Raw genomic sequence first — 57,671 nt, 5'->3', positions numbered from 1 at the left:
GGCACCTGCAGCACATCGGCGGCCTGGCCCGCGGGGGCGCCGGCCTGGTGATGGTCGAGGCGACGGCGGTCGTGCCCGAGGGCCGCATCTCGCCGCGCGACGTCGGCCTGTGGAACGAGGACCAGACCGCGGCCTTCGCGCGGCTCGCCGAGATCGCGCACGGGCACGGGGCCCGCATCGGCGTGCAGCTCGCCCACGCGGGCCGCAAGGCGTCCACCCACCCGTGGCTCCCGGGCTTCCCCGAGGGCTCGGTGCCCGAGGGCGAGGGCGGGTGGGAGACCGCGGCTCCCTCGGCCGTCCCGTTCGGCGACCTAGCGGTGCCGCGGGAGCTGGACGCCGAGGGGATCGCGCGCGTGGTGCGGGGCTTCGCCGACGCCGCCGACCGGGCGGTCGCGGCCGGTCTCGACGCCGTCGAGGTGCACGCCGCGCACGGGTACCTCATCCACGAGTTCCTCTCGCCGCTCTCGAACCGGCGCGACGACGCCTACGGCGGAGATCTCGCGGGGCGGGCGCGGCTGCTGCGCGAGACGGTGCGGGCGATCCGGGATCGGCACCCGGCACTGCCGATCGTGGTGCGCGTCTCGGCCACCGAGTGGACGGAGGGCGGCTTCGACGTCGAGCAGGCGGCCGCAGTGGCCGAGTGGCTCGCCGACGACGGCGCGGACCTCATCGACGTCTCGTCGGGCGGCAACACGACCGGCGCGGGCATCCCCGTCGGCCCCTCGTATCAGGTCGCGCTCGCCGAGCGCGTGCGCCGCGGGCCGCTGCCCGTGAGCGCCGTCGGGCTCATCACCTCGGCGGCGCAGGCCGAAGGCATCCTCGCGTCCGGCCAGGCCGACGTGATCTCGCTGGCGCGTCCGCTGCTCGCCGACCCGCACCTGCCGATCCGCTGGGCGCACGAGCTCCGCGCCCCCTCCGCGACGGGACTGGTGCCGCCGCAGTATCGCCGCGCGCGGTTCTCGGCGTAGGCGCACCGAGCACGGCGGCCGCGGTCGCTCCCTGCCGGACGACCGTGCGCGGGTCCGGTGCGAGGCGTCGAATCGCCCCGCACCGGGGCCGCTCACAGCAGATTCGGCTCTCCCGGTTCGGCGATCTCCGCGGGGAAGCCGTACTTCTCGGCGAGCTTCGCGATGAAGCCCTCCTTGCGAAGCGTCGCGATATCCGCGTCGATGGCCTTCCCGAGGCTCTCGTTCTTGAGATTCACCGGGAAGTTCGTCTGGCCGACGTTCACGGTCGCGGAGAGGCGGGGATCCGCCTCGATGGGCTTGACCGTCGCCCCCTCGATGGGGTACAGCTTCAGGAGCGCGACGGCGGCCCCGAGCCCGAGCACCGCCCCCTTGATCCGGCCCGCCTGAAAATCCGCGAACTCCGCGTCATTCGTCGTGTAGAGCTTGAGCCGGTCGCCGAGGAGGGCCTGCAGCTCCTCGATCCCGACGAGCGCCTGCCCCGCCCCCACGGTGTCGAGCGCTGCGATCTCGTCGACCGTGCTGATCCCGGTCGTCGACACGACCGAGAGCGGCGAGGTGACGACCGGCTCGCTGAGCCGCACGACCTTGGCGCGCTCGGCCGTGCGGTACCAGCTGCCGAGCGTCGTGTCGGCGCGGCCGGTCTGCACCGAGGTGATCATCGCCGAGGAATCGCCGGGGACGAGCTTCACCTCGAGACACTCCATCTCCGCGATGCGGTTCATGATCTCGCCCTCGATCCCGACGAATTTGCCCTCCTCCATGTAGGCGAAGGGAGGGTAGTCGTAGGTGGCGACGGTGAGCACGCCGGGCGTGATCGTCTCGACGCCGTCGTGAGCCGGCTTACAGCTCTGGTTCGCTGAGCCCGAGGACTCCTGCGGTGCGCTGCACCCGGTGAGCAGCAGCGCGGTGACCGCGCCGAGCGCGGCGATGCGGATCATTCGGTTCTTCATCGATGCCTCCTGGATTCGGTGGAGTTGGGGGTCGTGCTGGATCGGGGCCGAGGCGGACTCACGAGAGAACAGGCTCGGGCGCACGCGCGCGCCGACGTCTCGCGCGCGGTCGATCTCCCGAGAGTCGGCGCTCGAGCCGGCCAGCGAGGACGGCGCCCGGGATTGCGATGACGGCGTACACGAACGCGGCGGCGATGTACACGGACATGTACTGCCAGTTGATCGCGCCGCTGAGATACGCCGCCTGCATGATCTCTGCGACCGTGATGACGCTCGCGAGCGACGTGATGTGGAACATCGTGATCGTCAGGTTGACGAGCGGCGGGATCGAGATCCTCGCCGCCTGCGGCAGGATCACGAAGCGGAAGCGGTCTGCGCGAACAAGCCCGAGCGCATCCGCGGCATCGGTCTGGCCCGGTGGAAGTGCCGCGATGCTCGCCCGGATCATCTCGGCCGAGTACGCCGCCGCGGTCACGGTGAGCGCGACGACCGACGCGGGCAGCGCTTCGAGCAGCACGCCGAACTGCGGGAGCCCGCGGTAGACGAGATACAGGAGTACGAGCGCGGGCACGCCGCGCCCCGTCTCCACGACCACGATCGCGGTCCAGCGGATCCACGCGCTGCGCGACTCCGACAGGAGCGCCAGGAAGAAGCCGAGGGGATAGCCGATCGTGCACGACAGCACGGTGATGAGGATGGCCACGGCCAGTCCCGGGAGCAGACTCGGGACATGAACCGGCCAGCTCCATAGCCAGGAGAAGTCGCTCATAGCACCGCGTACCTCCGAGTCAGGCGGGCGTGGATCACCCTCGACAGCGCGCCGAGCGGCACGCTGAGCACCAGGTAGACCAGGCCCGCGAATGCGAAGAAGGTGAGGCCGTCTCCGAAGTACTGCACCTGCAGTCCCGCGACGAACGTGATCTCGGCGACGCCGATGGTCGAGGCGAGCGCCGACTCCTTGATGAGCCCCACGAGATAGGTGGCGACGGTCGGCGAGACCGCGCGGAAGAGCTGCGGGAAGAGGATGTCGCGCGCCGCGCTCCACGGCCCGAGCCCGAGCGCCGCGCTCGCCTCCCACTGACCGGAGTTGATCGCGTTCAGCCCGCCGCGGTAGATCTCGGCCATGCTGGCCACGGCGATGACGCTCAGCGTGATCATCGCGGATGCGATCGCCGTCAGCGTGATTCCCAGCTGAGTGATGCCGAAGAACGCGATGAACAGCCACACGAGCGTGGGGACGCCGCGCACGAGATGCACGAACGCCCAGTAACAAGCACGGACGGGCGCGAGCCGGCTGCGGGAGAGCAGCATCACGGGCGCGCCCAGCACGATTCCCACCGCGCCCGAGACCGCGGTGAGGAGGATGGTCATGCCTGCCGCAAGGACGATCGCGACCAGTGCCTCGCCCATGTCATCGCCCCAGGACCGCCGAGAGGAAGCGCCGCACGCGCTCGCTCTTCGGCTCGGTCATGATCTGCTCGGGCCGGCCCTGCTCCACGATCGCGCCGTCCACCATCACGACGACGCGGTTCGAGACGTGCCGTGCGAACTCCATCTCGTGCGTTGCGATGAGCATCGTCATACCCGAGTCCGCGAGCTCCCGCATGACGCTCAGGATCTCGGCGCCGACCTCGGGATCCAGCCCGGACGTCGGCTCGTCGAAGAGCATGAGTTCCGGGTCCATCGCGAGCGCCCGGGCGATCGCGATGCGCTGCTGCTGGCCTCCCGAGCACTGGCTGGGATACGCGTCGGCCTTCGCCGCTAGACCGACGCGCTCGAGCAGCGCCCGCGCGCGGCCCTCCGCCTCGGCAGGGGTGCGACCGAGCACCCGTTTCTGCGCGAGCTCGATGTTCTGCGCGGCGGTGAGATGGGGGAAGAGATTGAAGGACTGAAACACCATACCGGCCTGGCGGCGGAGCCTCGCGACCTCTGCGCGCTTCGGAGGAGCGCCGTCGTCGAAGGCGAGCTCGTCCCCACCGATCGCGAGGACGCCGGAGTCGGGAATCTCGAGCAGATTCAGACAGCGCAGGAACGTGCTCTTCCCGGCTCCCGAGGGTCCGATGACGGATATGACCTCGCCTCGCCCGACGGCCAGCGACACGTCGTCGATGGCTCGGTGCGCGCCGAAGCGCTTGACGATCCGCTCCGCGTTGAGGAACGGTCTCAGATTGGATCCGGTGTACGTCGTCGTCGACGTATCGATCACTGCCACGGGTGCTTCTCCTTCTCGTCCTAGATCTCTCGGAACACTTCGTCGTAGAAGCGCAGCCAGTTCTCGCCCATGATCGCGGCGACCTCGCCCTCGGCGAACCCGCGCTCGCGGAGACACCGCTCGGCGTTCGGGAACTGCGCGGGTGACCGGAACCAGTCGAGCGGCGGCGTGGGGCCGGGCTTCGATGCGCTCGAGGCGCCGTACTGGATCTCGCGCGCCCACCGGCCCTGCCGCATCCACTCGACGTACTCGAACCCGCCGTTCTGGTCGAGGTCGGTGCCGATCCCGACGTGCTCGATCCCGACGCGATCGACGGTCCAGGCCACGAGCTCGGACCACCGCTGCGGCGTCGTGTACTCCCCCACCAGGTTGCGGTAGACGGAGACCCCGATGACCCCGCCGCGCTCGTGCAGCGCGTCGAGCACGCGGTCCGACTTGTTGCGCGGGTGCGGGGCCAGCGTCGCCGGGTTCGCGTGCGTGATGGCGACCGGCTGGTCCGACGCCCCGATGGCGTCGAGCGTCGTCCGCTCGCCGACGTGGGAGAGGTCGATCACCATGCCGCAGCGGTTCATCTCCTGCACCACGTATCTGCCGTAGCGGGAGAGACCGCTGTCGTGCGGTTCGTAGCAGCTGCCGCCGATGTCGTTCTGGATGTTGTAGGTGAGCTGGCCGACGCGGGTGCCCATGCGCGCGAAGAGCTCGACGTAGCCGAGGCGCCCCTGCAGGAAGGCCAGGTTCTGGAAGCCCAGGACGATAGCCGTGCGCCCCGACTCGGCGATGCGCCTGATGTCGCTCGACCGGTAGGCGATCTCGACGAGGTCGGCGTTGTCCTCGGCCATGTTGCGCCACTTCACGATCTGGTCCATGGACTCGGTGGCGTCCTCCCAGAAACCGACCGTGACCGTGATCGCCCCGAGTCCGCCCTCGGCGACCTCTTCCAGGTACCGGCGGTCGTCGAGTCGTTCGGTTTCGAGCGGCGAGCAGAGCAGGCTGTCGACGTAGATCATGATGCTCCTCAGACGGATGCGGGCTGGTCGGTGTTCAGCGAGATGAATTGATCGGTGTCGCGGTTCGGATCGGTCGAGCGCTCGACCTCCTCGGGATCGAAGAGGCGCGTCAGACGCTGGCCGGGCACATACACGTCTTTGACGGTGCCGGTGTGCTGCCTCGACAGCGGCGTGTCGGGGTAGAGGCCGGCATTGGCCGGGTAGTAGACGTCCCACCACTGCTGCGCCGGGACCTCGAGACCGTCGAGGATCAACGCACGGAAGGCGGTGCGGTACCGCGCCCGGGCCGCCTCGGGCTCTTCGGGGATGCGCGCCCGGTAGGCGCCGGGGCCGAGCTCGTCGACCCGTGCGAGCTCGACGCCGACCCGTGCGAGCGCGAGCACGAGCCCCGCCTCCGCGCGATCCGGCTCGAACGCATCGAGACGCACGTCGATTCCCCCTGCGGTCGAGGCCGAGGCGATCGCGTGCACGAGTACGTGGCCCACGGCGTGCAGGCTCTGCCCGTGGCAGTCGAGCTCGATGAGGCGCTCCGAGCGTTCGGCCGCCGGAGCACGCCACTCGGGCGCGGAGCCGTCCGGCGCGATCGAACGGGCGAGCGCCTCCCCGAAGCCCTGGACCGCCGTGCGGTCGGCCACGAGGGAGGTCACGAAGAAGTCGCGCGCACCGTGCCAGGATCCCTCGGGGACTCCCAGCGCCTGCATCGCCCGTCCCGCGGCGAGGCGGAGTTCGCGAAACCTCATCGTGATCCGGTCGCCCGCAGGGTGCTCCGGCGCGATGATGGCGCTCTCCTTGGGAGCGAGCGCCGGAAGCACCGCCGCCGCGCGCACGGCCCGGGGCCGCTCGTCCGGCTCCGCGGTCCCTCGCCCTCCGGCGGGCCGATAGGTCCACCACCACGCGTCCGACGGTGCCGTCGCGAGCTCGTCGCGGAAGGGGGCGCCGTCGAAGATGAGACCGAGCACCGAGCGGTTCAGGAAGTCCTCGGTGCGGTCGAGTCCGTGAACGAACGCATTCACGAGACGGACGAGCCACACCGGCACGAAATCGATGTCGTGGGGGTCGGCGTGCGGGACCGCATACGGCAGGCCGCGCAGCGCGAGCGCGGAGCGGGCCATGTGCTCGAGATGGGGGTGCTCCGCGAGAATCGCCCCCACGGGCGTTCCCGCGTCGCTCGCGTCGAGGGCGCCGAGCAGTTCACGGGCCCGCGACGGGTAGTTCGGGATCACCTCGTGCGCGCCCGGCACCTCCTCGGCGGGACCGGAGCGGGGTTCCTCGGCTGCGCGGGACTGGTACCACGTCCGGTCCCGGTGCGCGGGATCGTTCAGCGGAAGCTCGAACGCCCATCCGAACGTCTCGGTGAGCGCCTCGCGGATCTCGCTCGCCGGAGTACGCGGGTCGAACTCGAGGGACTCCTCGAACGCGAGCCGCTTCTGCATCAGCGCGTCAGCGTGATCCGGCGCGAGCTCGATCAGCAGCGTGTTCAGCGTCTGGAGCGCCTCGGGGGCGACTCGAGCGCCGGCGTACCGGTGCACGGCGGCGAGCAGGGTCTCCGCGGAACCGCGGACGAGCTCGCCGCGGCGGGCGGCCCTTACGACCGCGCGGATCCGGCGGAGGTCGGCGGCGAGCTGCTTCCCGCCCGTGAACACCCGGTACCGCGTGTCCTCGAGTACGCGGTACCGGATCGTGCGGTCCAGGAGCGACTCCAGACGGTCGAAACGTGGGTCTCCCGGCTCCAGCGGCAGCTCCAGCACGTGCCGCAGGACCTCGATCGTGAGTGCGATGTAGGAGTGGATGAGGACGGGGCGGTTGTAGACGAACATCACGAGGCCGAGCGCCGACCCGTTGCCGACGCCGATGTGGCGGCGCACCTCCGGCGCCAGGCGAACGGCCGTGGCGGGCGCATCGAGCCGGGCGAGCTCCTCGACGACGTCGACCGAGAGCTCGCGCATGAGATACGCCGAGAGCATCTGAGCGTGATACGACACCGCGAGCGGATGATCGCCGGCGATCGCGGGGAACGACGCGGAACCGAATGTGCCGTTGCCGTCGAGGCCGGTGTTCCGCATGAGATAGCCGACGCGCTTCACCTCTGCGGCATCCGGCTGCCCACCCGTCGCGAGCGAATCGCGGACATGGCGGAAGAGGCGAAGACTCTGGTTGGAGCGCATCCAGATCAGCGTGCCCTCCGGCGCGCGACCCTCGTAGAGCTTCGGGAGCTCGGTCTCCGATGTCTCGATCTGCGCGTCGGTGGCGATGCCGTCGATCAGCGTTCCCAGCATGTCCCAGGAGGTCCCGATGATGCGTCCGGTGCGATTCGCGCCGCGGGGCTCGCGCAGCCAAGCGGCGAAGGTGATGCTCCCGGTCGGCGTGGTGATCGTGTATCTCGCCGAGCCGTTGCCGCGCGCGTCGATCCGGAGTTCGTCGCGGTCGACCCGCCACCCCTCGTGCAGCATCTTCGCCAGAAAGCTTCGCGACGCACTCAGCCGGTTGGGCTGCATCGCCGCGAGGCTCCGCGGGTCCATGACCCGATCCGGGGAGAAGACCTCGTCGAGATAGGGGTTCCGCATCGCATCCGCTCCAATCGTCATCGATTCCGAATAGCCGAGCTCATCGAACAGATTAATTATTATTTAATTTGAATTCAGCTATGTTAAATATACTAGGGAGAGCCGCCGGGGCCGTCAAGCATCCGGCAGGAGGAGTCGGCTACTGTGGATTCACTTCGGGCGAAACGCTCCCACCCGCCGGGTACGCACCGACGGATCCCGCCGCGACGGCCGGCACCGAGATCGCCCTGCGCCCCTGAACGGAGAAACGCTTGTCGGGACCCACCACCCTGCAGTCGGTCGCGAAGACGATTCGTGCGCTCGAGGTCTTCCCGCAGCTCGGGCGAACGACGCTCGCGCTGTCGGAGATCGCCGATGCGCTCGGATGGAGCCGGCCCGCTACGCACCAGTACCTCACCACCCTCCTGCACTGCGGCTGGGTGCAGCAGGACTCCCGCCGCCACTACCGGCTCTCGGTCCGAGCGGCCGCCTTCGGCCGCTTCGCGACGGCGCACGCCGGCGTGCCCGAGCCGGTCACGCGCCGCATGCGCGAGTTGGTATCGCGTCTCGGCGAGGCCATCTCCTTCGCCGTGCGCAACGGCGATGCGGCTCTCATCGTCGAACGCTACGAGCCGGAGCGCCCGCTCTCGGTGCGGCGCGAGGCGGAGCTCCTGCTCCCCCTCCACTCGACGTCGGGGCAGGTGCTTCTGGCGTTCGATCCGCACGCGACCGACGAAGAGCGCCGCCCTCACGCCGAGGCGATCGGGGAGATCCGAGCGCTGGGCTACTCGCTGCACCGGGCGATCTGGATGGGCGACGCGATCGAAGTGGTCGCCGTACCGATCATGCAGGGCGGCGAGTGCCTGGGCGCGCTGAGCGTGATCGCGCCCGAGGGCCGGATGGAGCTCGAGGTCGCGATCGAGGAGCTCCTGACCGCCCGCAGCGAACTCGAAGCGGAATTGAACGACGACCCGGGCGACGGCGGGACGACCGAGGCCGCCCCGCCTCTCCGCGGCTGATCGGGCCCTCTCGGCGGCTGATCCGGCGGAGCGCAGCCGGGCCGAGAGCACGTCCACCATGGGCTCGGCCGACCGGCCCGCACGCCGTGTCGGAGGCCCCGTCTACACTGACCCCATGACCGAGACCATCACCTCCGACGACCTGCCGGTGCTGCGCATGCGCGCGCTGGGACTGACGGCGGACGCGGCGGGGTCAGGGGCGGGGGCGGGCTCGGGATCCGACCGCGTCGCCGCGGTCGCGCACCGCATGCTCGCCGTGCAGGGACAGGATTGGCGCTCCTCCCGCTGGGCGCTCGGCGCGCGCGCGGCGAACCTGACCGGGAGCGAGGTCGGCGTCGCGGATGTCGCCGCGGCCTTCACCGAGGGCAGGATCGTGCGCTCGTGGCCGGTCCGCGGCACGATCCACGTCGTCCCGGCGGAGGACGTCGGGTGGATCCAGGCGGCGACGAACCGGAAGCCGGTGGCGGGCGCGGCGAGGCGACGCGAGCTCCTGGGCATGAGCGACGAGGTGCTCGACCGGCTCATCGACGTCTCGCGGGAGGCGCTCGCGGGACTCGCGGCGCGGGGCGAGGGACTCGACCGCGACGGGCTCGCCGCGGCCTGGACGGAGGCCGGCATCGACTGGAAGAGCGCCTGGCGCTATCACGTCATCTGGTGGCTGTGCCAGAACGGGCTCGCGACCTTCGGACCGACCGACGGCTCCGTCGAACCCCGCCTCGTGCTCGCGGAGGAGTGGATCCGGCATCCGCGCACCCCTGACGACCCGCTGGCCGAGCTGGCCGCGCGCTACGCCGCCGCCCGCGGCCCCGTCCGCGCGAAGGACCTCGCGTGGTGGGCGGGCCTCACCGCGGCCGAGGCCGGGCGCGGGCTCGAGGCCGCCGCGGAGTCGGGGGCGCTCGAGCGGGTGCGGCTCGCCGGGGTGTCGGGGGCCGCTGGGGCGCTGTGGGCCTCCCCCGAGGTGCTCGGCTCCGCGGCCGCAGTTCCCGACTGGCTGCTCCTGCCGTCCTTCGACGAGCACCTGCTGGGCTACGCCGTGCGCGACGCGCAACTCGCGCCCGAGCACTTCGAGCGCATCGTCCCGGGCCGCAACGGCGTGTTCCTCGCGACCGTCGTGCATCGCGGGAGGGTCGCGGGCACGTGGAGGAGGAACGCTCGCAAGGGCGGCGGCATCGGGGTCGCCCCGTTCCCGGGGGCGCGGATCGATCCGGCCGCGCTCGCCTCGGAGCACGCCCGGTGGTCCGAGTTCCACGGGCTCGAACCAGGTCCCGTCGAGCTGGCCGAGGCGGCCGGCGGCTAGCATACGGTCATGAAGTTCGAGCTCGTCGCCGTCGCCACGGTGGTCATCCTCGTCGGCGCGTCGATCCTGGGCAGCAGGATCCGCGTCGCCGCCCCGCTGCTGCTCGTGGTGCTCGGCATCGGCATCGGCTACCTCCCGTTCGTCCCCTTCGTAGAGATCGACCCGGAGATCATCCTGGTGGTCGTGCTGCCGCCGCTCCTCTACGCAGCGGCCGTCAACGTGCCCATCATCGACTTCCGCCGCAACTTCCGGCCGGTCATCGGGCTCTCCGTGATCCTCGTCGTCATCTCCGCCGTGGTGGTGGGCTTCATCGTGCACTGGATCGTCCCCTCGATCCCCCTGCCCGCCGCGATCGCGCTGGGCGCCGTCATCAGCCCGACCGACGCCGTCGCGGCCACCTCGATCGGCAAGCGGCTCGGCATGCCGGAGCGCGTGGTCTCGATCCTCGAGGGCGAGAGCCTGGTCAACGACGCCACCTCCCTCGTACTCCTGAAGACCGCCGTCGCGGCGGTCGCCGGCAGCTTCGCGCTCTCGACGGCCACCGGCGCGTTCTTCTTCTCCGTCTCGGTCGCGGTCGCGGTCGGCTTCGCGATCGGCCTCATCACCGTGTGGATCCGCTCGAAGCTCACCAACCCGGTGCACGACACGATCGTCTCGTTCATCGTGCCGTTCGTGGCGTTCATCCCGGCCGAGGAGCTGCAGGCCTCGGGCGTGCTCGCCGTGGTGGTGACCGGCCTCTACACGGGCCACCACGCCTCCCGGAGGTTCAGCGCCTCCGCTCGCATGAACGAGCGCCTCAACTGGCGCACCGTGCAGTTCATCCTCGAGAACGGCGTCTTCCTCCTGATGGGCCTGCAGCTGCACTCCCTCGTCGATCAGGTGGGCGAGAGCGAGCTGCGGATCGAGCACATCGGCCTGCTCTCGCTCGCGCTCGTCGCGATCCTCATCGTCTGCCGAGCCGGCTTCATGGTCCCGCTCATCGCGAGCATGCGCGGCATCACACGGCAGTACGAGCGCCGCAAGGCGGGGTACGCGCAGCTGAACGAGCGGGTGCAGAGCTCGGGGATCGCCGAGCGCACCGACGGGCGCATGCGCGAACGGCTCCGGCGGCTCGACATCCGCACCCGCCGCTCCGCGGCCGACCTCGACCACGAGCGCGAGCAGCAGCTGGGCTGGCGCGACGGCGCGGTGCTCTCGTGGAGCGGCATGCGCGGCGTGGTCACCCTGGCCGCGGCGCAGTCGATCCCGACCACCGTGCCCTACCGCCCGCAGATCGTGCTCGCGGCGTTCGCGGTCGCCGTCGTCACGCTGCTGCTGCACGGCCTCACGCTGCCTGCGTTCATCCGCAGGCTGTGGCCCGACGGCGCCGGGGCGGGAGGCGAGAAGGCCGAGCTCGCCGCGCTCGGCCGGGACCTCTTCGAGGCCGCCGACGACGCCATCGCCGACGCGGTCGCCGAGCAGGCCGGCCCCGCGGCCGAGGGCGAGGCGCAGCGCCGGGAGGCTCTCGAGGCCTCCGTGAGGCGCGCACGGGAGAGCGCGAAGAGCGCGCTCATCCCGATCCTCGTCGCGGCCGCCCCCACCGCACCGGTCGACGTGCAGGGGCCCGAGACCCCGGGGCAGATGTATCAGCGGCTCGCCCGCCTCGCTCTGGAGGCCCAGCGGGAGGCGCTGCTCGAGGAGCGGGCCATCGGGCGCTACAGCTCGCGGGCGCTGCGCGCCGCCGAACTCGCGCTCGACGCCTACGAGACCCGGCTCTCACCCCGGACCGAGCACTAGCGGGCCGCGCGGTTCTCAGGCGAACTCCGCGCCCGAGGCGGCGAGCTCCTTGAGCGCGGCGACGGAGCTCTCCGGCGCGACGCCCGCCACGAGGTCGGTGAGCACGCGCACGCGGATCCCGAGCCCCAGCGCGTCGAGCGCGGAGGCGCGCACGCAGTAGTCGGTCGCGATGCCCGCGAGGTCGAGGCGATCGACGCCGCGCTCCGCGAGCACCTCGGCGAGGACGCGCCCGTCGGTCGTCCGGCCCTCGAACGCGGAGTAGGCCGGCTCGCCCATGCCCTTGCGCACGTGCACGTCGACCCGGTCGATGTCGAGCGCCGGGTGGTAGTCGGCGCCCTCGGTGCCCCGCACGCAATGCGGGGGCCAGGTGGTCTCGAAGTCGGGTTCCGCGCCGTCCACCGCGAAGTGACCGCCGTTGTCGCCCTCCGGCTCGTGCCAGTCGCGGGACGCGATCACCAGGTCGTAGCCGTCCGAGGTTCCGAGCAGCTCGCTGATCCGCTCAGCGACCGCGTTGCCGCCCGGCACGCCCAGCGCACCGCCCTCGGTGAAGTCGTTCTGCACGTCGACGATCAGCAGCGCCCTCGTCATGATCCGGCGTCCCTCCCATGCTCCGGTGTTCCCCGCCTTCCCGGGACCGACCGCCCCGAGCTCCCCGTTCCAGACTACGACGCGCGCGGGCCCGCGACCACCCCGGGGCCCATCGACACGGGCGCATCCGTGTGCGTGTTTCGGGGGCTCGCCGACGATGGAGCGCCCGAAAGGCGCACGCCGATTCGGGATCGCGTCGGCGGCCCGGGCACCCTGACTCGGCGGCCGCAGCGCGCAAGGGGTGGGGACGCGCTGCGTTCTCGCCTCAATCCTCCACGCGCACCGGGTTCTGGTGGTGGCTGAAGACGATGCTCGTGCGCGTGGACGAGACGGCCGGGTGGGCCGACAGGTTCTCCATCACGAAATCGCGAACGTGATCGGAGTCGCGCACCGCGAGGTGGATGATGAAGTCCTCGACCCCGCCCAGGAAGAAGAGCTGCATCACCTCGGGCAGGGAGCGCAGCTCCTCGCTCAGCTCGGCGATCCGCTGGCGCGCCCCCGAGCGCACCGTCACCCCCACGAGCACCTCGAGCCCGAGTCCCATGGCCCGCGGGTCGACCGTGGCGGTGAAGCCCGTGATGATGCGCCTCGACACGAGGCTGCGCACGCGCGCGATGCAGGTCGACGCCGCGACCCCCACCCGCTCGGCGAGCTCGGCGTTGGTGATGCGGCCGTTGGCCTGCAGCTCCTCCACGATCTTGCGATCGACGTCGTCGAGGTCCGCGTCCGGGCGCAGATTCTTCGATCCATCAGACATCGCACACCACCTTTCACTTCATTTTCTTCCATAATAGCGACCGCATCCGAAGAGAATTCGCGCTTTACTTGCGGAATGCGAATATGCTGCACAATCGGAGTCATCCTGACAGCGCCCGTCGCACCGACGGAGGGTCGCCGACGGGCAGATGGTTCACACACCGCATTCAACATCTCTGGAGCAGATCATGCGCGTCGGCATTCCCACCGAAATCAAGAACAACGAGAACCGCGTCGCCATCACGCAGGCCGGCGTCTTCGAGCTGGCCCGCCGCGGCCACGAGGTGCTCGTGCAGGCCGGCGCCGGAGTCGGTTCGGCGATCACCGACGAGGAGTACGCCGCCGCCGGCGCGAAGCTCGTCGCGACCGCGGACGAGGTGTGGGCGCAGGCCGACATGATCCTCAAGGTCAAGGAGCCCATCGCCGCCGAGTACGCCAGGATGCGGCGGGGCCAGGTGCTCTTCACCTACCTGCACCTCGCAGCCGACCGGACCCTGACCGAGAAGGTGCTCGAGTCGGGCACCACCGCCATCGCGTACGAGACCGTGCAGCTGCCCAACCGCGCGCTGCCGCTGCTCGCCCCCATGTCCGAGGTCGCGGGCCGCCTGTCCGCGCAGGTGGGCGCCTACTCGCTCATGAAGGCCAACGGCGGGCGCGGCGTGCTGCTCGGCGGGGTCACCGCGACCCGTCGCGGCAAAGTCGTCGTGATCGGCGGCGGCGCCGCCGGCGAGCAGGCCGCCCGCATCTCCTACGGCATGGGCGCCGAGGTCACGGTCATCGACATCGCGATCCCCCGCCTCAAGCAGCTCGAGGACGAGTTCGGGGGCCGCATCCAGACCCGCACGTCGAACGCGCACAACATCACCGAGGCGCTGCGCGACGCGGACCTCGTGATCGGCTCCGTGCTGATCCCGGGCGAGAAGGCGCCGAAGCTCGTCACCGACGAGATGGTCGCGCAGATGAAGCCCGGCTCGGTGCTCGTCGACATCGCCATCGACCAGGGCGGCTGCTTCGAGAACTCGCGCCCCACCACGCACGACGACCCCACCTTCCGGGTGCACAACTCGATCTACTACTGCGTGGCGAACATGCCGGGCGCGGTGCCGGAGACCTCGACGGCGGCCCTCACCAACGCGACGCTCCCCTACGTCGTCTCCCTCGCCGACAAGGGCTGGGTCAGGGCGCTGAACGACGACGCCGCGCTCGCCAGGGGCCTCAACGCGCACGACGGCGTCATCACGAACGCCGGCGTCGCCGACGCCTTCCCGGAGCTCGCCTCCACGACCGTCGAGGGCGTGCTCGCGGTCAACGCCTAAGCGAGAGGGCGTACCCTGGATCCCATGGATCTGAAGTTCACGTTCGGAGGGGCGTCACCGGATCATCGCGATCACGGCGGCGCCCCTTCCGGCATTCCGCTGCCCTTCTCAGCAGCCCCCGCGTCGACCAGCGGCGTGCTCGAGGTCCACGTGCGCGGCACGGGCCGCACGATCGTCGCCGAGGCGCTTTCGGGCGACGGCGTGGTCTACTGCGACGCCGAGGTGGCGGCGGGCGACGAGGATCCGGCGGCGCTCGCCCGCGCCGCCCGCTCGGCGCTGTCGCGCGCGGTCGCGGCGCTCGAGGGGCCCCTCGCCGACTCGGTGAGCGCGGTGGTGGTGGATCTCGGCGGGGCGGAGGTCGCGGTGCTGCGGGAACTCGGACTCGCGGTCGACGCGGCGCAGGATCCCCCGGCCCACGTCGACGAGGCGCTGCAGCGGCGCGTCGGCGTTGCCTCAGGGACCCCGATCCGGCTCGGGGCGTAACGCTCCCGTCGCCCATGACGGTGCCCCGCGGGCGCCCCGGCTCCTCACGACTATCCCTGGAATCTGATGATCCTCTCGAGCGCCTCGGCGATCGCGGCCTCGCCCGCCGCGTAGGAGAGCCGCACCGCGCGGTCGCCGGCGGCCGGGTCGAAGTCGACGCCGGGCACGACCGCGACGTCGGCGCCCTCGAGCAGGGCGCGCGCGTAGCGCACCGAGTCGCCGAAGCGCTCGAGCTGCGGCCCGAGATCGGAGTAGTAGTAGAACGCCCCGTCCGAGGGAGCGGCCGCACCCCAGTTCAGCGCCGGTTCCGCCTCGAGGATCAGCGAGCGCGCCCGGGCGAAGCCCGCCACCGCCTCCTCGCGCTCCGCGTAGCTCTCCTCGCTGAACGCGGAGAGCGCGAATTCCTGCGCCGGTGCCGGCGGTGAGAGCGCGAAGTTCGACGCGAGCGCCTCCATGGGGGCCAGGAGCGACGGCGGCAGCAGCGCCCAGCCGAGACGCCACCCCGTCATCCCCCAGTACTTCGAGAAGGAGTTGACGACCACCGCCTCGGGATCGAGTTCCCGCGCGGTCACCCCGCGGGGATCCGGATCCCCCGGCGCGGGGAAGGTGATGCCGTGGTAGATCTCGTCGCTGATGAGGCGCGCTCCGCCGCGGCGGCACCACTCGACGAGCGCGGTGAGCTCGCCGCGGCCGAGCATCGTACCGGTCGGGTTCGCCGGCGACGCCACGACGAGGCCCGCGAGCGGTCCGTGCTCGGCGACGGCCGCGTCGAGCAGCTCCGGCGTCGGCTGGTAGCGGGTCTTCGGGCCGGTCGAGATCTCGATCACCTGCACGCCGAGCGCGGCGAGGATGTTGCGGTAGGCCGGGTAGCCGGGGCTCGCGAGCGCCACCCGGTCGCCCGGGTCGAAGGCCGCGAGGAACACCAGCTGGAACGCGCCCGACGATCCGGTCGTCACGGCGACGGTCGCGGGATCCACCTCGACGCCGTACCAGGCGCGGTAGTGGCCCGCGATCGCCGCTCTGAGCGGGGTCGTGCCGAGCGGCCCGGTGTAGCCCGCCGGCTTCAGCGTGCCGGGAGCGGGGCGGGCACTCGGCTCTCCGGCGCACAGCGAGACGACGTCGTGGCCGTCGAGCCGGCGCCGCGCGATCTCATCGGTGATGCGCATGACCTCGAAGGCGGGGATGCCCGAGCGCGCGGAGGGTCGGAGCGCTCGCGGAGCGCTCGCGTCGCCGACCCCCGAGAGGGTGCCCTCGATCGCGGCGGGAATCGTCCCGCCCGCACCCCCGTCGCCCCGCGCGGGGAGTCCGCGCGACGGCGGGGTCTTGAAGGGGCCGCCTGCTCTCACCATGCCTCCACGTTAGCGCGGCTTCGGCGTTCGAGCAGGCGAAGGTAACCGGAGAGCGCCGCGAGCCCCTCGGCCGTGCCGGGGAGGCCGTCGCCCAGCCGGTCGGAGGAGACGAGGTGCGTCGCCCACTGGGCGCGGCTGACGGCGACGTTGAGCCGGCCCCGCATGAGCAGGAACTCGAGGCCGCGCGGCACGTCGTCGGGGCTGGAGGCCGCGAGGGAGACGACCGCGATCGCCGCCTCCTGGCCCTGGAACCTGTCGACCGTCCCCACGCGCACCCGCCGGTGTCCCGCCGCGGCGAGCGCCTCGGCGACGCACTCGACCTGCGCGTTGTAGGCGGCGACCACGATGAGGTCTTCCTCCGTGAGCTCGCGCGAGCGGTCGCCGTCGCGCAGCCGCCCGCGCAGTGCCTCCCCGACGATGCGCACGACCTCTTCCGCCTCCTCCTCCGAGCTCGTCGAGTTGCCCGCGTGGCTCACCGGGTGCCACACGAGCCCCGCGGGCCCGGCACCGGTCGCCTCGCGCCGCGAGGCGGTCGGGTGCGCGCGGAGCCGCCCCTCGTAGGCGAGCTCGGAGACGACGTCGGCGAGTTCGGGGCGCATGCGCCGGCTCTCGGCGAGGAAGTACCCGAGGTCGTCGGGTACGGTGTCGTGCTCGCCGAGCAGCCAACCGAGTGCCGAGGTGTCGACCGGCTCGGGGTGGCTGCCCTGGGACACCTGCGGCAGCTGCTGGGGATCCCCGAGCAGGAGCAGGCGCTCGGCGGCGACCGAGGCGGCGATGGTGGGGGCGAGGGAGAACTGGCCGGCCTCGTCGATGACGAGGAGGTCGAGGCCGCGTCGCTCGAAGCGGGTCTCGTTGCTGAAATCCCACGCGGTGCCCCCGATCACGCAGCCGCGGCCCGCCTCGCGATGCGCGAGCGCGAACCGCAGGTGGCCGTTCTTCGGCAGCACCGTGTAGGCGGGACCGTCTCCGTCGGCGTGAGACCCGCCGGTGTGAGACCCGCCGCCCTGGGGCACCTTGCCCACGAGCGCCGGGTCGAGCCCGGCGGCGACCGCTCCTTCGAGCACGTTCTCGACGACCCGGTGCGACTGCGCGACGACGCCGACGCGCCAGCCGTGCCGCTCGACGAGACGGCGGATCACGCGAGCCGCGAGGTAGGTCTTGCCCGTGCCGGGAGGCCCCTGCACCGCGACGTAGCCGCGCTCCAGCCGGCGCAGGCCGGCGACGACGGCGCCGATCGAACGGGAGCGCTCGTCCCCATCGACCGCGGCGAGCGCCTCGGCCGAGTCGGGCGGGACGAGCGGGGACCCCCCGGCCGCGCGCGGCGGCGTGCGCCGGAGCAGGTCCACGACCGGGTCGCTCGGGAAGCCGCCGCGGTCGAGGGATCGCGCGAGTTCGGCGCCCCACTCCTCGATGGCGCTCTTCTGCGCCCCCGCCGGGGGCGGGGGGCCGGGCACGAGCGCGGTCGGCAGTGCGTCGTAGCGCTCGGCGCCCCCGATGAACTCCTCGACGATCACCCCGTCGTCGAGGCGGTCCGCGATCCTCACGCGACGCACGCCGCGGGCGCCGGGAGCCGCCCCCGGCTGGGGGAAGGGCGCGGGGTGCTCGTACAGCAGATACGCGTCGCCGCCCGCGCGCAGGCTGCTGCCCGGAGCGAGCTCGCCGCGCAGTCGCAGCCGCCTGCGCTCGGCCCGGGCGCGCGGCGGCACGAACCAGTCGGCGAGCACCCCGCTCCGCGCCCGATCCACGATCAGCACGTCCCGGGTGTCGGCCCAGTCCTCGATCGGGTCGACGAGCCGCGCGAAGTGCGTCCACCAGAACGCCTTCTGCTCGCGCTGGTGGTAGTCGATCGCGCTCGCGGCGAGCGCCGCCGCGGTGCGGTCGCGAGCGGCGAGCTCCGTGCCCGATGCTCCGTCCGCGTGCCTTCCGAGCGCGGCTGCGACCGGGCTGAGCTCGAGTGGCGGCGCGGCCTCGTCCCCGACCTCCGATGCCGGGAACGGCGCGACGGCGTGATCGGCGGCGATCCCCAGCAGCCAGTCGCGCAGTCGCAGCGTGGAGACGCAGTCGTAGCGGTTGTAGTCGGCGATGGCGTCGAGCCGGCGCCGCCCCTCCGCCCGCTCGGCGGCATCGCCGGAGGCCAGCTGCGCGCTCGCCTCCGCGTACTCGGTGACCGACTGCGCACCGCTCGTCACCCCGCCCTCGTCGCGCAGCTCGGCCCCCATGTACAGGGGCTCGAGCTTCTTGATGGAGTAGGAGCGCGAGCCGACGCGCAGCGCCCGGCGCACGATCGGGTACAGGTCGACGAGCACGTGCTCGCGCAGCAGCCGGTCGACCTCGGCCTCGCCCGCGCCGTGCCTCGCGGCGATGCCGAGCAGGTGCGCCCGCTCGTACGCGGCGTAGTGGTAGACGTGCATGCCCGGGTGCCTTCGACGCCGCTCGGCGACGAGCGCGAGGAAGTCGAGCAGCGCCCGCTTCTCGGCCTCGAGGTCGTGCGCCCACAGCGGGGTGAAGGCCTGCCGGGCGTCGACCATGCCGAAGAGGTAGTCGAGGCCCCACCTCGCGGTCTCGTCCGCACCGGGCTCCCGGTACATGGGGTCGCCCTCGAAGTCGAAGAAGAGATCGCCCGCATCCGGCTGCGGAATGGCGGCGAGCGCGCCGGCATCGACCACCCGCACGGGCGGCCTGCCGCCGGGCACGGCCTCGACCTGCACGGCGGCCTGCTCGGCGATGCGGGCGAGCGCCGCGTCGCCGATCCCGGCGACGGGGCGCTCCGCCGGGCCCGCACCGGCCGACAGCGCGGCCACCGCGTCGATCGTGTCCGCCCCGGCGGCGACGAGGGCGTCGCGCTGCGCGCGCCGGATCCCGGCGATGAGCAGCGGATCCCGCGTCCGCTCCACCTCGGGCTCGCACACCTCGCAGCGCCCGCAGGCCGCGACCCCGTCCGCTCCCCACGCCACGGCCGCGGCGCTCTCGCGACGGCCGTCGGCGCCCACCGCCCGGCAGCGCTCCAGCAGCAGCCCGTGCAACCGCGCGCGGCGAGCGCGGAACACCGGGGCGATGTCGGCGACGCGGTGACGGGACCTGGATCCGTCGCCGAGGATCAGCACGGCCTCCGGCGACACCGGTACGCCGATCCGCTCCAGCTGCTCCGCGTACGCCGCGAGCTGCATGAGCGCCGTGGTCTTCGCCCGCCGCGCGAGCTTCGCGTCCTGCACCTCGTAGGCGCCGTCCGCCCCCAGCAGGAGGAAGTCGGCGAATCCGACGAACCCGATCTCGGGGTGCCCCCGCTGCGGCGGACGCTGCGAGGGATCGAAGAACGTCGCCTGGAACACGACGCCGGCGCGCCCCTCCAGGGATGTCCGCGTCTGCGCGGAGACCGCCCGCAGCTCGGACTCGTCCATCGAGGCCGGGCGGGGGATCTCCACGACTCCCCCGGGCTGGCCGACCGCTCCGGGCCCCAGGCTCGCGCGGTACGCGTCGAGCGTGCGCTCCTCGTGCGCGTCGCCCAGCCGAGCCGCGCGCGCCAGCATCGGGTCGTCGTCGGGCGGGACCCGCACGTCGCGACCGAGCTTCGCGTCCACCCGGCGCAGGAACGCGAACTCGCAGGCGCTCGCCGCGGTGAGATCGCTCGCGCTCGTGACGATCCGATCCCCGCCCTCCTCGCGTGCCTGGACGAACATGCGCACTCCCTTCGCCGCTCGGGCCGATCCCGTTCTCGTCTCCGACGCTACCGCGGGCCCCGGACATGCACCGCGGAAAGCCCCGTCGCGCCACGCCGATCGACGCGCGGCGCGGCGGCCCGGGCCCCTACAGCCGCGCGATCTCGTCGATGTCCTCGAGGAACGCCGCCTGCTGCTCGTCCGAGACCGTTGCGCGCGTCACCGCGAGCGCGGCGAGATAGTCGTCCGTCGCCAGCTGGGCGGGCTCGTCCGAGCTCCGCCCGACACCGGTCGCGAGGGCGCGGGCGAGCCCCTCCTGCGAGGCCCGCCGCGCCGCGTACTCGATATCCGCCGGGGTCAGGCCCCCGCTCTCGCCGACCAGACGGGGGAAGTCGATCCCGGCCGCGATCTCCGCGGGCACGTAGCGGCGCCAGATGGCCTCCCGCGCCTCGGCATCCGGCAGGCCGATCGGCAGCACGTAGTCGAAGCGGCCGTGCCGCAGGAACGCGGCGTCGAGGCCCCGCACGAAGTTGGTGGCGCAGATGAGCAGCATGCCCTCCCGGGCGCGAAAGTCGGCGACGATCTTCAGCAGCTCGTTCGTCACGCCCTGCGTCGGCGTCGGCGGATCGCTGCGCCGCGAGGCGATCTCCTCCACCTCGTCGATGAACACCACGCCGTGCTCGAGCTCGTCGACGCGCTCGAAGACGCTGCGCAGCGATGACGCCATGCTGTTCGCCCCATCCCCCAGACGCGACGGGAACACCTCGACGAACGGCCAGTCGAGGCGCGAGGCGACCGCCTTCGCGAAGGTCGTCTTGCCCGTACCGGGCGGGCCGAAGAGCATCACCGCGCGCGGCGGCACGACCCCGTAGCGATCGGCGAGGTCGGGCTGCGCGAGCGGGGCGACCAGCCGCTCCTCGAGCAGCCGCTTCTCGCGGCGCATGCCGGCGACGTTCTCCCAGAGGTGCCGGGGCAGGATCCTGCCGCCCAGGTCCTTCAGCAGGTCGAGCTCGCGGCGCTGCACCGGCATCTGCCGCTCGAGGTAGCGCAGGCTGTGGCGCAGCTGGAACCCGTTCGAGGTGAGGAGGTCGAGGCGGCTCCCCTCGGGCATCAGCACGGAGAGCATCGAGAGGCCGAGCGGCGCCATCTTGCGCTCGAGCGCGTCGAGCAGCGCACCCGAGACGTTCTCCGAGCGGGCATCCTCGGAGACGCCGAAGAACACGATCCACCCCTGCGCGTGCGCCGCGCGGCCCACCGCCGCGGCGACGATCTCCTCGTCGCGCACGGCGACGACCGCGTGGTCCTCTCGGCAGGAGGCGGTCACCTCGGCGAGCGAGTACACCGGCTGCTCGGCCGAGGATCGCGCCTCCCACCACAGCCGCACCACGGCGTCGAGGTCGTCGTCGTGAAACTCCCTGATGTGAATGCGTCCCATGCAGCGATCATGCCAGACGCGACCGGCGCTCGGGGCCGGGACAGCCGAAACATCTGTGACAGCCGTGACAGCGACGGCGCCCGATGGCGGCCACGACCGCGCGGCGCCCTCCCGGGGCGCCCGCCTATGCTCCCCGCACCGCCGGCGGCTCTCCGAGCATCTGCCGGCGCAGCAGCGCCGTCAGCGCCAGCGAGACCCCGCACAGCCCGACGAGCAGCAGCAGGCCGATGGCGAACGAGCCGAACAGATCCTTGAACCACCCCATGGCGAAGATCGCGAACAGGGCTCCGATGTTCGCGAACATGTTCGAGAAGCCGTTGATGCTCCCCGTGAAGCGCGTGCCGAGCGCGCGCACCGGGATCGCGAAGAGCGGCCCGAAGTAGATCTGCAGGAAGAACTGGTTGATCGCGATCAGCGCGACGAGCGGGATCAGCTCGTCCACCGCGATGATGCCGATGAACGTCCCCGAGACGACGAGCAGCGAGACGACGATGACGGTGAGGGGCCGGTCGAAGCGGTCCGAGACATAGCCGCCGCAGATGTTCGCAGGCGCTGTGAGCGCGGCGCCCACGGCGAGCACGAGCCCCGCCGTGGTGAGGTCGAAGCCCTTCTCGACCACGAGGTAGGTCGGCCACCACGCCATCGTCGCCATCGTCACCGCGAGGCGCACGAACTGGATGCCGCCGCAGATCCAGAGCACCCGCCCGCGCATGATCTCGAGGAGATCGCGCACCCGGACGCCCTGCAGGTCCCTCCCGGGCGTGTCGCGGTCGGGCAGGGCGAGGTAGAACGCCACGAACAGGAAGCCCAGGATCGAGAAGATCATGAACAGCGTCCGCCACCCCAGATCGTCGACGAGGAGGGGGCCGAAGATGTTCAGGAAGATGTTCGACGAGAAGCCGAGTGCGACGAAGAGCCCCATGGCGGTCGCCCTGCGATCGCTCGGGAACCGCCTCGTGACGAGCAGCATGCCGGAGGCGAACATGAAGGATCGGAACACCCCCGACACCGCCTGGTTCGCGATGAGCCACCCGAGGGTCGGGAGCAGCGCGAAGCTGAAGGAGAGCAGGTTCACCCCGACCGCTCCGACGAGATACACGCGCTTCGCGCCGAAGCGGTCTGAGAGGTATCCGGCCGGGATCTGCATGAGGGCGTAGGTCGCGGTCGAAGCGGCGGCGAGCAGGCCGGCCTGCCCGTAGCCGATCCCGAGATCGGACCGGATCAGCGGCAGGAACAGCGAGACCCCGACCATCGCGAGCGACTGCGAGGTCTGCACGAGGACGACGGCTGTGACGATCCACGCGCGCACTCCCCGCGCCGCCGCCGCCCCCTGCCCGCTCGCGCTCACGCGGCCGCCTACTCCGCCGACTGGCTCTCGACGACCGGCAGCAGGTCGAGCGCGAGCAGCACCCGCGCCATGTCCCGGTACGAGCGCAGGTTCAGACCCGACAGCTCCTCGATGCGCGCGAGACGCTTGTGCAGAGTGTTGACGTGCACGGAAAGCTCGGCCGCGGCCTCGGGGGCCTGCCCGCTGTGCTCGACCCAGGCCTTGAGCGTCTTCACCAGACCGGCGTCTCGCTTCTCGTCGTACCGCTGAACGTCCCCGAGGGTGCGCAGCACGAACTCCCGCACCTGCGCGATCGACATGCTGCCGGTCACATCCACGAAGGCGCCGAAGTCGTCGTAGAAGGCGACGCACTGGTCGCTCGAGGCGATCCCGCGCGCCATCCGCGCCTCCCCGAGCCGGCTCTCCAGGGTCTCGACCCCGTCGGCGAGCGAGCTCACCCCGATGCAGATGACCTCCTGCAGGCGATCGATCACGGCCAGCGCACTCGCGCGCGCGGGCAGCGAGCCGCGCAGCAGGACCAGCACGTCGGCCCCGTCCGCGACCGCGGTCATCACCGGCCACCCCGCCGAGCTGAACGCACCGGGTCGCCGGCTCAACCGGACCGCGGCCTCGGGGGTCGGGGTGCTCACGATCGCCAGCCCGAGCCGCGTGTCGGTGCCCACCTCGAGCAGCGCGCGCATCTCCTTCAGCTGCGAGGCGTTCAGCAGTCCCCGGCTCATCGCGAGCAGCGCCATCGGCAGTGCGTGGTTCGCCATCGCGCTGTTGGCGGAGCGCGCCTGGACGTGCGCCCCGATCACCAGCGCCGCCTGCTTGGCGACGACCTGGTCGAACTCCTCGTCCGGGCCGATCCGCGGTGTCAGCGCGATGAGGCCCGCGGGCCGGGCTCCGGGGCCGCCGTCGATGCGCAGCAGCGTCACGTCGCCGTCCTCCGGGATCGACGGCACGCCGAACTTCAGGGGCGAGTGCTCCCGCGCGACGGCTCGCAGCTTGTCGATGTCGTCGCGCTCCGCCTCGAGCGCGAGCTCCTCGCCATCGGCTCCCACTACGAGCACCGAGCGCTTCAGCGAGGAGGCGAGCAGACGGGCCGTCTGCTCGACGGTCAGGGCCGACTGATCCGCCAGCAGGCTGATCATGCGCGACTGGGCGAGATGGATGTGCCTCAACTGCGAATTGTCCTCCTGCAGCCTCGAGTGCACGTCCTCGAGCCCGCGGCGCAGCCGCTCCCCGTTGTCGGCGATGGTCGCGGTGACGAGGCTCACAGCGGTCAGACGGGCCAGCAGGCGCACGGTGCCCGCCTCCTCGGGGGTCACCGTGTGCTCATCGGCCCAGTAGCAGTTGAGCACGCCGATGACCGCCCCCTCGCGGGCGATCGGAGCGAAGTACATCGACACGGCCCCCATCCGCTCGAGCCGCTTGCGGCCCGCCGAGCCCTCCGCGTACTCCGCGGTGAGCACGTAGCGGGGCTGCCCCGTGCTGAAGACCTCCACGCTGGGGTTGCGCTGGCCCGGCAGATTCTGGGAGAAGGTCGCGTCGCCCAGCCCCTGATACTCGCTGATGTCGTCGATACCGGTGCTGTGACCGCCGACGACGAGCTGATCGTCGTCCGAGCGGATCCGCACGAGCACGGCGCGGCACCCGAGCGCGCTCCTCACGTACTCGCAGATGTGGTCGAGCGTGTCCCCGAGCGGGCGGAAGGAGTCCGCGTCGAGCGAGGTCTCCGCGATGAGCAGCAGGCTGTCGACAGCGCTCTCCTCGGAGGTGCCGGGGGAAACCGTATCTGTCATGAGTCTTCTCGCTTTCTCGTGTGCGTCAGTGCGTGCGGCCGACCAGGGGGTACATGTCCCGCTGGTAGTACGCGAGCGGGGTCTCGTCGAGCTCGTCCTGCCCGGCGGCGACCACCTCGCCGAAGAAGAGCCCGTGCGTGCCCCGGTGCTGCAGATCGACCACTCGGCAGTCCATCCAGGCCGCCGCACCCGTGACGACCGGTGCGCCCGTGACCCTCGGCTCCCACTCGACGCGGCTGAACCGCTCCTCCTGCGACATGCCGGGGGTCGCGAAGAGCTGGGCGATCTTGCCGTGCGAGCCGCCCAGGATGTTGACGCAGTACGCGCCGGCCTCCTTGACGGCCTCGTAGCCGCGGTTGCGCGTGTTCAGGCAGATCAGCACGGTCGCCGGGTCGAGGGTGATCGAGGTGAATGAGTTGATCGTCATCCCGACCGGTCCCTCCTCGGTGCGCGCCGTGGCGAGCACGACGCCCGTCACGAGGCGAGACATCGCGCCGCGCAGATCGTGCGGATTCACCGCCGAATACGGTTGCTGGTTCATGGTCCGTTTCCCCTCTCCGTTCCCGTGCCGGCATGCCGCGAGGCGGTGGCGAAACTCATGGGCCTGCCGAGTCTCGGGTCTTCCGCGGCGTAGTGGCAGTCGCTGAGGTGCCCGTTGCCGAGCTCGCGGGACTCGGTCGGAACGGTTCGGCAGCGCTCGGGCTCGCCCAGCGCCTGGTAGAGCCAGCAGCGCGTGTGGAACCGGCAGCCCTCGGGCGGGTTCGCGGCGTTGGGCATGTCGCCCTTGAGCACGATCCGCTCGCGCTTGGCCGCGCGCTCCTTCACCGGATCCGGGAGCGGCGCCGACGAGATCAGCGCGCGGGTGTACGGGTGCTTCGGGTTCGAGAACACCTCGTCCCGCGGGCCGCTCTCGACGATCCGCCCGAGGTACATGATCGCGACGTGGTCGCTGATGTGCCTGATGACACCGAGGTTGTGCGCGATGAAGAGATAGGTGAGGCCCATCTCCTCGCGCAGGTCCATGAGCAGGTTCAGGATCTGAGCCTGCACCGAGGCGTCGAGCGCCGAGACCGGTTCGTCGCACACCACGAACGAGGGACCGACCGCGAGTGCTCGCGCGATGCCGACGCGCTGCCGCTGGCCGCCGGAGAGCTCGTGCGGCTTGCGGTCGAAGAAGCGCCCGTCGAGGCCGCACAGATCCATGTAGCGGCGTACCCGCCGCTCGCGATCGGCGCCGCGGGTGCCGATGCGGTGGATCGCGAGGGGCTCGCCGACCGTCTCCGCGACCGTGCGGCGCGGGTCCAGGCTGCTGTACGGGTCCTGGAACACGATCTGCGCCCGCCGCCGGTAGGCGGCGAGCTCGCGGCCCCGGGCGTGCGTCACGTCGGCGTCGTCGAACTCGATCGTCCCGGAGGCCGAGGGCTGGAGGCGCATCACCGCGCGCCCGAGCGAGGTCTTCCCCGACCCCGATTCGCCGACGAGCGAGGTCACGCTGCCTGCGGGGACGTCGAGGTGCACCCCGTCGACCGCGCGGAAGACGCTCCGGCCGGCCCCCACCGCGCGGCTCGCGGCGTACTCGACCGAGAGATCACGAATGCGTACGAGAGAGCGACCGGCCATCGAGCCAACCTCCATCCTCGGTTGCGAAACAGCGCGCGGCGGTCACGCCGCCGTGCCTCGGGGTCAGCGCGGGCGCTCGTTCCTCGCAGACACGGCGGGTGAAGGCGCAGCGCTCCGCGAAGGCGCACTGGATGCGACTCACGGAGCTCGGCAACGGCGGCGATCCCGGCATCGCCGGCAGGCGACCGGAGCGCTCCGTGTCGATGCGCGGCAGGGCCTCCATGAGACCCCGGGTGTAGGGCATCCGGGGGTTCGCGAAGATCGGCTCCACCGGCCCGGATTCGACCACCTGCCCCGCATACATGACCGAGATGTCGTCGCACAGGCTCGCGGCCACGCCGAGGTCGTGGGTGATCCACAGGCAGGCGACGTCGGTTTCGGCGACGAGGCGCTGGATCAGATCGAGGATCTGCGACTGGATCGTCACGTCGAGCGCGGTCGTCGGCTCGTCGGCGAGGATCAGCGCGGGCTCGCAGGCGAGCGCGAGCGCGATGACGATGCGCTGCCGCATGCCTCCGGAGAACTCATGCGGGTACTGCCTCAGCCGGGCCCTCGCGTTCGGGATGCCCATCATGTCGAGCAGCTCGATCGCACGCGCATCGGCGGCCCTCCCGGTCGAGATGCGGTGGGCGCGCAGGGACTCCTTGATCTGGAAGCCGATCGGCAGCACGGGGTTGAGGGTGGTCATCGGGTCCTGGAACACGAAGCCGACCTTCGCACCGCGCAGCGCGCGCAGCCTGGCCTTCGAGGCGCCGACGACCTCGGTCCCGGCGACCCTGATCGATCCGGAGACGACGTCGGCGCCGGGCGGGAGCAGGCCGACGATGCTGAGCGCCGTCATGCTCTTGCCCGATCCCGACTCGCCGATCAGACCGCGCACGCGGCCGCGCGCGATCGAGAAGGACACGTCGTCGAGCACGCGCACCGGGCCGTTCGGAGTCGGGAGGTCCATCGTCAGGCCGACGACCTCGAGCGCGGGGGCCTCGGCGGCTCCGGCAGCCGCCGGAGCGTCATTCGTTACCTGCACGCTCATGGTCACTTCCTTGAGTTGGGGTTCAGGTAGTCGCGCAGCCAGTCGGCCACGAGGTTGATGCCGACGACGATGACGAAGATCGCGGCGCCGGGGATGATGCACAGCCAGGGGTTGGCGACGAGATAGGCCTGCCCCTCGGCGATCATGCTGCCCAGGCTCGGCGTCGGCGGCGGCACGCCGAGGCCGAGGAAGCTCAGCGCGGCTTCGATGAGCACGATGTTCGCGGTCGAGAAGCTCGCGATCACCGTGATCTGCGCGGTCAGGTTCGGGAAGATGTGCCGCAGCAGCGTGCGCGAGTCGCTCGCGCCGAGCGCGTGGGAGGCGTCGATGAACTCCTTCTCCTTCAGCGACAGCGCCTGGGAGCGGACCACCCTCGCGTACAGCACCCACCCGGTCAGGGCGAGGACGAGGATCAGGGTTCCCGTTCCCGGGCCGAGCGTCGCGACCACGAGCAGGATCAGCAGGATCTCGGGGAACGCGAGCTGGATGTCGGCGAGTCGCATCACGACCGAGTCGAACCAGCCGCCGAAGTAGCCCGCGATGAGGCCGACGACCGTGCCGATCACGATCGACGCGAACATCGCGACGAGCACGATCCAGAGGGAGTTCTGGATGCCGCCCGCCAGGCGCGCGAGCACGTCCCTGCCGAGGGTGTCCGTCCCGAAGACGTGCTCGCCCGTTCCTCCCGCCCACATCGGGGGAGCGAGCCGGTCGCCGAGGTCCTGGGCGATCGGGTCGGGGGCGAGGAGCGGCCCGATGGAGGCGAAGCCGAGGATCGCGACGATGCAGATCGCGCCGGTGACGGCGGTTCCGCTGCGGCGGAACGATCGCCACCAGCCGACGCCCGCGGCGCGTCTGCGGCGCTCGACGGTCACCAGCATCTGCGTGCTGGGCTGCTCGACCGAGCCAGTTCGCGAGTCGGCGCTCATTTCTTCTCTCCGAACTTGATGCGCGGGTCGAGCCAGGAGTAGCTCAGATCGACCAGCAGGTTCACGAGCGTGACGAGAACCGCCGCGTAGATCGCGATCGCCTGCGTCACGGCGTAGTCGCCCTGCATGATCGACTGGTAGAGCAGCCGGCTCACGCCCGGGATGGAGAACACCGTCTCGATGATCACCGTGCCGGCGATCATGAGACTGAACTGCACTCCCAGCACGGTGACGAGCGGCAGGAGGCTGTTGCGGAACGCGTGCCGGAAGAAGATCCGCCCCTCCCCGATGCCCTGGGCGTGCGCGGTTCTGATGTAGTCCCGTCCGAGGACCTCGATCATCTCGGCCCGGACGACTCTCGCGAATTGGTTCGCGCTGTTGGCGCCCAGCGCGATCACGGGGAGCACCAGATGCCCCCAGGTGCCGTACCCGCCGGACGGCAGCATCCCGAGCGTCACGGAGAACAGCAGGATCAGCAGCACGCCGAGCCAGAACGCCGGCAGCGCCTGCCCGAGCATCGAGGCGGTCATCACGACCTTGTCGATCCAGCCGCCGCGACGGATCGCGGCGATGATCCCGACGACGACGCCGACGACGAACGCGACGAGCAGGGTGATCATCACCAGGGTGAAGGTCACGGGGACCGCGTTCAGGATCACCGCGGTGACCGGCATGCCGTAGACGCGGGAGTTCCCGAAGTCGAAGGTGACCACGCCGCCCAGGAATGCGAAGAACTGCATGATCAGCGGACGGTTGAAGCCGAGCTGCTCGCGGAGTGCGTCCACCTCCTCCGACGACATTTCCGGGCTGATGTAGGGGGTCATCGGGTCGGAGACGATGCGCTGGATCAGGAACACGACGACGACGACGCCGAGCACGACGAACAGCGCCGAGAACAGTCGTTTCGCGATGCCCACGGCCACGGGCGGCGGGGCGAAGCGTCTGGGCCCGGTCCGGGTGCGAGTGACAGCGGTCACGGATACCTCCAACATGGTTGTCGAGGGCTTCGGAGGCGGGGGCGCGCGATCCGCGCGCCCCCGCCCCATCAGCCGCCGATCGAGATGCTGCTCAAGTCGAAGGACATGTCGGGCCGCCCCTCGAAGCCCTGGATCTCCTGAGCCGCGCCGTAGAGCATGGGGACCTGGTAGAGCATCGCGACCGGCTGCTTCTCGAGCATCACCGCGGAGAGATCCTGTACCTTCTTCGCCCGTGCTCCCTCGTCGACGGTCGCGTTCATGTCCGCGACGAGCCGGTCGAACTCCGGATCCGCCATCACGCGGGTGAACGACGTGGAGGTCCACTGCGAGAAGTGCGCCTCCGACATCATCGAGGGCTCGACGCTCGTGTTCAGCATGAACAGCGGAGCACCGGTGCCGTTGACGAACTTCTGCAACCACTCCGTCGCGGGCAGCGGCGTCCAGTTCACCTCGATGCCGACCTCGCCGAGCATGTCGACGATCGCCGAGGCGACCTCCCGGTCGGCCGGGGTGCGTCCGACGGTCGACTCCATGTCGATCGAGAAGCCGTCCGGATATCCGGCTTCGGCGAGCAGCTGCTTCGCCTTGCCCGGATCGTACGGCCAGGGCTCGAGATCGGGGTTGTAGAGCGGGGAGTCCCGGGGCACCATCTGCGAGGGCACCTCGGTGGTGCCGAGCAGGATGCTGTCGACGATGAGCTGCTTGTCGATCGCGTAGTTGACGGCCTGGCGGACGCGCTGGTCCTTGAGCGGCGAGTCCTGATCGTACTTCCCGAGGAAGAGGTTCTGGTACTGCCCCATGAGCGAGGAGACGGGCTTCGCTCTCTGCGACCGCTTGAGGCCCGACCAGATGTCCGGCGACATCGGGAAGACGATGTCGGCGCGTCCGCTGTCGAGCGCCGAGCTGCGCGCCGCCTCGTCCTCGATGCTGAGGAAGGTCACCCTCTCGAGGTTCTTGACGGGCTTGTCGCCCCAGTAGTCCGGGTTCGGCACGAGTGTGAGCCGATCGTTCGGGGCGAAGGACTCGATCATCATGGGGCCGCTGCCGATGCCCTTGCCGCCCATGCCCATGCCGGTCTTCTCGGAGTACTTCGGCGGGACGAGGTAGAGCTGGGCGAGCGCCGACATGGCAGTGGCGTCGTTGTTCTTCACCAGGAGCTTCACCCGCGTCTCGTCGATGACCTCGGCACCGGAGAACTTCGCACTGAGCGTGCCGAGCGCGTAGGCCTTGTTCTCGGGGTTGAGGATGCGATCCACCGAGTACTTGACCGCCGCGGCGTCGAGCTTCTCGCCGTTCGTGAAGGTCACGTCGTCGCGCAGCGTGAACGTCAGCTCAGTGACCTCGTCGTTGAACTCCCACTTCGTGGCGACGCTCGGAAGCCAGCCGCCCTTGAAATCCGGCTCCACAAGGCGGTCGTAGACGTGCGTGAGCGCCGCGCGGCTCGTCGACGCGGTGTCGACCTGGATGTCGGCGCTCGAGGCGAGCTGGCCGATGCCGATGTTCAGCTCGGTGCGGGCCTCGCCTCCCCCGGTGCCACCGCCGTTCATGCCGCAGCCGACGAGCAGCGCCGCCGCCGCGACCCCCGAGAGCACCGCCGCCGCGATGCGGCCTGCTCTCCTGCCTGATGTGTTCATCTCGTGTTCTCCGTACCTTCGTTCGTGGGATTCTGGGGAGAGAGGTCGCCTCGTCGAGGCGGCCCTCTGGACGGGTCAGCTCACCCAGCTGATGGGCGGCGCCTCCTTGCTGACCGTCCAGGCTCCGACCCACTGGGCGCGCACGTCCATGACATCCTGCAGGGAGAGCGTGCGGGCGTTGCGCCAGAAGCGGTCGAAGCGGAGCGTGTTCGACGTGGACTGGCCGCCGAGGAACTTCTGCATGTCGGTGGCGAGGTCGAGCACGGCCTCGACGATCGTGACCTTCGCCTGGCTGCCCGCCACCGAGACGGCGGCCCGCTCTTCAGCCGGCGCCCCGGACCGCATGTACTCGACGGCGAGGTCAGCCGCCTGCATGAGGGAGGCCTCTCCCGCGGCGAGGCGAGCCTGATGGCGGCCGATCTGGTACCGGGTCGAGGTGTCCTCGTACACCCCGGGAAAGGTGGGGCGCTCGTTCAGGCGGGCGACGAGCGCGTCCATGCAGCCGACGCCGATGCCCAGGATGACCGAGGTGAGTCCGAACTGGGCGAAGATGCCCGTGGTGTTGTCCGGGCTCTTGAAGGAGCCGTCGACGGTGGGCCAGTGCCAGCCGTCGGGAACGAAGACGTTCTCGAAGTGGATCGCACCGCTGCCCGTCGCGCGCTGGCCCATGTTGTCCCAGTCGTCGAGCAGGGTCACCCCGGGTGCGCGCAACTCGAAGAGGACGTCGTGGCCGCCGCCCACGAAGACCGATTCGCAGCCCTCCATGAGCCCCGTGGAATGCCCGTATTTCGCCCCCGGCGAGCCGGTGGCGAAGTACTTGTCCCCGTTCACCAGCACGCCGCCGTCGGTCTTCGAGACGGCGAGGCGGAAGTCGAAGCGGCGCCGGGCGTGGTAGCGCTCCGCCTGGGGGCTGCAGAAGCGAACCCCCGATTCGCGCACCTCGGTGAGCAGCCGGTCGCGTATCGCGGCCGGCAGCGGGGACTGGGGACCGGTGAGCCCGAGGGTCTGCCCGCGATTGAACGACCAGATCTGCGCGGTCGAGCTCTCGCCCGCTCCGAGGTTCTTGAGGATCTGGATCACCGCCGGGGTGTCCTCGGCCGGGTTCTCCGCCGAGGCCCCCCCGATGCTCCGTCGAAAGAGGAGCTCGTTGACCCGGGAGGCCTCGATCCTCCGCATGTTCTCCTCGGGGTAGGTCCCCTCGCGGTCGACGTCGGCAGCGGTCTCCGCGAACTCCCGCCGCAGCTCGAGCGACGCATCGATCTGCGGGGCGAGGCGCTCCAGGGAGGGCACGGGAGCGTCGTTCGAATCGGGCATGTCGTTCTCTCTTCTTCGAGTCGTTGACCGTTCCGCCGTCCGGCGAACGCGCCGGAATCGACTGAGCTTGCGGCCAAGGTACTCGTCCTCCGCCCGGCTCCGTAATGGTCGATTCCCCACTGATGCCCGCTGAATAGTGTGAATGTACACACCGCGGGACGGTTCTCCCCGAGCGGGATCCCGCGCAGACTGAGACGTGGAAACTCTGACGCAGATCTCAGGAGGCAGTGACGATGAAGCTCGGAAGACTCGCAGGAAGCGCGGTGCTCATCACGAACGGCGGTGCGATCGATGTGGCCCGCGCGAGCGGTGGCCGCTTCGGCCCCGATCTCGACGGCATCTACGAGCGCTGGAGCGAGTTCGCGGCCTGGGCGGACGGCCCCGAGGCCACGGGAGCCGCTGCCGAAGACTTCGACGAGGCCGCGCTCGAGGCTCCCGTCGGCCGGCCTCGGCAGATCTTCGCGATCGGTCTGAACTACGCGGCGCACGCCGCCGAGGCCGGGCTGCAGCCGGCGCGCGATCTCGTGGTCTTCACGAAGTTCGCGAGTTCCATCGCGGGCCCGGTGTCACGGGTCCCGCTGCCGACCGGCACAGTGGACTGGGAGGTCGAGATCGTGGCGATCATCGGCGAGGAGGCCCGCCGCGTGACGATCGACGAGGCGTGGGATCGCGTCGCCGGTCTCGCGATCGGCCAGGACCTCTCGGAACGCACCATGCAGTTGCACGGCCAGACCCCGCAGTTCAGTCTCGCGAAGTCGCATCCGGGGTTCTCCCCGGTCGGGCCCGCCCTCGTCACCCTCGACGAGCTCCCGGACCGCGACGCGATCGAGTTCGGCTGCGCGGTCGACGGCCAGACAATGCAGTCGGGCAACACGAGGAACCTGCTCTTCTCGATCCCCGAGATCATCTCCGAGCTCTCGCGGGTCGTGACCCTCTACCCCGGCGACGTGATCTTCACCGGCACCCCCGACGGGGTCGGCCTCGGCCGGGATCCGAAGGTCTACCTGCAGCCCGGCCAGACACTCGTCAGCTCAGCCGCGGGTCTCGGCGAGATCCGCTCGGAACTCACCGAGGCGGAGTGATGGGCATGCGGTTCAGGGCTCCTCTCGTCATCGCGGCTGTGGCGCTGGCCGCGGGAGCCGTCTGGGCTCGCCGCGACTATCGGTCCTGGGTCGCGCTCGGGCCCGGCGGCCGCCCGCACACCCTGCGCGGCTGGCTCGACGTCACCCGCCTGCGCCTCAGTAAAGGCGACCCGCTCGACGTCGAGGCGCTCCGCCGGCGCTCCGAACAGTCCCCGCGCATCCCGCGCCTCGAGGGCCCGCTGCCGCAGAATCCGAGCCCGCGACCGGGCATCGCCCCGCACCCGATCCCGCACCGCGTCGTCGGTACGAGTACGCCCGAGGCGCTCGTCGCGGAGCTCCAGGAGGTCTTCGACCGCGCCGAGGCCGCGCACGACGCGGTGCGCTACGCGCAGAGCCACTTCGAACGGCACACTCCGGCGATCACGGCCAAGCGCGTCTCATTCGACCACGTCGACGCCCTGAAGGCCCACGGCGAGATCGGCCACATCCACCCCAGCGATTGCTCGATGCACCTGGTGCTGCATCCGCAGGACGCGGCCGAGGCCCTCGAGACCGGGTGGGGCGAGTCGCACTTCCTCAGCGACGGGCCGCTGCTCCCCGCCGCCTACTTCATGGTGTACCCACCTCAGCGTCCGGAGGATCTCGCCGTCATCGAGCAGCTGCTCCGCGCCGCGATCGCCTACGTCACCGATGAGAGCGAGCCGGCCTCCGGCGACCCGGGCATCGAGGCCCGCCAGGCATAGGGGCGGTCGCGCGAGCCGCCCCGGACGCGCTAAGCTGGGAGCACGGGCCGGTCACGCCGGCCCCATCGTCGCTGATATGCATGTGCCGGATCCCGCATCGCGGATCCGCGCGGGCCCCCCGGGCGCGCGTCTTCCGGTACGCACAGACTCTCCGCGGCGAACGGATGCGCGATCCCGCGCACTCGCCGAATTCGCAGCGACGCACGGCTCGGGCCCGCAGCACCTCACCGTGCCCGGTCGGGCCTCGCGCCGCTGCGCGCCAACACACGAAAGGTCTCCGTGACCGACACCCAGACCATCCAGTCCACCGCGCCGTCCTTCGCCGGGCTCGGCGTGCCCGAGCCCATCGCGCACGCGCTCGAGCGGAACGGCAAGACCGAGCCGTTCCCGATCCAGCGGGACACGCTGCCCGACACGCTCGCCGGGCGCGACGTGCTCGGCCGGGGCCGCACCGGCTCGGGCAAGACCATCGCCTTCGGCATCCCGCTCGTCGCGAACCTCGCCGGCGACGCAGCCAGGAAGCGCCGCCCGAGCCGCCCCCGCGCCATCGTGCTCGCCCCCACCCGCGAGCTCGTCACGCAGATCGCCGAGACCGTCAAGATGCTCGCGGATCCCGTCGGCGTCAAGGTGACCACCGTCTTCGGCGGGATCCCGCAGCGCCGCCAGGAGGCCGCGCTCGAGGCCGGCGTCGACATCGTCGTGGCCGCCCCGGGTCGTCTCGACGACCTCATGAAGCAGGGCCTCGTCGACCTCGGGTCGGTCGAGATCACGGTGCTCGACGAGGCGGACCACATGGCCGACATGGGCTTCCTGCCCGTCGTCACGCGGATCCTCAACAAGACCCCGAAGCAGGGCCAGCGGCTGCTCTTCAGCGCGACCCTCGACAACGGGGTCGACAACATCGTGAAGAAGTACCTGCACGACCCGATCCTGCACTCGGTCGACAGCGCGGAGAGCCCGGTGCCGCAGCTCACCCACCACGTCTTCGAGGTCGCGGGCAAGGATCAGAAGGACGCGCTCATCGAGGCTCTCGCCTCGGGCACCGCGCGCCGCATCTTCTTCACCCGGATGAAGCACCAGGCCAAGAAGCTGGCCAAGCAGCTCACGGCGCGCGGCATCCCCGCCGTCGAGCTGCAGGGCAATCTCTCGCAGAACGCGCGGGATCGCAACCTCGCCGAGTTCGTCTCGGGCGAGGCGAGGGTGCTCGTCGCCACCGACGTCGCAGCGCGCGGCGTGCACGTCGACGGCGTCGAGCTGGTCGTGCACATCGACCCGCCGGTCGAACACAAGGCCTACCTGCACCGCTCCGGCCGCACCGCGCGCGCGGGCAACGAGGGCGACGTGGTCACCCTCGTGCTGCCCGAGCAGCGCGGTGAGATGCGCCAGATCATGCGCGCCGCGAAGATCCGGGTGACGCCGAGGCCGGTGAACCCGTTCGCCGCGAACATCGACCCCGAGGTGCTCGCGCTGATCGGCGAGATCGCGCCGCGCGTCGACCCGCGCGAGATCGAGCGCCGTCGCAGCGAGGCGCAGGCGGCGCAGCAGCGCGCGGCGGGCCACGCTCCCGCCGGCGCAGGCCAGTCGACGGGCGCCAACGCGAAGCGCAAGCGCTCGCGCGGCGGCCGCGGCCGAGGTGCTGGCGCCGGCACGGCCGGGGGCCAGGGAGGCGGGCAGAGCGGGCAGCAGAGGGATCGCGCCGGGCAGCCGCAGGGTCAGCGCGGCGGCGGCCGCGGCCAGGGCGGATCCGGTCAGGCCGGGTCCGGTCAGCGCGGCCAGAGCGGCCACGGCCAGCCCCGCCAGCAGAGCGCCGCGGGGCGGGGCGGCCAGCGCCGCAGCGGGCGCCGCGCTCAGGGCGGCGGCACCGTCTACTCCACGAGCACGCCGGGGGCCTGAACCCTCCGCCGTTCTCGCTCGCAGAACCGCTGATTCCGAAGCACGGAACTGCCTCGGAGGGCGATTCCGCCCCATATACTGCTCTGATGGGCATTTATCGTGAGTTGGGGCGGAACCCGGGTGTTCTCCGCATACTCGCGTCGCAGCTCACCGCCCGCTTCCCGTTCGGGATGCTCTCGATCATCCTGCTGCTGCACATCCAGCGCGCCTACGGCGACTACACTTCGGCGGGAATCGTGCTGGCGACGCAGAGTATCGGACAGGCGATCTCCGGGCCGATGAGCAGCCGCCTGATGGGACGCTGGGGTATGCGCCGGGTGCTCAGCCTCACGTCGGTGCTGTGCGCCGGCCTGCTCGTCGCGATCGCGCTCGTGCGCCTCCCACTGCCGATCGTCGCCGGGCTCGCCCTCCTCATCGGGCTCTCGACGCCACCGGTGACGCCTGCGGTGCGCACGCTGTACCCGAGACTGGTGCCGAACCGACAGCTCTCGGCACTGTTCTCCCTCGACGCCTCGGCGCAGGAGATCATCTGGGTGCTGGGGCCGGTGGTGGCGGTGTTCGTCTCGTCCCAGTTCGGCACCGCGGCGGGGCTCTGCGTCGCGGCCGCGTTCATGCTCGGGGGCGGCGCCTGGTTCATCATGAGCCGGACCGTCGGCGAGGTGAAGCTGCCGCCGTCGAAGCGCGGTCTCGGAGCGGTGCTGCGCTATCCGACCGTCATCATCTCGACCGTGATCGGGTTCTTCTTCGTCGCATCCTTCGCAGCGATCGAGGCCGGGATCGTCGCCGCGTTCAGCGGCTCGGCCGGTCACGGCGGCGGTGGGCAGGGCAGCATCGAGTCGGGCATCGTGCTCGCGATCTTCGCGGGCGGCTCGCTCGTGGGCGGTCTGCTCATCGGGCATCGCGAGATGCGTCCCTGGTCGTTGCTGCTGCGCATCGGGATCGTGCTCGCCGGCACCTCGGCGTGCCTCGTGAGCCTGAACATCTGGTGGCTGAGCGCGGTGCTCTTCATCGGAGGCCTCGGCACGGCTCCGGTGTTCGCGGCGATCTCGAACCTCGTGAGCTCCACCGTGAAGTTCTCGGAGACCGCGGAGGCCTACGGCTGGATCGGCACCGGCCAGCTCGTCGGCGTCGCGACGGGCTCGGCGCTCGGCGGCGTCGCGATCGACGCCGCCGGCGCCAGCGGCGCGATCCTCGTGTCCACCGGCCTGCTCATCGTGGCGGCCCTGTGCGCGGCGGTGAGCCTCCGCTGGATCCCGGATCTCAAGGGGCGCACCGTCGAGCCCCCGCCGGAGACCGGCACGCTCTCACTGCCCCTCCCGTAACGATCCGGCAACGCCCGGGCGAACCGCGGCCTCCTAACGCCGCCCTAACCCCGGGGCTCGTACAGTGTGAGCATGAAGCGCCGTTCCTCCGTCACCCTGCTGATCGCGGCCGCGCTGCTCCTGGCGCCGCTGTCGGCCTGCACCGCGCTGCCGAGCGGCAGCGGCTCATCGGGCGCCGCCTCCGCCGGATCTCCCGACCGGGGCCGCGACGCCGCCGGGTCGGAGGCGGCCGCCGAGAGCATCGCGCCGTCGGAGCCCCCCGGGGCCAAGCGCTCGGTCATCAGCACCGGCGATATCTCGATAGAGGTGTCCGACCCGGAGTCGGCGGCCGATGAGGCGTCCGGGATCGCGAAGAACCTCGGTGGATCGGTGGAGTCGATGACGGTGCGCCGAGCGAGCGGCGGCGCCGCCGCCGGCGCCGATCTCACCCTGCGGGTGCCGAACGAGCGCCTCGAAGACGCCTTCAAGGAGCTGGAGGGGATCGGCGAGGTCGTGTCCCAGAACAGCTCCGCGGTCGACGTGACGGCCGAGTACGTGGACCTGCGGGCGCGCGTGGCCGCGCTCGAGAAGTCGGTGCAGCGCCTCACCGGGCTCATGGCCGGCGCCGACACGACGGCCGACCTCCTCGAGGCCGAGTCGGCGCTCTCGCAGCGGCAGCAGGAGCTGGACGGCCTGCGCGCGCAGCTGCAGTCCTTGGAGGGGCAGGTCGACGAGGCGACCATCGCGGTGTCGCTCCGCACGAAGTCTGCGCTGCCCGGCGGCGGGCCGGCCAACTTCTGGGAGGGGCTGCTCGCCGGCCTCGACTCGCTCGCCGCGGCTAGAGCGGGCGCCCTCGTGGCGCTCGGGATCCTGCTCCCGTGGCTCGTGCTCGCGGGCGTGATCGCGCTCGCGGTCGTCCTCATCGTACGAGGGGGGCGGCGCCGGCGGCGCGCGCGGGCCGCGTCGGGCTCGCCGGATCCCGCTGCCGCGCCGGCCACCGCCGCGGCGGCGGACACCGCGCCTCAGTACCCTCCGACTCCCCCGAGCAGCGCGCCGTAGGGCAGCCTGCGCCCGAGGATCCGGCCCGCCGCGCGATGGCCGGAGCACAGCGCGGCGGTCACGGTGGCGGGGTCCTCGGTCCAGGTCGCCTCGCCCGCCAGGTGCAGGACGCCCCCGACGGGCGTTGCGATGGCGTCGTGGTCCTCGGGCCTCGACCCCGCGGTCATGTAGGCGTACGAGCCGCGCGCGTACGGGTCGTCCTGCCAGTGCGTCACGCGCACCTGCGACGGATCCGGGATCTCCTCCCCGAAGATATCGCGCAGACCGTCCATGACCGAGTCGGCCACCCGTTCCTCCGCCCAGTCGCGGATCTGCTGGGCGCACCCGCCCGCCGCGAAGGTGAGGAGCGTCGGCTCGCCGTGCAGGCGCGTGAGGTCGTACCAGGAGTGCCACCACTCCGCCGCGTCGCCCTGGCGTCGGATCGCGTAGACGTCCTCCGGCCAGAAGCGGTGCGGAAACCGCAGGAAGACCTTCTCGAAGGCGTTCATCTCGAGCGCCTCGATGGCTCCGGCGGCGGGATCGGGCAGCGGCGGATCGAACCGCACCGCACCCGATTTCAGCACCCCGATGGGCAGCGTCACGACGGCGCGAGCCGCCGAGAACGCCTCGTGGGACGATCGGATCCGCGCCTCGACGCCCGACTCCGACCAGCGCACCTCCTCGACCTCGTGCCCGAGGCGCACGTCGAGCCCCGCGGCGAGGTGCGTCGCGAGCCGGTCGTACCCCTCGGGAAACACGACCTCGTCCCCCTCGATGGCGTCGTCGTCGAGGCCGTGGGCGTCGAGCAGCGTCGCGTCGACCCCGTACTGCTCCTCCGAGCGATGGTAGAGGTACTCGGTGACGCGCTCGGCCCGATCCGCGTCCCATCCCCTCTCAGCCACGACCGCGCTCACCGCGGCATCCGCGACGTCGGCGTAGGAGCTGCGCGGGATGGCGTCCGCGATCACCTCCGTCAGCCGCGTGTCGACCGCGGCGACGTCGGCGATGAACCGCTCCGCCGCCGCGTCGCTCAACCGCGCCCCCTGCGGCCCGTAATAGGCGATGGGGCGGCCGCCGGCCTGGTAGCTGCCCACGGTGAACTCGACGGCCGGCATCCCGAAACCGCTGGTGACGACGTGGAGCGGGCTCTCCGAGATGCCGTGGATCCACGACGCGCCGAGATCCGTGACCCGCCGCTCCTCGCGCTCCGTGTGCAGGCGCCCGCCGATCCGGTCGCGCGCCTCGAGCACCACCACCCGCAGGCCCGCGCCGGCGAGCAGCCGCGCCGCCGTGAGCCCGGAGACCCCGGCTCCCACCACGATCGCGTCGAAATGCTCCATCGCCGGCTCCCGAGTTCTCCGGTCCGCCGCCGAGCGCGGCGAAGCTCCGGTGCAAATCAGGATACCCCGCGGCGGGGCCTCACGAGCGCTCGGGCGCGGTCCGCGCGCAGGCGGCCCGGGAGTCGAGCGCGTCGATCAGCGAGCGCTCGCTCCTGATGACGCCGGGGTTGCGCCGCAGCCAGGGGCGCAGCACGCGCGTCACGGCGGGCATCATCACGAAGGTCATGAGCGGGGCCAGCACCGTGACGATCAGCGCCGACCTCAGCGGGATCGCCAGCCCGCCCCACCACGGCAGCAGCGAGATCCCCCACGACGAGAGCGCGTTCACCGGGTACATGCCGACCCATATCGCGATCGCCTGCTTCCAGCGGAGCGGGGCCGAGCGCACCACGATCGTGCGGGTGGCGCCGGTGCGCGCGTCGACGCGGCGATGCGCTCGCGGCCCGTCGAACCAGCCCTCGATGCCGGTGCGGCGCTGCACGCGCGCATCGAGGACGAGTGGGGAACCGGCGTCGAGCCAGCGGCGGCGCTGCTCGGACCGCTCCCATGCGGTGAGCGATCGCTCGTCCGAGAACCGGTAGATCGCGTGCAGCACGCTCTCATCGGTGCTGTCGCGGATCACACCGCCGCCCAGGCATCCCTCGAACTCCCGGGCGAGGCGAAGCCCCTCTTCGACCCAGGCGGCCGCGTCTCCCACCCGCGCGGGATGCGCCTGCCGCCTGACCTCAACCGTGACCGGGGTGCTCATGGCCCCCATTCCAGCGCGAAAAGATGTCGTCGCCGTTACGCCGTGTCTCCGCGCCGTGAAAACCCCGTTACGATTTCGAAGCCGGCCGTCAGGCCCCTACTCGTCGGGCACCAGCACCGGGGTGTCGCGGTTGAGGCTCTCGCGGCGGAAGAAGGGCTTGGAGTTCGGCCGCAGCCACCAGATGCCCATCAGCACGAAGCCGAGCAGGATCGCCCCGATCCCGATCACGAAGGCCCCGCCGATGCCGAGCAGCACGGTCTCCCCGTAGTTGCGGTCCCACATGTCGAACGCCGACTGCACGAAGGCGTAGCCGAGCAGCAGCCCGCCGAGCAGCGGGAAGATGCCGCGCATCCAGAGGTTCCGCGCGCTGTCCCGCAGCGTACCGCGGAAGTACCAGACGCACGCGAACGAGGTGATCGCGTAGTAGAGCGCGACCGCGAGGCCCATGGAGGTGAGGGAGTCGGCCAGCACGTTCTCCGAGATGAGCGACATGCCCACGTAGTAGACGATGGCCGAGACGCCCATCAGCGTGGTCGAGAACCAGGGGGTCTTGAACTTGGGGTGCAGCTCCGCGAACTTGGCGGGCAGCGCGCGGTAGACCGCCATGGAGAGCGTGCCGCGGGCCGTCGGGAGGATGGTCGTCTGCGTCGACGAAGCCGCCGACAGCATCACGCCGAGGATCAGGAACCATCCCCAGGGGCCGAAGAGCGCGCCGCCGAGCACGGAGAACACGTCGTCGAGGTTGTCGGGGTTGGTGAGTCCGAACCCGGTCTCGCCGAAGCCCGCGAACATCATCACCGCGACCGAGACGCCCACGTAGAGGACGATGAGCACGACGATGCTCGAGAGCGCCGCCCGCCCGGGCGTCTTGCGCGGGTTCTTCGTCTCCTCGTTGAGCGCGAGGCAGGTGTCCCAGCCCCAGTAGATGAAGAGAGCCAGCAGCACCGCCTCCATGAAGCCCGACCACGAGGTGAGCTCGGCCGGGTTGAACCAGTTCCAGTCGAAGGCGACCGATCCCTCGGAGCCGCCGTTCAGGGCGTTCAGGAGCGCGAGCCCGCCGAAGAGCACCATCGCGACGATCTGGATGGTCATGAGCACCATCTGCAGGCGCTCCCCCATCTGCACCCCGATCGTGCTGATGAAAGTCATGATCGCCATGAACACGACCGAGGTCGCGACCACGATCGCGCGGTTGCCCGCGAACTCCTCGTTGCCGAGCAGCAGCCAGAAGTACTTGCCGGTGATCTCGCCCACGTTCGACAGCACCATGATGGCGGAGACCGCCACGGCCCAGCCGCCGATCCAGCCCGTGACCGGCCCGAAGGCCTTGGCTCCCCAGACGAAGGTCGTGCCGCAGTCGGGCATCTCGCGGTTGAGCTCCTGGTAGGCGAACGCCGCGAAGATCATCGGGATGCAGGCGACCACGAACACGAGCGGCGCCTGCGCGCCGACGGCGAGGATCACGTAGCCCAGCGTCGCGGCGAGCGAGTAGAGCGGGGCCGTCGAGGCGAGCCCGATGACCGTGGATCCGACCACCCCGAGGGCCCCGGCGTTCAGCCCCTTGCCGACGTGGATGTGGCCGGTGACGGTGGCGTTGTCCAGTGTGTGCTTCTCCATGCGCTCATTCTGCTGCATCGGGGGCGATCTGAGAAATGCGCGTGAGGATCCGGCACCCCGTTGCCGCGACTCGCAAGAACCGCGAATTCCGCACCATTCCGCCTGGTAAACGGCTGAAATCGACGCTCAAATCTGGTTTGAACCACGGGAAGACTGCTGCTCTCGCGCTAGTGTTGCGCCGCGAGGTGTGCGAGACTGGGCAGTACCCAATCCCCGAGGAAATCACTAAGGAGTGAGTCATCTATGGGCACCTTCGCCGTCATCAATCCGGCCACGGGCGAGACCGTCGCCGAGTACCCCGACGCGACCGCTGAGGAGATCGAGGCGAGCCTGGCCTCGGCGCAGAAGACCTACCAGGAGTGGGCCCGCAAGACCACGGTCGCCGAGCGCGCGGCGCTGGCGAAGCGCGCGGCGGAGCTGTTCGATGAGCGCAAGGAGGAGCTCGGCGCGATCATCAACCGCGAGATGGGCAAGCCGCTGGACCAGTCGATCGGCGAGGCTGAGTTCTCGGGCGCGATCACGGCGGCGTTCGCCGACAACGCACAGGAGTGGCTCGCCGACGAGCAGCTGCAGGTCGAGGACGGGCTGCGCACGTTCTTCCGCTTCCAGGGGCTCGGCGTGATCCTCGGCATCATGCCGTGGAACTACCCCTACTACCAGGTCGCCCGATTCGCGGTGCCGAATCTGATCCTGGGCAACACCATCATCCTCAAGCACGCGGCCCAGTGCCCCGAGTCGGCCCTCGCGCTCGAGAAGATCTTCCGCGACGCGGGCTTCCCCGAGGGCGCCTACGTCAACGTGTTCGCGACGCACGAGCAGATCGCCGACATCGTCGCCGACGACCGCGTCCAGGGCGTCTCGCTCACCGGATCGGAGCGCGCGGGCGCGATCGTGGCCGAGCAGGCGGGTCGCGCGCTGAAGAAGTGCGTGCTGGAGCTCGGCGGCTCGGACGTGTTCCTGGTGCTCGACACCGACGACCTCGACCACGCGGTCGAGCACGCCGTGGGCGGGCGCATGGAGAACACCGGGCAGGCCTGCAACGGCTCCAAGCGCATCGTGGTGCTCGACAAGTACTTCGACGAGTTCAAGGAGAAGTTCGTGGCCGCGATCGGCGGGCAGAGCTACGGCGACGACTTCGGACCCCTCTCCTCGGCCCAGGCCACCAAGACGCTGGCCGCGCAGGTGCAGGGGGCGCTCGCCCAGGGCGCCGAGGTGCTCGTGGGGGGCGACGAGCCCGAGGGCAACGTCTACACCCCGACCGTGATCTCGAACATCACCCCCTCGATGGACGTGTACAGCCAGGAGCTGTTCGGTCCGGTCGCGCAGCTGTACCGGGTGTCGAGCGACGAGGAGGCCATCGAGCTGGCCAACTCCTCCCCCTACGGGCTCGGCTCGGTCGTCATCTGCGACGACGTCGAGCGCGCGGAGCGGGTCGGCGACCAGCTCGACGTGGGCATGGTGTTCGTGGGCGCCGCCGGCCTCGAGGGCGCCGACGTGCCCTTCGGCGGCGTGAAGAAGTCGGGCTACGGCCGCGAGCTCGGCAAGGTCGGCATGCTCGAGTTCGCCAACAAGAAGCTCTTCCGCTTCGCTGCGAAGTAGGCTGCGGCACGCAGTGCGGGGCCCCGGGATCCACGGCGATCCCGGGGCCCCGCGCTGTGGATCGGCGGCATCGAGTGGGTGAGCTCGTAGTCGACGATCGCCGCCCGCGGCAGGTACGACGGCCCCTTGCAGAGCATCTTCTCGCCGCTCTCGCTGTTGGTGATCACCGTGGTCCGGGTGGCCTCCGAGCCGGTGCCGGCCGTGGAGGGGATCGCGACGAGCAGCAGCGCGGGCCGGGTCGGTGAGCAGCACGAGGTCCGCGGCGCCAGCCTCGCGCAGGCACCCGTTGGCCGCGAAACGACGATGACATCATGCAGACAGCGACCATTCTTTCACGCAGAGTGTGACGATTCTTGCATATCAATAGCGGCTGATCTTTCATAGCTAGGGCGGCGAGGACACCACACGTGAGAGGATGGACGGCATGAACGCGTCTCTCACCTCCCCCATGGGAAGAATCCTCCCGCGCCGGTCGAGGAACGCGATCGAGGACGCCCTCGCAGACACCAGGGTGGTCCTGATCACGGGCGCGAGGCAGTGCGGCAAGAGCACGCTCGTGAATCAGGTCACCCGTGCACGCGACGCGGAGTGGCGCAGCCTGGATCGCGCCGCCACCCGCCAAGCAGCTCTGTTCGATCCCACCTCGTTCGTAGAAGCCGATGACCTCCTCGTGATCGATGAGGTGCAGCGGGCTCCCGAGCTCCTGCTGTCGATCAAGGAACGGGTCGACGCAGACCCTCGACCCGGGCAGTACCTGCTCACCGGATCGGCCCAGGTACTGGGGCTGCGCAGCGTGCCGGACGCGTTGCCCGGAAGGATGGAGACGATCGAGCTCTGGCCTCTCTCGCAGGGAGAGATCGATGAGACTCCCGACGGCTTCATCGACGCCGTCTTCACCCAGGGCTCCGACTTCAGGTGCCCGAGCGAGTTGCGTCGCGATGACTACATCGAGCGGATCGTCCGAGGCGGGTTTCCGGAGGCTGTGGCGCGTGAGGGGAAACGTCGAGAGAGCTTCTTCGACAACTACATCTCCGACATCATCAACCGGGATGTGATCCAGCTCTCGGAGATCGAGCGCGGGGCCCAGATGCGCGCACTCGTACGTATGCTCGCGGCACGGTCCGGCGGCCTCCTCGTGCCCGGCTCGCTCGCGAACGCTCTCGGGCTGCCTCAGACCACGGTCGCCCGGTACCTCGGGCTGCTCGAAGAGGTCTTCCTCATCAAACGAATCCCCGCGTGGTCGCGAAACCTCAGCGCGCGAGCGACCTCAACACCGAAAGTCGCTCTGGTCGACTCCGGCGTGGCTGCGAACCTTCTGGGCCAGGACGCGAAAAGCCTGCGGCACCCGGAGAGCCCTCTCGGCGGACTGCTCGAGAGCTTCGTCACGATGGAGCTGTCCCGGCAGCTGAGCTGGTCCCGCACTCGCGCGGAGATGCACCACTACCGCACCAAGGACAAGGTCGAGGTCGATATCGTGCTCGAGGACCGTCGCGGTCGTGTCATCGCACTCGACGTCAAGGCCTCCGCGACGGTGCGCTCCGATGATTTCCGGGGGATCGATCACCTCGCCGCGCGATTGGGCGGCGATCTCGTCGTCGGCGTCGTGCTCTACACCGGGACGGAGACCCTTGCCTTCGGCGAAAAGAAAATCGCGGTGCCGATCAGCGCCATCTGGCGGGCGAGCCCCTGAAGGCACCCGCCAGATCGACCACCGCGCGCCGAATCGACGCTCAGGCGCCCCGCGCCCCTCCCCTCCGCCCGCTCGCCCGGCATCACCGCTGCAGCAGGACGGCCCCGAAGAACTCGCCGAGCCGCTCGGGGCGGTCGAGCGGCAGGATCGCCGACACGTAGTGGTCGGGTCGCACCACGACCACCGCGCCGTCGCGCGAGATCCCGCGCAGATCGAAGATGTCCTCGTCGGGCTTGGCCGCGTAGATCTTCTCGTAGTCGGTGAGCCCGAACGGGCCCGACGCCGGCAGGAACAGCCGGTGCGCGCGCGAGATGTCGACGCCGTGGTGATGCTGCTGGTACACTGCCTTGACGTCGAAGATCGCGTCGATGTCGGCGCCCTCCGGGGTGAAGCGGCGCACCGGCGACTCCGAAGACGACGCCACCCACTCGGCCCAGGCGTCGAGGCGCTCGCCGGAGGCGTCGGCGAAGGCGTAGACGCGGAAGCGGCCGTCGGCCCGGTGGTGGTGGCCCAGGTGCACGTCCACGGCGTCGGCGACGCGGGTGGTCATGGCCGACTTGAAGCGCTTGCCGAGCGGGAAGCCCTCGGCGAGCTCCTGGTGCGCGCCACCCGAGGTGAGCATCGACTCGGAGTACTGCGTCATGAAGCCGGCCGGGAACTCCGCGGTCCGCACGTAGAACTCCTCGAGCTGACCCGGCGAGTCGAACTCCTCCGGCTTCTTCGCCATCAGCGTCGACCACTCCTTGTCGAAGTCGATGAGGTTCTTCGCGGCGACCTGGCGCTCGTCGGAGTAGGTCTTCAGCAGCGCCTCGGGCGCCCGGCCCTCGAGCACGTAGCCGAGTTTCCACGCGAGGTTCCAGCCGTCCTGCATCGACACGTTCATGCCCTGGCCGGCCTTGGCGCTGTGCGTGTGGCAGGCGTCGCCCATCAGGAACACGCGCCCCTTGCCGTCGGGCGAGGTGGCCGCGTCGTCGAAGCGGTCGGTGAGGCGGTGCGCGACCTCGTAGACGCTGTGCCAGGGCACGTCGCGCACGTCGAGGGAGTAGGGGTGCAGGATCGCGTTCGCCCGGGCGACGACCTCCTCGAGCGGCGTGTCGCGCACCTTGCCGCCGCCGTGCTCGTCGGTCTCGCCGAGGTCGACGTAGATGCGGGCCAGGTGGTTGCCCTCGCGCGGGATGTGCAGGATGCTGCCGGCCTCGGAGTGGATGATGCACTTCTTGCGGAAGTCCGGGAAGTCGGTGACCGCGAGCACGTCCATGACGCCCCAGGCGTGCATCGACGTGGAGCCGGCGAGCGAACCGTCGATCGACCGCCGCACGGCCGAGCGGGCGCCGTCGGCGCCGACCACGTACTTCGCGCGAACGACGACGGTCTCCTCGGGGGCGTCGCTCTCGGCCTTCTCGGTGTTGATGCCGGCGCCGCTGTATCCGGAGACCTTCCGCAGCGTCACCTCGACGGGGTACTCCCCCTCGCCCACCTCGAGGTCGACGAACTCGTAGCCGTAGTCGACGTCGGCGCGGGCCGGCGCGCGGCGCGCGTACTCGGCGAAGTAGTCGATGACGCGCGCCTGGTTGACGATGAGGTGCGGGAACTCGCTGATGCCGGCCGGGTCGTCGGGGGTGATCGAGCTGCGGACGATGCTCTCGGGGCTCGCGGGATCGGGCGTCCAGAAGTTCGTCTCGGTGATCTGGTAGGCCTCCTGGATGATCTGCTCGGCGAAGCCGAAGGCCTGGAAGGTCTCGACGCTGCGCTGCTGCACCCCGTCGGCCTGGCCGAGCACGAGCCTCCCGTCGCGGCGCTCGACGATGCGCGTGATGACGTTCGGGAACTGTGCGAGCTGCGCGTGGGTCATGATGCCGGCGGGTCCGGATCCCACGATGAGCACGTCGATCTCCTCCGGGAGCTCCTCCGGGCGGTCCAGTCCGACGCCTGCGGCGGGCTGGATGCGGGGATCGGTGGAGACGTATCCGTGGTGGTGGAACTGCACTGTTTCTCCTCACTGGGCCGACGCGGGATCCCGCGCCACAATATTCTATAGTTGAACATATAGTTTGAATATCGCACAATTAGGATAAACCGCCCCGCACGATCGCACAACACCCTCTTACCCCGATATCCGCCAGAATGGTTCCCATGACTTCCACGAGCGATACCGGAACCGCGGCCGCCGGCTCACAGACCGCCGGATCGCAGACCCTGGCCCGGGGCCTCCGCGCGCTCGAGCTGCTCGCCGAGGCCGAACGGCCGCTCTCCATCGCCGACCTCGCGGAGCAGCTCGGGGTGCACCGATCCAATGCGTACCGCGTGCTGCGCACTCTCGAGCAGTACCGCTTCGTCACGCGGGATCAGGCCGGCCGCATCCGTCTCGGCCCCAAGCTCACGGTGCTCGCCAGAGGCGTGGCGCCCGCCCTGCACACCGCCGCCATGCCGGCCGTCACCGAGCTCGCCTACGCGCTCGGCATGACGGCCTTCGTCACCGTGCTCGACGCCGACGAGGTGGTGACGCTCGTCACGGTCGAGCCCTCGAACGTGGCCGCCACGATCGCCCGCAACCCGGGCGTGCGCCACCCGGTCGACCGCGGCGCGCCCGGGCACGCCATCGAGTCCTCGCTCACCGCGGCCGAGCGCACCGCCTTCCTCGGCGGCCCCGAGCTCAGCGCCGCGGCCCGGCAGGCCGAGCGCGACGGCTACGCCATCAGCCGCGCCGAGGTGATCGACGGCGTCACCGGCATCGCGGTGCCGCTGCGCATCGCGGGAGAGCCGCCCGCGGCCGTGGCCGTGGTGCACTTCAATCTTCCCGAGGCCGTCGACGACGTCGTCGCCGCGATGCAGGAGGCCGCCGAGCGGATCGCGCAGAGCTACCGCTGAGGCGCCGCGAGGCGATCCAGACCCGCGATCCCGCAGCGGTCGATCGTCGAATCCCGACGAACCACCGCGACGATCTGTACTATGAGGAGGGTCCAGCTCGGTCGGCTCCTCCGCGACCCGGCCGGCTAAGGCGCTCGAAAAAGGGGCGCTGCTGCCGAGGCTCAACCGCCCGGCGAGACATACACGGTTCCCTTTTCGTCCGAGTTCTCCTCTGAAGGATCTGTGATGTCCACCCCTGCTCCCACGCTCGTCCATGCCCTCGCGACCGCTCTCGCCCGCCACGCCGACCGCGCCTTCGGCCTCATGGGCAACGGCAACGCCCACCTCATCCAGAGCCTCGCCGAGGTCGGCGTGCCCTACACGGCGGTGCGCCACGAGGCCGGCACCGTCGCCGCGGCCGACGCCTATACCCGGATCAGCAACCGGCTCGCCATCGCCACCACCACCTACGGCGCCGGCTTCACCAACACCCTCACCGCGCTCGCCGAGGCGGCGCAGGCCCGCACCCCGATGCTCGTGGTCGTCGGCGACGCCCCGAGCGCCGGTCCCCGCCCGTGGGACGTGGATCAGGAGATGCTCGCGGCGGCGCTCGGCGTGCGCACCCACATGCTCTCAATCGCCGGCGTCGAGCGCACGGTCGAGCGAGCCGTCTCGTACGCGCTGCGCGTGCGCCGCCCCGTCGTGCTCGGCATCCCCTACGACCTCGTCACCGCGCCGACCGTGGAGCCCGCAGCGGCGTCCGCTCCCGCGGCGACGTCGGGCGGCATCGACCTCGACGACCCCGCCGTGCTCGCGTCGCTGAGCGCCTCCGTCGCCGGCACGGCCCGGGCGCAGCCCGCGGCGGCGGCTGTCCCCCCGGCGCCGCAGCGCCTCGGAGGTCCCGCGAGCCATCAGCTCGAGGCGGCCGTGCTCGCCCTGCTCGAGGCCGAGCGCCCGCTGGTGCTCGCGGGCCGCGGCGCGCATCTCTCGGGAGCATCGGCCGAGCTCGGCGCCATCGCCGAGACGCTCGGCGCGCTCACGGCCACCACGGCGCTCGCGCGCAGCATCTTCCCCGATCCGCGCTTCGACCTCGGCGTCACCGGCGGTTTCGGCCAGCAGGCCGCCATGGCCGTCATCGAGACGGCCGACGTCGTGCTCGTGGCGGGCGCGAGCCTGGGCCAGTTCACCATGCGGTTCGGCGATCTCTTCGGAGCCGGCACCACCGTCATCCGCATCGACGAGGAGCAGGTCGCCCCTCCCCGCACCAACCGCCCCATCACGCACCTGCTGCTGCAGGGCGACGCGCGCACCACGCTCGGCACCCTGCTGGGCGCGCTCGTCGAAGCGGGCCGCGCGCCGAGCGGCTGGCGCGAGAGCCTGCCCGGCCTCGAGGCGGAGGGCGCGCTGCGCGTGCGGGACACCGGTTTCGCCGAGCACCCGGACGGGATCTGCGCCGACGGGCGGCTCGATCCCCGCTGCGTCGCCGCCCGCCTCACCGAGCTGCTGCCGGCCGAGCGTCACGTCACCACGGACGGCGGCCACTTCATCGGCTGGGCCAACACGTTCTGGCCGGTCGCCTCGCCGGAGCGCCACATCATGGTCGGCACCGCCTACCAGACCATCGGTCTCGGGCTCTCCACCGTCGCCGGGGTCGCCGCCGCGGCGCCGGGCACCACCACGGTGCTGAGCACGGGCGACGGGGGCGGCCTCATGGCGCTGGCCGACCTGGAGACCGCGATCCGCACCTCCCCCAGCGGCGTCATCGTGGTCTGGAACGACGGCGCGTACGGCGCCGAGGTGCACCTCTACGGCGCGATGGGGCTCTCCGAGGAGCCGATGCTCATCCCCGACGTCGACTTCGCGGGAGTCGCGACGGCCCTCGGCGCGCAGGGCGTGCGGGTGCGCCGCCTCGAGGATCTCGAGGCGCTGCGCTCGTGGACGTCCGCCGGCGCCCGCGGCACGATCCTGCTCGACTGCCGGGTGTCCCGCAGCGTCGTCGCGGAGTACCAGCGCGAGATCCAGCGCGTCAACGGCGTTGAGCCCGGATAGTCCGCCGAGCGGGTGCGGCCGCCGGGCGAGTATCGACTCCGATGATGCCGACCGGGGCGGCTCGATAGCGCGCGGGTAGGATCGGAGGCGCGCCTCTTCCGGGTGCCGCACGATCACGAGGAGGCCCCGTGGCAGCGAAGCAGCCCGCGATGTCGCCGTCCGATCTGCCGGTGGCGGAGGTGCTCGACCGCGCCACCGGCCCCCGTCGCGCCGAGGCCGGCGAGCTGCTCGCGCTCCACACCGGGATCAGCGGCGAGCAGCCGATCGTGTGGGCCGGCCGCATCATCGGTTTCGGGGAGTACGAGTACCGCTACGAGAGCGGACACCGGGGCCGCGCTCCCCTGCTCGCCTTCGCCCCCGGCCCCACGAAGCACACCATCTACCTCGTCAGCGGCTTCTCGGAGCGCTGGCCCGAGCTCATGGCGCGACTCGGCAAGCACCGCGCGAGCAAGGCCTGCCTCTACCTCACGCGGTTGACGGGAGTGGATCGCAACGCGCTGCGCACGCTGCTGGAGCGCTCACTCGCCGAGACCCGGGCACAGGCGCGCTGAGCGCCCCGGCCGAAGAACGCTCAGACCCGGCACCCGGGCCGAGGGCGCATCGGCCGTGCGCACGGGCCGGCACGGAGACCGCGGAACCCTATGCCGCGCGCATCACATCCGGGTGACGCTGCAGCTCGGGTGGATGCGATATCGGAGAGCCCGGCGGCCTGGCCCTGCGCCAGCGCCCGCCGTGATCGAGCCACGCCGGTGCCCTCACTTCGGGCACTCCGCCGTTCATGCGCACCTGCCATCCGGAGGTTTCGATAGTGCGGTGGTGGAACCAGCACAGCATGACGCCGTTGTCGGTATGGGTTCTCCCGCCGCTCGCGTGTTCGGTGACGTGGTGGATCTCGCACCAGGTCGCCGGCGTCGTGCACCCCGGGATCACGCATCCACCGTCGCGAAGGGTGATCGCGCGACGCTGGTGCGCGTTGAACACCCGCTGCGGAACCCCTATGCTCATGATGCGACCGGAACGGCTCTGCACTACGCGCTGCGTAGCGCCCGCGCACGCCGCGTGACGCACGACGCGCATCGACACCGGTGCGGGAGTTCCGTCGTGTCCGTGGATGGTCCCCGCCCCGCCACTCAGCGATGCACCGGCTCTGTTCACACCGCTGTCGCTCGGATCGCCGTCGTCCGGATTCGACGCGCACGAGCCGATGAGGTCCGCTTCGGAGGCCTGCAGCAGGACCGTGACCGGCGCCCCGCCAAGCAGCGGGGTCTCGGCGCTTCGGGCGACCGTCGCGAGGAGTACCGCGAGCGCATCGTGCCGCCTCTGGCCGGGAGTGCGCTCGTCCGCGATGCCTTCGGCGAAGGAGTCGGCGGCGTCCCCGGTGATACCGGTGCCCGATCCGGATCCCTCACGCTCGGAGACGGCGGCGAAGCGCACGCCGCTGCCACCGCTGCGGGCCGAGCCGACGGGCGCTGTCGCTCCTCCCGCGTCCATGGCCGCATCCGCGTCCGCGTGCACGTCTGCGAGAGTCTCTGGGGTGTGAGGGTTCGCATCGGTACGGGGAGGGTTCGCACCGGTGCGGGGAGAGTTCGCCGCGTCGAAGAGCCGACCCAGTAGCGCCGCCACCTCGACCGTGAGCGCACCCCGCACCGGGACCAGCCCGCCGCGTTCGCGCCCGAACGTGAAGCCGCGCTTCAAAAACGCCGCTTCCTCATCGGGAAGGACGCCGTCGGGGTCGAGGTACTGCCTCCACACCCTGCACATCACCCGGATGCCGTCCGTGTGCTCGGGCAGCGCCGAACCATCGCTCTCCCCGCCGTCGACGCCCTCCCGGTCGCCTGCCCCCTCCGGGCCGATGATCGCACCCGTCGCCGCCGCCACGAGGCACTGCTCGGCGATCATGATCTTCTCGACCGCGGCCGACGGCGGGAGCCGCTCGAGCATGCCGGTCACGAGCAGCGCGGATTCGACCGCGAGATCGCCCTCGGCCAGCGCCGCCGCGACCGACGGGTAGCGCGCCGGCAGCGGCTCGCTGAACCCCGGACGGGGACGCGTGAGAGCCGCAAGCCTCACGCGCTGCCGCACGTCGCGCGCCGAGGAACGAGTCACCCGCTGCAACAGTTCGACGCTGTCGCGGCACCCGTGCTTCGCGGCGAGTGAATCGGACGGGGCGCGCCCACGCGTGCGATCCTCCACCTCGGCGGCCAGCGCGAGCTGCAGAGCGGCGACCTTCCGCGAATGCGCCTCGAGCGCGAGCGCCGCTGCCACCACCTCGTCATCGCTCAGGCCGTGAGCGTCCGCGAGCGGGAGCACCGCATCGAGCCCCGCGGAGAGTTCCGCGAACCTGCTGGCGAAGGGTGCTGTTTCCATACCCCATTATCGCATGATTCGAAGATATATTCGAATCGAATCGGGGTGAAGAACGGCGGAATTTCAACGATCTCGAGCAGCGCAGAGGTCGACGCCGATCCTACGCCCGACCACCGACGCCCGCCATCGCATCGCCTCATCGCCGGGCCGTGCGGCCAGCGGAGGCGCCCCTCGCCGCGATGACACCCGGGCGGCGCGGCGCGTGAGCTCGAGCGCGGCTCGTCGGCAACGCCCTCGTGCAACTCGTCGTAGCCGCCTGGTGCCTCGTCGACGTCGTCACCGGACGCACGACACTCGACCGCCTCGTCACCGCCTCGAGAGGCGATGCCCCTGAGTCATCGCCCCGCGGCCCCACGGCCCCGCGGCACCGCCCCGCCGCCCCGCACTCACCGCCCGGACGGTCGAGACTACACCGCGCGATAGACGGTGTGGCGCACACGGCCCGCCTCGCGCACGCCGTCGGCGACGTAGAGGGCGTCCTGCAGCTCGGCGAGCGCGGGGTCCGAGGTCTCGAAGCGCAGCGCGACGCGGAAGTACGAGCCGTCCGCCGTCGCCCTCCGGATCCCCGTGGCGTGCAGGCCGATCGGCGACCCCGCGGCCGTGCGGGCGTCGTAGCGGGCGTCGATATCGACCGCGCCGTCAGGGCGCACCAGCTGCCGGTCGCCGCCGCCCGGCAGGATCTCGGCGCGCAGGCCGCGCACCGCCTCGCCCGCCTGGGCGTCCGCGATCCCGCGCAGCTCCCCGCCGAGGATCGGCGTGAAGCGGCGCGCCCCGTCGCGCGTGCGACCGAAGTCGAGCGCCTCGCCCAGCTCGACGATCACCTCGCAGACCGGGACGAGCCCGGGAACCGCGGCGCTCACGTCGCCTCCCCGACCCGTGCGCCGAGAGACGAGCGCGCGTTCAGCTGCTCCGGGTGGAAGCCAGCGGCCAGCTTGTACTCGGTCGCGATCGACTCGAGTTCCTCCCGCGGGATCACGTCGTGCACGTCGTCGAACCCCTCGGGCGCGCGCTCCCGCGCGAGCTGCATGACCTGCTCGGGGCCCGTCTGCCTGGTCAGCTCGAGCAGCCGGGTGCACGCGGGGCGCCGCGCCGTCTCGTACGCGGCGAGCGCCGCCTCGACGGTGGGCTCCGTGGCCAGGTGATACGCCAGCGTGCGGGCGTCGAGGGTGGCCTGCGAGCCGCCGTTCGAGCCGTTGGGATACATGGCGTGCGCGGCGTCGCCGAGCAGGGCGAGGTTGCCGAAGACCCACTGCGGGATCGCGTCGCGGTCGACCATGGGGTACTCCAGGAGCTCCTCCGAGTCGCGGATGATCGCGGGGATGTCGAGCCAGTCGTAGCTCCACCCCTCGAACATCTCGGCGATCGGCGCCCGATCGACGGAGCGGTTCCAGTCCGCGGTGGGCGATCCCTCGCCGCGGCGTTCGGCGATGAAGTTGACGCGCTGGCGCCCGTCCTCCGTGGGCCCGCTCAGCGGGTAGGCCACGAACTTCTGCTCGGCGTCGCCGGCCATGATCATGGTCTCGCCGTCGAGGTAGGGATCGACGACCGCGGTGCCGCGCCACAGCGTGAGGCCGCTCCACTCGGGCGCGCCCTCCTCGGGGTAGTGCAGCTTGCGCGCGGCCGAGTGGATGCCGTCGGCCGCGACGATGACATCGGCCGAGATCTCCTCCCGCGAGCCGTTCGGCAGCTCGAAGACGGCGGTCCCGCTCCGCACGTCGACGAGCTTGCGGCCCAGCCTGATGACGTCGCCGAGGCGCTCCTCCACCAGGTCGCGCAGCTCGAGCTGCAGCCTGCCGCGGTGCACCGACAGCTGCGGCCACTCGTACCCGGCGGCGCGGCCTCGCGGCTCGCTCCAGATGAGCTGGCCCTGGCGGTTGTAGTAGCTGAGCGTGCGCGGCTCGACGCCGAGCGCGGCGATGCGGTCGGCAACGCCGAGCTCGGTGAGCTCGCGCACGGCGTGCGGCAGCAGGTTGACGCCCACGCCGAGGCCGCGGATCTCCTCGGTGCGCTCGGCGACGACGATGTCGGTGAAGCCGGCGCGCTCGAGGCTGAGGGCTGAGATGAGGCCGCCGATGCCGGCGCCCGCGATGAGGATCTTCATGGTGTTCCTGTTCTCGCCCCGCTGGCGGTGTGCGGGGCGTGCGGTTGGACGGGTGTCCGCGACTTCGCGGAGCGATGAGATGACCGAATGATGAAATGACGGAGTGATGAAATCACCGAGCGATGAGATGACGGATCAGTCCGCCGGACGTTCGAACACCACCTCGCCGCCGACGATCGTAGCCGCGGTGCCGATCCTGAAGAGCTCCTCCCGCGGCGCCTCGAAGGGATCCCGGGTCGACACGACGAGGTCGGCGCGCGCTCCCACGCGCAGTCGCCCGGCCTCCCCCAGCACGAGCGAGGAGGACCCGCTCGTGTAGGCGGCGAGCGCCTCCTCGAGCGTGAGCGCCTGCGACGGCGACAGCGGCGGCGCCCCGGCGCCCGGCCCGAAGGGGTGCGCCCGGTTCACGGCCACGTGGATCGCCTGCCAAGGATCGGCGAGCGACACCGGCCAGTCGGAGCCCATCGCGAGGTCGGCTCCGCTCGCCGCGATGTCGCGGAACGGGAAGGCCCTCTCGGCGCGCTCCTCGCCGACCACCGCGATCATCGACTCGTCGCGCGTCGCCCACAGCCCCTGGATGTTGGCCGTGACGCCCAGCGGCCCGAAGCGGGCGGCGTCGGCGGCGTCGACCATCGACAGGTGGGCGAAGTGGTGGCGGGGCCCCGGCCCGTTCGCGCGTCGCGCCGCCTCGACGGCGTCGAGCGCCACGCGCGTGCCGCGGTCCCCCATGATGTGCAGGTGCAGCGCGAAGCCGCGCGCGTCGAGCCGGATCGCGAGCTCCCGCATCGTCTCGGCGTCGATGTGCAGCTCGCCCGAGTGCGGGTGCGAGCAGTAGGGATCGAGCAGCGCGGCGGTCTCGCCCTGCGGCACGCCGTCGACCATCGCCTTGCAGGTTGACGAGGGTAAGCCGGCCGCCTCGTTCTCGGCGCGGCGCCGCTCGAAGCTCTCGACCAGCGACGGCACGTCGGCGAGCGCGGTGCCCGGCGGGATCCACAGCGCACCCGAGACGCGGCTGCGCAGCGAGCCGTCGGCGAGCGCGGCGAGGTAGGCGGGGGTGCAGTCGGCCTTGCCGTTGAACTCGCCGAGGATCGCCTCGTGCCAGCCGGTCACGCCGAGCGACCACAGGGTGCGCTGCGCCTCGAGCAGCCCGGCGGTCATCTCCTCGGCTGTGGCCGGCGGGATGAACGGCGCGAGCAGCTCGACGCCGCCCTCGTTCAGGTAGCCGGTGGGCTCGCCGTCCGCCATGTAGACGTGGCCGTTGGCCGGCTGGGGGGTGCCGCCGTCGATGCCCGCGATCGCGAGCGCCCGGGAGTTGGCCCACAGCGTGTGGTGCCCGGCGTCGCTCAGGGCGACGGGGCGGTCGGGCACGATGGCGTCGAGCGTCTGCCTGGTCGGGTGCGGGAACAGCTCGTGCGACCATCCGCCGCCCGTCAGCCACGCATCGTCATCGCCCGCCGCGTCGAGCGCGGCGGCGGCCCGCGCGATCAGCTCGAGGGCCTCCTCGACCGAGCGGGCGGGCGTGAGATCGAGGCTCAGGCGCTCGACTCCCGCGAAGACGGCGTGGGCGTGCGCGTCGACGAAGCCGGGCAGGATCGCGCCGCCGCGCGCGTCGACCACGCGCGTGGCCGGGCCGCGCAGCGCGAGCACGGCGTCGTCGCCTCCCACCGCGACGACGCGCCCCTCCGTCACCGCGACCGCGGTCGAGGAGGTGCGGATCCTGCCGTCGAACACGCGCCCGGAGACGACGCAGAGGTCTGCAGCTGTGTGCATGAGGATCTTCCTTTCTGGGGGTTCTGGGGGTCGGGGGGGTCGGGGGTTCTGGGGTTCTGAGTGTCTGGATCGGGCGATCCGTCGGCCGGGCGGGAGAGTCGAGCGCCGCGCAGCGCGATCCGCGGCGCCGCTCAGACGAGGCGGAACACGCGGATCACCACGCGCCCGGGCTCGGGCCGCGCGTAGCCGACGAACTGCGACTCGGCGAGCCACTGCAGTTCGGGATGCTCGGTCTGGAACGCGAAGGCGGTGCGGTAGTACAGCTCCTCCTCGCCCACGTGCTCCCCCGCGAGCATGCGCTCGAGTGAGGTCTCATCGGTGCGCCAGTACCCCCGGTTGACCACGTCGACGGCGGCGGCGCCACCCGGCAGCGACGCCTCGATGACGTAGCGCGCGTCGAGCCGCACGGCGAGGCCGCGCCCGCGCCACCAGTCGCCGCCGCCGGGCAGGACGCGCCCGCCGAGCCGCGGCCCCTCGAAGGCGCCGCCCGTGACGGGGGCGAAGTGCAGTCCCTCCCCCGGCTCGGATCCGCCGAGCGGCAGCGCGTCGGCGACGTCGACGCGCAACTCGAAGCAGTACTCGAAGCCGGGTTCCATCAGCTGGCTCACGGGCGGTCCCTGCGCTCGGGGGCGTCGGGGAGGCCCGGCATATCGGGGACGGCATGCAGCCGGGTGACGGTCGGGATCGCGGCGGTGCGCCCGAGGCGACGGCGCCGCGGCTTCCATCCCTCCCGCGGAATCGAGTCGAGCAGCAGTCGCGTGTACTCCGCGCGGGGGTCGTCGAGGATCTCGTCGGCCGTGCCGTACTCCTCGACGACCCCCGACCGCATCACCACGACCCGGTCGCAGAGGCGACGGATCACGGTGAGGTCGTGCGTGATCATGAGGAGCGCCACACCGGTCTCGCGGCGGATCGTGTCGAGCAGGGTGAGGATCTCCACCCGCGTCGTCACGTCGAGGGCCGAGACGGCCTCGTCGAGCACGAGGATCTCGGGGGCGGCGGCGAGCGCTCGCGCGATCGCGACGCGCTGCCGCTGGCCGCCCGAGAGGGATTTGGGCCGCTGATCGAGCAGCGCGGCATCGAGCCGCACCTGCCGCATGAGCTCCTCGATGCGGTTCGAGACGGCCTCGCGGGAATCGCGCCTGCGGTGCACCCGGATCGCCTCCGCGAGGCACTCGCGGACGGTCTGCCTCCGGTCGAGCGACTGGTAGGGATCCTGGAACACCATCTGCACCGTCTTCGCCCGGGCCCGGCGCTCGCGTCCGGAGCGGGCCGGCGCGCTCCAGTCCTCTCCCGCCACGGTGATGGCGCCCCCGTCGGCGCGCTCCAGGCCGCAGATGATCTTGGCGGAGGTCGACTTGCCCGAACCCGACTCGCCGACGATGCCGAGCGAGCCGCCGCGGTCGAGCTCGAAGGTCACGCCGTCCACGGCGACGAGCATCTCGCGGCCGCCGTCGGCGCCCCGCACCCGGTAGGCCTTGCGCAGGCCCGA

47 protein-coding genes (2 of these 47 running past the window's edge) are annotated in these 57,671 nt (G+C 71.2%); 16 read left to right on the top strand and 31 right to left on the bottom strand.

All coding sequences use genetic code 11. The features are described 5' to 3' along the window. Positions 1-968, top strand: partial view of an NADH:flavin oxidoreductase/NADH oxidase gene (locus tag D1J51_RS10085; RefSeq protein WP_119075065.1) — the 3' portion only. 121 nt of this gene lie to the left of the window's left edge; the window shows 968 of its 1,089 coding nt (coding positions 122-1,089); the start codon falls outside the window, past its left edge; it ends in the stop codon at positions 966-968. 92 nt (positions 969-1,060) lie between these two features. Here the strand turns inward: D1J51_RS10085 and D1J51_RS10080 are convergent, their stop codons facing one another. From D1J51_RS10080 to D1J51_RS10055, 6 genes are read right to left on the bottom strand one after another with little or no spacing between them, the layout of a single operon-like run. Next, positions 1,061-1,918, bottom strand: a complete 858-nt coding sequence (locus tag D1J51_RS10080; RefSeq protein ID WP_119075064.1) for a substrate-binding periplasmic protein — start codon at positions 1,916-1,918, stop codon at positions 1,061-1,063. 58 nt (positions 1,919-1,976) lie between these two features. Beyond that, a complete protein-coding gene (locus D1J51_RS10075) occupies positions 1,977-2,687 on the bottom strand; it encodes an amino acid ABC transporter permease (RefSeq protein WP_119075063.1) in 711 nt (236 codons plus the stop codon). After that, positions 2,684-3,328, bottom strand: coding sequence for an amino acid ABC transporter permease (locus D1J51_RS10070; protein WP_119075062.1), 645 nt, complete (start codon positions 3,326-3,328; stop codon positions 2,684-2,686). Before D1J51_RS10070 ends, D1J51_RS10075 begins: the two co-directional genes overlap by 4 nt. A 1-nt stretch (position 3,329) precedes the next feature. Next, positions 3,330-4,130, bottom strand: coding sequence for an amino acid ABC transporter ATP-binding protein (locus D1J51_RS10065; RefSeq protein ID WP_119075061.1), 801 nt, complete (start codon positions 4,128-4,130; stop codon positions 3,330-3,332). Between the two features lie 20 nt (positions 4,131-4,150). Then, positions 4,151-5,137: a dipeptidase gene (locus tag D1J51_RS10060; protein WP_119075060.1), complete on the bottom strand. Its 987-nt coding sequence runs from the start codon at positions 5,135-5,137 to the stop codon at positions 4,151-4,153. 8 nt (positions 5,138-5,145) lie between these two features. Continuing rightward, positions 5,146-7,722, bottom strand: coding sequence for a hypothetical protein (locus tag D1J51_RS10055; protein ID WP_162903753.1), 2,577 nt, complete (start codon positions 7,720-7,722; stop codon positions 5,146-5,148). A 230-nt stretch (positions 7,723-7,952) separates the two neighbouring features. Between D1J51_RS10055 and D1J51_RS10050 the strand changes: the two genes are divergently transcribed. From D1J51_RS10050 to D1J51_RS10040, 3 genes are all read left to right on the top strand, one after another. Next, the gene (locus tag D1J51_RS10050) at positions 7,953-8,699 is read left to right on the top strand and encodes an IclR family transcriptional regulator (protein ID WP_119075058.1); all 747 of its coding nucleotides are present in this window, start codon (positions 7,953-7,955) and stop codon (positions 8,697-8,699) included. A 115-nt stretch (positions 8,700-8,814) separates the two neighbouring features. Further along, a complete protein-coding gene (locus D1J51_RS10045; RefSeq protein WP_119075057.1) occupies positions 8,815-9,996 on the top strand; it encodes a winged helix DNA-binding domain-containing protein in 1,182 nt (393 codons plus the stop codon). A 9-nt stretch (positions 9,997-10,005) separates the two neighbouring features. Continuing rightward, positions 10,006-11,772: a cation:proton antiporter gene (locus D1J51_RS10040; RefSeq protein WP_119075056.1), complete on the top strand. Its 1,767-nt coding sequence runs from the start codon at positions 10,006-10,008 to the stop codon at positions 11,770-11,772. A 15-nt stretch (positions 11,773-11,787) separates the two neighbouring features. On the opposite strand, the gene D1J51_RS10035 is transcribed toward D1J51_RS10040, so the two are convergent. Continuing rightward, a complete protein-coding gene (locus D1J51_RS10035) occupies positions 11,788-12,360 on the bottom strand; it encodes a nicotinamidase (RefSeq protein ID WP_119075055.1) in 573 nt (190 codons plus the stop codon). 265 nt (positions 12,361-12,625) lie between these two features. Beyond that, positions 12,626-13,117: an Lrp/AsnC family transcriptional regulator gene (locus D1J51_RS10030; protein ID WP_119075054.1), complete on the bottom strand. Its 492-nt coding sequence runs from the start codon at positions 13,115-13,117 to the stop codon at positions 12,626-12,628. Between the two features lie 187 nt (positions 13,118-13,304). Between D1J51_RS10030 and ald the strand changes: the two genes are divergently transcribed. Continuing rightward, the gene (gene ald, locus D1J51_RS10025) at positions 13,305-14,432 is read left to right on the top strand and encodes an alanine dehydrogenase (RefSeq protein ID WP_119075053.1); all 1,128 of its coding nucleotides are present in this window, start codon (positions 13,305-13,307) and stop codon (positions 14,430-14,432) included. A 24-nt stretch (positions 14,433-14,456) separates the two neighbouring features. Then, on the top strand, positions 14,457-14,915 hold the full coding sequence (locus D1J51_RS10020) for a hypothetical protein (protein ID WP_119075052.1): 459 nt from the start codon (positions 14,457-14,459) through the stop codon (positions 14,913-14,915). 50 nt (positions 14,916-14,965) lie between these two features. Here the strand turns inward: D1J51_RS10020 and D1J51_RS10015 are convergent, their stop codons facing one another. The 12 genes from D1J51_RS10015 to D1J51_RS09960 form a co-directional block, all read right to left on the bottom strand. Continuing rightward, positions 14,966-16,264 carry a pyridoxal phosphate-dependent aminotransferase gene (locus D1J51_RS10015; protein WP_119075051.1) on the bottom strand — a complete coding sequence of 433 codons (1,299 nt, stop codon included), beginning with the start codon at positions 16,262-16,264 and terminating at the stop codon, positions 14,966-14,968. Next, the gene (locus tag D1J51_RS10010; protein WP_119075050.1) at positions 16,258-19,941 is read right to left on the bottom strand and encodes a TM0106 family RecB-like putative nuclease; all 3,684 of its coding nucleotides are present in this window, start codon (positions 19,939-19,941) and stop codon (positions 16,258-16,260) included. Before D1J51_RS10010 ends, D1J51_RS10015 begins: the two co-directional genes overlap by 7 nt. A 127-nt stretch (positions 19,942-20,068) precedes the next feature. Next, positions 20,069-21,355 (bottom strand): ATP-binding protein, encoded by a 1,287-nt coding sequence (locus tag D1J51_RS10005; protein ID WP_119075049.1) that lies wholly within the window; start codon positions 21,353-21,355, stop codon positions 20,069-20,071. A 124-nt stretch (positions 21,356-21,479) separates the two neighbouring features. Further along, on the bottom strand, positions 21,480-22,703 hold the full coding sequence (locus D1J51_RS10000; RefSeq protein ID WP_119075048.1) for an MFS transporter: 1,224 nt from the start codon (positions 22,701-22,703) through the stop codon (positions 21,480-21,482). 8 nt (positions 22,704-22,711) lie between these two features. Continuing rightward, entirely contained in the window at positions 22,712-24,487 is a 1,776-nt protein-coding gene (locus tag D1J51_RS09995; protein ID WP_119075047.1) for a helix-turn-helix domain-containing protein, read from the bottom strand. Between the two features lie 25 nt (positions 24,488-24,512). Further along, a complete protein-coding gene (locus D1J51_RS09990; protein ID WP_119075046.1) occupies positions 24,513-25,028 on the bottom strand; it encodes a flavin reductase family protein in 516 nt (171 codons plus the stop codon). Then, positions 25,025-26,107 carry an ABC transporter ATP-binding protein gene (locus D1J51_RS09985; RefSeq protein WP_119075045.1) on the bottom strand — a complete coding sequence of 361 codons (1,083 nt, stop codon included), beginning with the start codon at positions 26,105-26,107 and terminating at the stop codon, positions 25,025-25,027. Before D1J51_RS09985 ends, D1J51_RS09990 begins: the two co-directional genes overlap by 4 nt. Further along, positions 26,076-27,140 (bottom strand): ABC transporter ATP-binding protein, encoded by a 1,065-nt coding sequence (locus D1J51_RS09980; protein WP_119075044.1) that lies wholly within the window; start codon positions 27,138-27,140, stop codon positions 26,076-26,078. The genes D1J51_RS09985 and D1J51_RS09980 overlap by 32 nt, the downstream gene beginning before the upstream one ends. Before the next feature lie 2 nt (positions 27,141-27,142). After that, the gene (locus D1J51_RS09975) at positions 27,143-28,069 is read right to left on the bottom strand and encodes an ABC transporter permease (protein WP_119075043.1); all 927 of its coding nucleotides are present in this window, start codon (positions 28,067-28,069) and stop codon (positions 27,143-27,145) included. Beyond that, positions 28,066-29,046, bottom strand: a complete 981-nt coding sequence (locus D1J51_RS09970; protein ID WP_162903752.1) for an ABC transporter permease — start codon at positions 29,044-29,046, stop codon at positions 28,066-28,068. The genes D1J51_RS09975 and D1J51_RS09970 overlap by 4 nt, the downstream gene beginning before the upstream one ends. 68 nt (positions 29,047-29,114) lie before the next feature. Next, the gene (locus tag D1J51_RS09965) at positions 29,115-30,680 is read right to left on the bottom strand and encodes an ABC transporter substrate-binding protein (protein ID WP_119075041.1); all 1,566 of its coding nucleotides are present in this window, start codon (positions 30,678-30,680) and stop codon (positions 29,115-29,117) included. Between the two features lie 75 nt (positions 30,681-30,755). Continuing rightward, a complete protein-coding gene (locus D1J51_RS09960) occupies positions 30,756-31,994 on the bottom strand; it encodes an acyl-CoA dehydrogenase family protein (protein ID WP_119075040.1) in 1,239 nt (412 codons plus the stop codon). Between the two features lie 233 nt (positions 31,995-32,227). On the opposite strand from D1J51_RS09960, the gene D1J51_RS09955 reads away from it, so the two are divergent. The 5 genes from D1J51_RS09955 to D1J51_RS09935 all read left to right on the top strand — a co-directional run bounded on the left by D1J51_RS09955 (position 32,228) and on the right by D1J51_RS09935 (position 38,072). Beyond that, entirely contained in the window at positions 32,228-33,076 is an 849-nt protein-coding gene (locus D1J51_RS09955; RefSeq protein ID WP_119075039.1) for a fumarylacetoacetate hydrolase family protein, read from the top strand. Beyond that, entirely contained in the window at positions 33,076-33,819 is a 744-nt protein-coding gene (locus D1J51_RS09950; protein WP_119075038.1) for a luciferase domain-containing protein, read from the top strand. Before D1J51_RS09955 ends, D1J51_RS09950 begins: the two co-directional genes overlap by 1 nt. 279 nt (positions 33,820-34,098) lie before the next feature. Next, entirely contained in the window at positions 34,099-35,712 is a 1,614-nt protein-coding gene (locus D1J51_RS09945; RefSeq protein ID WP_240423130.1) for a DEAD/DEAH box helicase, read from the top strand. Positions 35,713-35,744: 32 nt separating this feature from the next. Then, complete coding sequence (locus D1J51_RS09940) at positions 35,745-37,034, top strand: MFS transporter (protein WP_371414084.1); 1,290 nt, start codon at positions 35,745-35,747, stop codon at positions 37,032-37,034. Positions 37,035-37,106: 72 nt separating this feature from the next. Continuing rightward, positions 37,107-38,072, top strand: coding sequence for a DUF4349 domain-containing protein (locus D1J51_RS09935; RefSeq protein ID WP_119075036.1), 966 nt, complete (start codon positions 37,107-37,109; stop codon positions 38,070-38,072). Here D1J51_RS09935 and D1J51_RS09930 read toward each other — a convergent pair. From D1J51_RS09930 to D1J51_RS09920, 3 genes are all read right to left on the bottom strand, one after another. Continuing rightward, on the bottom strand, positions 38,036-39,391 hold the full coding sequence (locus D1J51_RS09930; RefSeq protein ID WP_119075035.1) for a flavin monoamine oxidase family protein: 1,356 nt from the start codon (positions 39,389-39,391) through the stop codon (positions 38,036-38,038). The two genes, D1J51_RS09935 and D1J51_RS09930, sit on opposite strands and share 37 nt — an antisense overlap. 79 nt (positions 39,392-39,470) lie before the next feature. Continuing rightward, positions 39,471-40,139 (bottom strand): antibiotic biosynthesis monooxygenase, encoded by a 669-nt coding sequence (locus tag D1J51_RS09925; RefSeq protein WP_119075034.1) that lies wholly within the window; start codon positions 40,137-40,139, stop codon positions 39,471-39,473. A 96-nt stretch (positions 40,140-40,235) separates the two neighbouring features. Next, positions 40,236-41,756 carry an APC family permease gene (locus tag D1J51_RS09920; RefSeq protein WP_119075033.1) on the bottom strand — a complete coding sequence of 507 codons (1,521 nt, stop codon included), beginning with the start codon at positions 41,754-41,756 and terminating at the stop codon, positions 40,236-40,238. Positions 41,757-41,999: 243 nt separating this feature from the next. Between D1J51_RS09920 and D1J51_RS09915 the strand changes: the two genes are divergently transcribed. Next, positions 42,000-43,355 carry an NAD-dependent succinate-semialdehyde dehydrogenase gene (locus D1J51_RS09915; protein ID WP_119075032.1) on the top strand — a complete coding sequence of 452 codons (1,356 nt, stop codon included), beginning with the start codon at positions 42,000-42,002 and terminating at the stop codon, positions 43,353-43,355. Here the strand turns inward: D1J51_RS09915 and D1J51_RS09910 are convergent. After that, positions 43,280-43,624 (bottom strand): iron-containing alcohol dehydrogenase, encoded by a 345-nt coding sequence (locus D1J51_RS09910; RefSeq protein WP_256386008.1) that lies wholly within the window; start codon positions 43,622-43,624, stop codon positions 43,280-43,282. The genes D1J51_RS09915 and D1J51_RS09910 overlap by 76 nt on opposite strands. 155 nt (positions 43,625-43,779) lie before the next feature. Between D1J51_RS09910 and D1J51_RS09905 the strand changes: the two genes are divergently transcribed. Beyond that, positions 43,780-45,045 (top strand): ATP-binding protein, encoded by a 1,266-nt coding sequence (locus D1J51_RS09905; RefSeq protein ID WP_205547861.1) that lies wholly within the window; start codon positions 43,780-43,782, stop codon positions 45,043-45,045. 82 nt (positions 45,046-45,127) lie between these two features. Here D1J51_RS09905 and D1J51_RS09900 read toward each other — a convergent pair whose 3' ends face one another. Then, positions 45,128-47,032, bottom strand: a complete 1,905-nt coding sequence (locus tag D1J51_RS09900; RefSeq protein ID WP_119075030.1) for an FAD-dependent monooxygenase — start codon at positions 47,030-47,032, stop codon at positions 45,128-45,130. 146 nt (positions 47,033-47,178) lie between these two features. On the opposite strand from D1J51_RS09900, the gene D1J51_RS09895 reads away from it, so the two are divergent. The 3 genes from D1J51_RS09895 to D1J51_RS09885 all read left to right on the top strand — a co-directional run bounded on the left by D1J51_RS09895 (position 47,179) and on the right by D1J51_RS09885 (position 50,492). Beyond that, positions 47,179-47,913: an IclR family transcriptional regulator gene (locus D1J51_RS09895; RefSeq protein ID WP_119075104.1), complete on the top strand. Its 735-nt coding sequence runs from the start codon at positions 47,179-47,181 to the stop codon at positions 47,911-47,913. A 225-nt stretch (positions 47,914-48,138) separates the two neighbouring features. Then, the gene (locus D1J51_RS09890) at positions 48,139-49,941 is read left to right on the top strand and encodes a thiamine pyrophosphate-binding protein (protein WP_119075029.1); all 1,803 of its coding nucleotides are present in this window, start codon (positions 48,139-48,141) and stop codon (positions 49,939-49,941) included. A 128-nt stretch (positions 49,942-50,069) separates the two neighbouring features. Beyond that, on the top strand, positions 50,070-50,492 hold the full coding sequence (locus tag D1J51_RS09885) for a DUF1801 domain-containing protein (protein ID WP_119075028.1): 423 nt from the start codon (positions 50,070-50,072) through the stop codon (positions 50,490-50,492). Positions 50,493-50,580: 88 nt separating this feature from the next. On the opposite strand, the gene D1J51_RS09880 is transcribed toward D1J51_RS09885, so the two are convergent. The 6 genes from D1J51_RS09880 to nikE form a co-directional block, all read right to left on the bottom strand. Then, positions 50,581-52,308: an HNH endonuclease signature motif containing protein gene (locus tag D1J51_RS09880; protein WP_119075027.1), complete on the bottom strand. Its 1,728-nt coding sequence runs from the start codon at positions 52,306-52,308 to the stop codon at positions 50,581-50,583. A gap of 407 nt (positions 52,309-52,715) precedes the next feature. Beyond that, complete coding sequence (locus D1J51_RS09875; RefSeq protein ID WP_119075026.1) at positions 52,716-53,168, bottom strand: DUF3237 domain-containing protein; 453 nt, start codon at positions 53,166-53,168, stop codon at positions 52,716-52,718. Then, entirely contained in the window at positions 53,165-54,409 is a 1,245-nt protein-coding gene (locus tag D1J51_RS09870) for a flavin-dependent oxidoreductase (RefSeq protein WP_119075025.1), read from the bottom strand. Before D1J51_RS09870 ends, D1J51_RS09875 begins: the two co-directional genes overlap by 4 nt. A gap of 135 nt (positions 54,410-54,544) precedes the next feature. Next, on the bottom strand, positions 54,545-56,179 hold the full coding sequence (locus D1J51_RS09865) for an amidohydrolase (protein WP_119075024.1): 1,635 nt from the start codon (positions 56,177-56,179) through the stop codon (positions 54,545-54,547). Between the two features lie 131 nt (positions 56,180-56,310). Beyond that, positions 56,311-56,787, bottom strand: coding sequence for a DUF3237 domain-containing protein (locus D1J51_RS09860; RefSeq protein WP_240423128.1), 477 nt, complete (start codon positions 56,785-56,787; stop codon positions 56,311-56,313). Continuing rightward, positions 56,784-57,671, bottom strand: partial view of a nickel ABC transporter ATP-binding protein NikE gene (gene nikE, locus D1J51_RS09855; protein WP_119075022.1) — the 3' portion only. The gene runs 822 nt beyond the window's last position; only the last 888 of its 1,710 coding nucleotides appear in the window; the start codon falls outside the window, past its right edge — the gene reads right to left on this strand; the stop codon is at positions 56,784-56,786. Before nikE ends, D1J51_RS09860 begins: the two co-directional genes overlap by 4 nt.

Origin of the sequence: Leucobacter sp. wl10 (assembly GCF_003569785.1) — a bacterium.
GTDB lineage: Bacteria > Actinomycetota > Actinomycetes > Actinomycetales > Microbacteriaceae > Leucobacter.
This window is presented reverse-complemented; position numbering and strand designations above follow the sequence as displayed.

What these genes read in the sequence shown, in the direction of transcription:
- D1J51_RS09950 (WP_119075038.1), top strand. Translation starts at nt 33,076, where the DNA reads ATGGGCATGCGGTTCAGGGCTCCTCTCGTCATCGCGGCTGTGGCGCTG.
- D1J51_RS09895 (WP_119075104.1), top strand. Translation starts at nt 47,179, where the DNA reads ATGACTTCCACGAGCGATACCGGAACCGCGGCCGCCGGCTCACAGACC.
- D1J51_RS09960 (WP_119075040.1), bottom strand. Translation starts at nt 31,994, where the DNA reads ATGCCCGATTCGAACGACGCTCCCGTGCCCTCCCTGGAGCGCCTCGCC.
- ald (WP_119075053.1), top strand. Translation starts at nt 13,305, where the DNA reads ATGCGCGTCGGCATTCCCACCGAAATCAAGAACAACGAGAACCGCGTC.
- D1J51_RS10045 (WP_119075057.1), top strand. Translation starts at nt 8,815, where the DNA reads ATGACCGAGACCATCACCTCCGACGACCTGCCGGTGCTGCGCATGCGC.
- D1J51_RS10040 (WP_119075056.1), top strand. Translation starts at nt 10,006, where the DNA reads ATGAAGTTCGAGCTCGTCGCCGTCGCCACGGTGGTCATCCTCGTCGGC.
- D1J51_RS09975 (WP_119075043.1), bottom strand. Translation starts at nt 28,069, where the DNA reads ATGAGCGCCGACTCGCGAACTGGCTCGGTCGAGCAGCCCAGCACGCAG.
- D1J51_RS10030 (WP_119075054.1), bottom strand. Translation starts at nt 13,117, where the DNA reads ATGTCTGATGGATCGAAGAATCTGCGCCCGGACGCGGACCTCGACGAC.
- D1J51_RS09990 (WP_119075046.1), bottom strand. Translation starts at nt 25,028, where the DNA reads ATGAACCAGCAACCGTATTCGGCGGTGAATCCGCACGATCTGCGCGGC.
- D1J51_RS09865 (WP_119075024.1), bottom strand. Translation starts at nt 56,179, where the DNA reads ATGCACACAGCTGCAGACCTCTGCGTCGTCTCCGGGCGCGTGTTCGAC.
- D1J51_RS09980 (WP_119075044.1), bottom strand. Translation starts at nt 27,140, where the DNA reads ATGAGCGTGCAGGTAACGAATGACGCTCCGGCGGCTGCCGGAGCCGCC.
- D1J51_RS09935 (WP_119075036.1), top strand. Translation starts at nt 37,107, where the DNA reads ATGAAGCGCCGTTCCTCCGTCACCCTGCTGATCGCGGCCGCGCTGCTC.
- D1J51_RS09985 (WP_119075045.1), bottom strand. Translation starts at nt 26,107, where the DNA reads ATGGCCGGTCGCTCTCTCGTACGCATTCGTGATCTCTCGGTCGAGTAC.
- D1J51_RS10005 (WP_119075049.1), bottom strand. Translation starts at nt 21,355, where the DNA reads ATGGGACGCATTCACATCAGGGAGTTTCACGACGACGACCTCGACGCC.
- D1J51_RS10070 (WP_119075062.1), bottom strand. Translation starts at nt 3,328, where the DNA reads ATGGGCGAGGCACTGGTCGCGATCGTCCTTGCGGCAGGCATGACCATC.
- D1J51_RS10080 (WP_119075064.1), bottom strand. Translation starts at nt 1,918, where the DNA reads ATGAAGAACCGAATGATCCGCATCGCCGCGCTCGGCGCGGTCACCGCG.
- D1J51_RS09880 (WP_119075027.1), bottom strand. Translation starts at nt 52,308, where the DNA reads ATGGAAACAGCACCCTTCGCCAGCAGGTTCGCGGAACTCTCCGCGGGG.
- D1J51_RS10055 (WP_162903753.1), bottom strand. Translation starts at nt 7,722, where the DNA reads ATGACGATTGGAGCGGATGCGATGCGGAACCCCTATCTCGACGAGGTC.
- D1J51_RS10075 (WP_119075063.1), bottom strand. Translation starts at nt 2,687, where the DNA reads ATGAGCGACTTCTCCTGGCTATGGAGCTGGCCGGTTCATGTCCCGAGT.
- D1J51_RS09930 (WP_119075035.1), bottom strand. Translation starts at nt 39,391, where the DNA reads ATGGAGCATTTCGACGCGATCGTGGTGGGAGCCGGGGTCTCCGGGCTC.
- D1J51_RS10035 (WP_119075055.1), bottom strand. Translation starts at nt 12,360, where the DNA reads ATGACGAGGGCGCTGCTGATCGTCGACGTGCAGAACGACTTCACCGAG.
- D1J51_RS10015 (WP_119075051.1), bottom strand. Translation starts at nt 16,264, where the DNA reads ATGGTGAGAGCAGGCGGCCCCTTCAAGACCCCGCCGTCGCGCGGACTC.
- D1J51_RS09965 (WP_119075041.1), bottom strand. Translation starts at nt 30,680, where the DNA reads ATGAACACATCAGGCAGGAGAGCAGGCCGCATCGCGGCGGCGGTGCTC.
- D1J51_RS10060 (WP_119075060.1), bottom strand. Translation starts at nt 5,137, where the DNA reads ATGATCTACGTCGACAGCCTGCTCTGCTCGCCGCTCGAAACCGAACGA.
- D1J51_RS10020 (WP_119075052.1), top strand. Translation starts at nt 14,457, where the DNA reads ATGGATCTGAAGTTCACGTTCGGAGGGGCGTCACCGGATCATCGCGAT.
- D1J51_RS09890 (WP_119075029.1), top strand. Translation starts at nt 48,139, where the DNA reads ATGTCCACCCCTGCTCCCACGCTCGTCCATGCCCTCGCGACCGCTCTC.
- D1J51_RS09920 (WP_119075033.1), bottom strand. Translation starts at nt 41,756, where the DNA reads ATGGAGAAGCACACACTGGACAACGCCACCGTCACCGGCCACATCCAC.
- D1J51_RS09925 (WP_119075034.1), bottom strand. Translation starts at nt 40,139, where the DNA reads ATGAGCACCCCGGTCACGGTTGAGGTCAGGCGGCAGGCGCATCCCGCG.
- D1J51_RS09870 (WP_119075025.1), bottom strand. Translation starts at nt 54,409, where the DNA reads ATGAAGATCCTCATCGCGGGCGCCGGCATCGGCGGCCTCATCTCAGCC.
- D1J51_RS09995 (WP_119075047.1), bottom strand. Translation starts at nt 24,487, where the DNA reads ATGACAGATACGGTTTCCCCCGGCACCTCCGAGGAGAGCGCTGTCGAC.
- D1J51_RS10010 (WP_119075050.1), bottom strand. Translation starts at nt 19,941, where the DNA reads ATGTTCGTCCAGGCACGCGAGGAGGGCGGGGATCGGATCGTCACGAGC.
- D1J51_RS09915 (WP_119075032.1), top strand. Translation starts at nt 42,000, where the DNA reads ATGGGCACCTTCGCCGTCATCAATCCGGCCACGGGCGAGACCGTCGCC.
- D1J51_RS09955 (WP_119075039.1), top strand. Translation starts at nt 32,228, where the DNA reads ATGAAGCTCGGAAGACTCGCAGGAAGCGCGGTGCTCATCACGAACGGC.
- D1J51_RS09905 (WP_205547861.1), top strand. Translation starts at nt 43,780, where the DNA reads ATGAACGCGTCTCTCACCTCCCCCATGGGAAGAATCCTCCCGCGCCGG.